Here is a 56619-nt window from a genome sequence, read left to right on the forward strand (position 1 = left end):
CCCGCATGATGGGTGGTGTGGGAGGGGAGAGTTAATTGCTCTCCTCGACCCGATTAGCTGGCTGGCATTAGACGCAAACTACATAAGCTCACTACCCCTGATTGGAAAGTGCTTTGCGGAAAACAATCTTATCCGCCCCTTCTGCATAGAACTCGCGTATCCGTGCTTCCTCGTCGTAACCGCTTTTTCGGTAGAACGCCCGCACATACTCAAAATCTGATGTACCCACCGTCTCAACTAACAAGACCCGCGCACCTCGACCCACCAAAGTCTCCTCCACAAAACGTAGCAGCTTCCCACCCCGTCCTTGCTTTTGATGAGTTGGATGAACGACAATCAATTGTAGGTTCCATGTTCCACTGGTCATGCGTTCCGGTTCGCAGTAAGCTAATCCCACCAGTCCATCATCATCGTCTGTAACCCAAAAGGAGTGAGTATCGTCCTTTTCACTCAACGAATCAGTCAACATCTGACGTAACTCTTCTAGTTCATCAGGCGAGAAAAATCCGATCGAGTTGGCTAAGTTAATCAGTGCAACTGTGTCATCGGGCGTGATTGGTCGGATCATAGCGAACTCCATGTGCGTAAAAAAAGGATTATCATAACAGTTGTCACGCTTCAGGCAGCATAACAACTGTTATGATAGTAAGTCAAGATACTTGTTTGAAGTGGATCTGCAAACTAGGGAGCGCTATGAGTTATGACGATCGCCGGCTTGAAGTCGCTAATGCAGCATGGCGGGTAATTGTCCGCGAAGGATTAGACCGTACCAGTATGCGGGCGATCGCTCAGGAACTTGGCTCCTCAACCGGGGTTGTTACCCACTACTTTCGCGATAAAGAAGAACTCATCTTATTTGCTCTAGAACGAGTGTTTGAAAATACCCTAGAGGATATGAAAGCCCATGACCAAGGACGGCAAGGAATTGACAGGCTAGAACAGATGATTCTTACGGCTCTTCCTCTGGAGGTCAGAGACAAAGCCGACTGGAAAGTTTGGATGGCGTTTTTGGGCTATTCGATCGGGCGTGATCATTTAGTCCAAGAACACCAAAAACGCTATGCCTTTTTACGGCAAATTATTTCTCAGGCTTTAGCTGACTTGCAAACAGCTAATCTGATTCGAGCCGATCTTGATGTAACTCTCGAAGCTAATGCACTCATCGCCCTAGTAGATGGAATTGGCACTGGAGTTATCATCTGTCCTGAGCAATTCTCGGCAGAGCAACAACAATACCTTGTACGGCGACATATCAATTTGCTACTGGCACCATCTTGAGCACTGACAAATAAGCCTTAAACTACTGCCACCACCTGTCAATGAAGACAGCTAACGGTTGTGGTCAGCGGCTGCCGATCACCTTTGCCACATCGCCAGTGGCTCTCAACAGTCCGCTGCACCACGGCTGTTATGCAGCGATCGCCACCGATCAACTCATTGCATCCCAGATTACTTTAGTATCCGTAAATTGTCGAAATCGACAGACTTTTCTATTACAAAGATCATACACATGGGCTGCGGAAGAGCGAAACGACTTACCCGTTGAGCGATAGCGACCCGCGTAACTGCCAATAACAATGACCGTTTTCCCGGCATCTAGATACTGCTCAATGTCAAACGACCACGATTCCCAGTTGTCATCGAACGCTTTGAAAACCCCCTCGACGACTGCTTCGGCCCCTCGGTGAGTTGCTCCTCGCGGGAATCCTTCATTCTGAATCCATTCCAGATCAGGAGTGCAGATTCGTAGAAAGGCATCATAGTCCTTCTCACGGAACGCTCGATACAACTCCTGAATGATTTCAAGGTTTGTCATATGCTGTCCTCAAAAAACTTTGACCATCTGGTATGAGTAATGCTACTATACCACCATGAGCAGAGGACCTGGGAAACAATTCGATCCTGAAATTACCCTTGCAAAGGCAATGGAAGTGTTCTGGGCACGAGGATATGAGGCGGCCAGCCTCGCTGAACTGCTTGAACATATGGGAATCGGTAAAAAGAGTCTCTATGATACGTTTGGCAACAAGCGATCGCTCTTCCTCAAAGCGTTAGACCACTATGCTCAGACAGAGGTGAAGTCCATTCGAGATCAGCTTTTAGCTCCAGGTTCGCCCTTGGAAAACCTGGAGCAAGTCCTGCAACACTTGCAGCAACGACATTCGTTGCCCGGAAGTCAAGGCTGTATGTTAGGGACTAATATTGCTGATTTTGATACGGATGAGGTGGAAGTTGCATCAATTTTGCGTTACCACCTCCACGCAATGGAAGATGCCTTTTGCATTGCGATCGACCGCGCTCAAAAAGCAGGCGAGATCAACACAACTGTTAGTTCCCGCAATCTTGCGCGTCTAATGCTTTGTACAACACAAGGCATGGCATTAATTGGTCGAGTCTTGGAAGAGGAAACACTTTTACGTAGCACTGTAGAGGCAGCACTGGCACTGTTCAAAACCGTCTAATTTTTTTTGCTTCAACTTAGACTGATTAGTCTAAGTTTGTCAATCACCACTAACAAACGAGGAATCATCATGGCACGATTAACGAACAAAACAGCCATTATCACCGGCGGCACCACTGGAATTGGATTTGAAACTGCCAAACAGTTTGTGGCAGAAGGAGCGCGAGTCATCATTACTGGACAGAATGACGAGCGTTTGCAAGCTGCTGCGAAGGAACTGGGTAAAGCGGTGGTTCCAGTTCGATCTGATGTTCGCTCCCTACCTGACCTAGAATTACTGGCAGCACGGGTAAAAGCAGAATTTGGTGGACTGGACATTCTGTTTGCCAATGCTGGTATTGGGCTGTTTGCACCCCTAGATGCTACTGATGAAGCATTTTATAATGACCAGTTTGATGTCAATGTCAAAGGTGTATTCTTCACCGTGCAGAAACTGGCTGAACTCCTGAATGAACGAGCAAGCGTCATCTTAAACGCATCAGCCGTAAATGAGAAGGGTGCGCCAATGGGCAGCGTGTACTTTGCCACAAAAGCGGCGGTGCGATCGTTGGCTCGAACGTTGGCTGCCGAACTAGCATCCCGCCAGATACGGGTTAATGCGATCAGCCCTGGCTTTGTACCTACGAATTTTCAGAGCAAAATGGGACTACCACCAGAAGCACTCAACAGCTTTGGTGACTATGTGAAGCAATCTGCTCCATTAGGGCGATTCGGAAAACCGGGGGAGATTGCTGCTGGTGTCGTTTTCCTTGCTAGTGATGAGTCATCTTACATGACAGCCGCAGATCTCGTTGTTGATGGTGGATTTATGAACGTTTGAGGCTGAGCTGGACGATTATTTACTTGAAGCGCGATCGTTCTACGCCTCATAACTATCAGAGCGATCGCCGTGCCTCAGTAAATTCTAGATTGTGTCTTTGCCAAAAGCTGAAGCGGGCATAACGACCCCGTTCACCCGCCGCTAGTAACTTCTCGGACTTAACGAAGAGACCCTGGACGGTCGGTGTGCAACGGGGTTGTTAGGCAGAAATTTGGAGACTATCAAGTAAGATTTAGCCCTCCGTCTGAAATCAAAATTTCACCTGTAAGATAGTGACTTGTAACCAGCATCGAAGCCACCTGTGCGATCTCTTCTGGCTGCGCTCCTCGCCCCATTGGAGATCTCTCTTCCCACAGCTTTCGGGCTGCTGTCCAATTTTTACTCATGGGAGTTTCAACTAAGCCCGGTGCGATCGCATTCACACGAATTAAGGGGGCAAGACTCAATGCAAGCAGCTTTGTCATGTGATTTAAAGCAGCTTTACTTGCAGAATATGGAATTGAGGCTCCTTTCGGGCGAATCCCAGCATGAGAACTAATATTGAGAATACAGCTAGGACATTCACGACTGGATGATTGACGTAGCGCATCTTCAGCCTCTGCGATCAGTGTCCAAGGTGCAATGACGTTGACTTCATACAGATCTCGCCAGACCTCCGGTGTGGCTTCCTTGAGAGATGTATGTGGAATCGTTTCACTAATTCCTGCATTGTTGACCAAAACATCTAGCCGATCGTGATGCGATAAAACCTTAGCGATCAAATTACGAGACTGGCTTTGGTCGGACAGATCGGCTTGAAAATAAGATGCACCAGGATACGCTTCCGCTAATGACTGCCCAACTAACACCGAAGATTTGGAATGAAAAGCAACTGCAAATCCATCTTCGGCAAGTCGCTCTGCGATCGCCATTCCGATTCCCGATGTCGAACCAGTGACAAGTGCAACTCTCTTTTCACTTTTGTTTTTGGTCACAATCTTACGCTTTTCATTTTCCTTCAGTTTAATTCTGCCTAACGACCCCGTTCACCCGCCGCAAATAACCTCGAATACCCACAAATAACCTCTCGACGGTCGGGTTCAAGCGGCCTGCTAGGCTGCACCAAGACTGCTACCGCCATCTACAAATAAAGTTTGTCCGGTGATATACGAAGCACCTTCTGACGCAAAGAAGGCGATCGCGGCGGCAATTTCATCGGGTTTGGCAAACCGTTGCATGGGTACTTTTTGAAGAAAGCGCTGTTCTGATTCGCTGCCGATTGGGCTGTTGGCTCGAAACAATTCTGTTTCAGTCGGATCTGGCGCGATCGCATTCACGGTAATTCCAGTGGTTGCCAACTCACTTGTCCATGTGCGTGTCATGCTGATCAGTCCTGCTTTTGCAGATCCATAACTGGTGCGGAACGGCAACCCCAGAACGATTAAACTAGAGACATTGATGATGCGTCCATAGTGATATGCTCTCATGGTCGGCAAAACGGCTTGGGTGAGTTGAATTGCAGGACGAAGATTTAAGTCCAGAATCGACGCGAACTGGTCAAGCTCCACATCTTCCAGTGTTTCAGATCGACTCATACCAACGTTATTAATGAGATGGCTCACCGCATAGTGCTGAGCAATATTGTCTGCGACCTCAGCAGTGGCGTCAGTATCCGCTAAATCCACTTCTATAAACTCGCCTGGGAAGGGCTGTTCTGGTTTGCGTCGAGCAAGACCGATGACATGATGACCCATTGCGTTAAGGCGATTGGCTGTTGCGAATCCAATTCCTTTTGAGGCTCCTGTGATGACAGTTGTATAGCCTTGAGAAGACATCATTATTCTCCTATATGAGAGGTTTACTGGATAGCAAGCACCACGCCGACAATGAGTAAGAGTGCCCCCAAGCCTTTTTTTAGCGTGATTGGGTCTTGAGGAGATGCCAGCAGACCGAAATGGCTCACTAGGAGCGCCATGATGATTTGTCCTGCCACAAACAGAACGAAAAATGGTCCAGCGCCTAATCTTGGAATTAAAAACGTAGAACCAAACACTAGAAATGCACTGATAAACCCACTTAGATAGAGATAGCTGGGAACGTCTTGAAATCGGGTGACAGCACTGAAGTTACCTGTGGATGAAAAGAGAAAAAGGGTCGTGATTGTGCCCAGTAAGTAGAATGGGATATTTGCCAACAAGGCTGAACCAACGTATCGGGCAACGACTCCATTCATGGGTAAATAGATTGATGTAATCACACCCATGACAAAGGCGATGAGCCAAAATAGCAGAGATTGCATGGTCTATTACTCTTTGTGGAAGTGGATCAATTTTTGAGTATTATGGTTTCTACTTAAGACGCGATCGCTAGTACCTCGCTGAGTTCTAACCAATTGCAGTAATCTAGGTTGGATAGGCGATCGGCGTTTTGCTAGCCCATCCAACCTCGGAAAGCAAATTACTGAGGCAGCATTCCCGCAAACTGCTTCTCAACGTCTTTAAGCGGGGCTTGCAAATTAGCGAATACGTTTTGAGAAACCGGATCGGGATAAACCTCTTCCACACCCTGTTCGATCGCCTGCAGTGTCACTTTAGCCACTTCAATGGGCGCGACTTTGTCGAGGGGCACCCCTTCAGACATGGCGGTATCAACGGGTCCTGGAAACACACCAATCACCTGAGTGCCTTGCGCTGCGAGTTCGGCACGAACGCCTTGAGTCAAAGAATATAGCGCGGCTTTGGAGGCACTGTAGGAACTAAAGACGGGGACGTTCACCACCGAGGCGATGGTCAGCAGATTCACGATCGTGCCGCCACCATTACGCTTGAGAATGGGTGCAAAAGCACGCACCATAGAGAGAGTGCCGAAGTAATTGGTGTTCATTTCCCATTGAGCCGTTTCGACACTCTTAGGGGTAAATAAACCACCAGAACCTAATACACCCGCATTGTTAATTAACAGGGTGACATCCTGAGCCGCTTGGGCAGCCGCACTCACTTGATCGGGATCGGTCACATCTAACGCAATCGCAATAACGCGATCGGGGGCGATCACGACTACATCGCTCAGTGTGTCTGCATTGCGAGCAGCCACATAAACGCGACGAACACCCGCTTGTATCAATGCTTCGACATAGGCTTTGCCAATGCCCCGATTTGCACCTGTGACAAACGCAACGGATTCTTGAATGTTCATACCCATCTCCTGGCTAATCATGAAACCTTTTATAGGAGAGCCTTTGCGTTGTGTTATGTTGCTCTGCTCTCCATGTGTTTATCTTGATTGATGTGAATCTATTTGAGAAGCCAGCAGAATAGAATATGATTTATTCAAATTTAGAATAAGTGAAGTATGGATCGCCTCGACTGTATCCAAAGTTTTGTGCGAGTGGTTGAAGCCGGGAGTTTTTCTGCCGTTGCCCGTGAACTTAACACCAGCCAGCCCACAATCAGTAAGCAAATTGCTGCCCTCGAAGACTATTTGGATGTGCAACTGTTAGCCCGCTCCACCCGAAAGCTGCAATTGACGCAAGAGGGAGAACGCTTTTTTGAGCATTGCCAGGAGGTGCTGGATGTTGCGGCGGCGGCTGAAGCTAGTGTTGGGCAACGGCAAAACCCCGTTGGCACACTACGGATAAGCTGCCCTGTCGCATTTGGGCAGCATCAGATCATGCCTTACGTTAAGGATTTTTTGGATCGATATCCGGATATCAAACTAGATTTGGCTTTGAGCGATCGCTTTATTGACTTGGTTGAAGAGGGTACAGATCTCGCTATTCGGATTGGGCAGGTGAACGATCCAACGCTCATCACCCATCCCCTTGGCTTTACTTGCCGAGTCACCGTTGGTGCAACAACCTACTTCTGCAAACACTCAGAACCTCAAACTCCTGATGAATTAGTAGACCATAACTGTATCGTTTACACTCGCCTTGCCACAGGAAACGAGTGGCACTTTCAACAACCAACAGGGGGTACAGTTCAGGTCATTGCGAAAGGTAATCTGCAAACCGATAATTCTACAATCATTCGGGAAGCGGTTCTATCCGGTTTAGGAATTGCCGTTTGTCCCGTTTGGTTGTTTGGCGATTTGCTTAACTCTAACAGCCTTCGTATCGTTTTAAGAGAATATCAACCCGTTCCTTTGCCCATTCATGCTGTCTATCGACGGGGGCGATTTATCCCTGCAAAGGTGCGTTGTTTCATCGAATATCTCACGAATGAATTCAAGCTCAACCCATGGGTATCAGACTGTGGAGTCAACCAGTCAGCCTAACGTTCCGGTTGAGCGGCAGCAGATCAACTTGAACGATAGACGAAAAGACTCTCAACTGTCCGCTCCAATCGGGTTGTGTACGCCCAGCATGGGCGTGAACTAATGGGGTGAAAGTCCCCTGTCGGAGAACCAACGTCCAAATGATCACTTTTATAGATCCGAGTGACGACAACGACTAGCTTAAGGCAAGGGCGTTTCCGCGAGGAAGGGTCTGAAGGAAGCCAGCGGCAAACCTGCGAGCCGACGAACAGAAATGTCATAGAAGGCTGAGATCCCTGTGGCTTTGTGAGCACAACATCACAAAGCCTTTTGGTTCAGGGGACACAGTAAATGACACGGTTGTGCAGGGACAGTTCACGCTCTTATCTGGGGAGATCTGCTCAAGCGGCGGTCTGAGTGTCTACGGGAGTCTGATTGAGGTCTAGCTGGAAACGGTGAGGTAGCCACAGAACCCTACGGAAGCTCAGGCAGCGCGTCTGGTGGTAACGCCAGGGGTGATTGAGCAGAAGTCAGCAGATGCCATAGTAGCCAAAGGCTCATCGTAATGGGTGGGACAGGGTGTTGGGCTGAACTTCAGAGAGCAGGGAGGAGCCGTAAAGCTCGACGTGGCGATGAACCCGGATGGGGGAGCTAAACTGTCGGCGCTTAATTGCGTAACCACCCCTGGACATTGATTCTTCGGATTCAAACCGTCTAAACCTCTTTGAGGAAGCGCCCCGTGCGGAGCCGCATGCGGGGTGCTGTGGGAGCTGGAGGGGAAAACCCTCCGGCGACCCGATTATGCTGCGTATTCAGCTTTTAAGGGCAATATTCTCCCAACCGTGTGTTCGTAGGTAATGCTCCAGCGGAGTTAGCCACGGGTACTTCTGACGATATGCTTGAATATTCATCCGAGGACCGTCTCGATCGACCCATTGCGCTAGACGAACAACTTCATCACCTGCAACCTGACGTTCTTCTTCCCAACTAATTTGCACATGCTCAACCGTTCGCCCAACCACACGTCCAAACGCCGCTGCCATTTCACGAACAGTCAACGCATCACTTGCTGTATCAAACCCTTGCCAAAGCCAGCTTTGTGGATCAAGCAATGCCATCATTGCGAACGTTGCATGGTCATCTTCAGCAAGTTGGTAGACAACACTATTGCCATCACGCGGATCTGCAAGTTGTCCCTTCAAAATGCTTTCACGATAAGCCTCCAGGCTCCCGCCGTTTGCCCACAAACTCGAATTCCTCACTAAAGGGCTTGCCACATCCTCGACACTTAAATTGACGACGATTGAGTTTCAGGAACACTCGCCGTTGGCTGATGCTCAAGTCTCGTACCCGATGCCGATGATTTTGATGTAACTGATGGCTCGCTTGCCCACGACGCGGACAGGTTGCACTGGCACCCTGAGCTTCTACATCCAGAATCAGATCTCCGCCGAGATCGTGGTAGTCTTCTACGTCCATTCCGGGCAAGTTCAGAAGTTGGCTCAACAAGGGTTGCATTGCAGTTGTAAAGTAGCTCACCATACACTGGCATAACTCGCCCGATAGACCCAAATACTGACTGAAAGGGCTATAAACCCTCTGAGTAATCTACAATTTGACGATTCCCAGGCATCAGTTCCGCATTCACGAACTACAATCAAACTAATCCCCTATGTAAGGCATCAGACATGACTGTCAGTGTGTTGACCCAGGACTTTAGACAACAGCTTGAACAACAGCGAGATCGGTTGACTCATGAGCGTAGTGCGATCGTTCAATCAGCCATCGACCGAGCAACCGCAGAGATCGATCGCAGCCTCAACCACATCGAGGGATTGTTGAGCGAGTTATCCACACCGCTAACCAAGAGCAGGACTGAAGGTGAAGCGATCGAGCCAACGAATGCTCCCGATACCCAACCAACCTCACAACAACAAACAAGTCAGCGAGGCAGAAAAGCAGCCGTAAAGACTTCAGAGGCATTCCCTGAAAAAGCATCTGGTAGAAGAAAGTCAGCGCCGAAAGCAGAACCCGCCCTCGTCGCCCAGTCAAGCCGTCAGCCCAAAGCTAAGCGTGAGAAAAAAGTGTTTGAGACTCCCACGCTCAAGCGAGAATTCAAGGATCTCCCTCCGGCTAAAGCATTAGAACGAGTCATGGTGGCTTCTCCAGACCAAATCTTCACGACAGACCGAATGATTGAAGTGCTGTTCGGGTCGTTGGATGACGCAGTGCTACCCAGAACACGCCAGAGTGTGGCGCTGATGTTTTCTCATGGGCTGCGGCGACAGGACTATATCAAAGTGCAGGAAGACCCGGCTCAGTATCGACTCAATCCCGACAAAAGAACCGAGTCGGCTGCCTGATGCTCCTGTCTGGTCAGGCTGGATGAGTGAGAGAAGGACGATCGTGCCTCTTGAGTTTTCCCATCACCTTCTTACCTGGCTGGCACAAGTCATGGAGTTGCCTGAAACGATCGCTCAATTCAGTCCCTGTTCTCTCTGACTTTAGGAATCCCAGAGGTAAGTCTAAAAGTCTCGAATCACTGAACTCAGCGTTGTCGGTGACGGAGAAGTGTGAGCAAGCCAGATTGCAAGGAGAGAAATTACAGCCGGAGAGCAGAGAGATGCATGGGGGCATCACTGCTGACTGACCCAATTACCTCATGTTTGATGCTGGAGATTTTCAACCCGATTGCTCGAAGTGGTATCTGTGATCGCGCACCAGTTGCAATTCCAGCAAGCTTTGAAACTAGCGGTGACCGGCAGCGATCGCTCTGTTTCCAAAGAACTTTAGTTGAGTGACCAGCCTCGGTTACCTTTTGAAAAGAGGAACTAGTTGGAGTTTTTGTCCTCTGAAACGGATTCAGGGGGCGGTAACTGATGAACCAGTAGTTGCTTGCGACCAATTAACTCAAGTAGTTCAGAAATTCCTCGACAGTCCAATTCTTTAGCGACTGCCATTGCGCCCTCCCAGCCGGACTCAGTGACCGTCAGCGTTCGGCGTTTTTTCTCTTCATCAAAGGCTAACGGTCTTCCTTCATGAATTAAGTTTGCCAATGACTTTGGGTTGACGACTTTCGCCGTTTTTTTGCGCTTTTGAGGCATCTGGATTGCGGTTACCTTGACTCCCCTCGCCTGATGGTACACCGCTTCTACAGGTTCCACAGGATTGTAAAGAAATTTCTAAATCATCTCACATTCTATTGACTATCTACTTAACCACGTATAATATAGAAATAACAAAGGAATCGGACACCAGATGCCACAAAGTACGGGGAACCTGCTGACACCGCAGAACTGGTCATGAACGCCGCAAGGACATAACCCAGCCGTTACGAAATTGAATGATTCATCGACCCACACAGAACCAGGAGAGTGCCCTGGACTTGCAATCTCAAGCACTTTCTTGACCTCACAAGGAGTACAGTGATTTATGGCGTTTATTGATGATTGTCGCGCCGATGATCGCGACCAACGAGACGAAAAGACTCGTCAAGACGTTTACGAAACGCAATACCTGGATGGGCAAACCGATGCTGCTTTTGGACAACTGCCCCGCTACACAGATCCCGGCTATCTAGAAGGCTACGTCACCAAGCTTAAACAACTCCCGAAGGATGAGAGGGGGCGCATCATCCACTACTCGCCAACTCAGCACTTTGCTTTTGGCTGGGTAGATACTCCCAATCCCTGCTACTACAACGAAGACTTTTGACCCAATCTCGAACTATCCACGGGGCTAAGGCAATGAACTTTAGTCCCTTTTCTGATTGTTTAGGAGGATTTAACCATGACACGCAATCGTCAGCATAATTCTGTTGAGACAACACCATCTGAGTGCCCAGTCACTCTACCGGAACGATCGGTGAACGAAGCCAAGTCAGCGATCGCTGGTTTTGATGCCCCTGAGTTTGAAGGTGGATACGAAACGCTTCCTTATCTGCAAATGCTCAATCAAGCAGACCTCAATCAGGCTGGATTCTTCTTGACGTTGGAGAATGCAGAGGACGTTGGCTTTGCTGATCCAACCGAGGAGTGGACACCTCACACTACAAGGTTCTCCAGTGGTAGTACGGCTGAAGGCTATCGCAGTCTGACTGCCCGATTTTTAATTCTGCGAAGATCTCCCTTGATGATGTTTGAGAAGGAGAGCGGGAACTTCGTCGGGGTTTACAGTCAGCAGGACTACAGCCGAGAGACGATGATGTTGAAGACGCGCTACCTGATCTACCTGGTGAATCAGCAAAAGCAGCTACTTCATCAATCACCGCTATTATTCACGACAAAAACCACGTTTTGTAGCTCGTTTGGTGAAGCAAATGGAACGTTTCGTCGCGAGATGAGTAAGGCTTACGCTCAGGCAACTGGAGCCAAAAAAGCAAGGAGCGATCGTTTCTTAGCCCTTTCCATTTTTGCAGTCCAAGTTCAGCCAGAACTGAAAGGCAAAAAGGCGAAATCGTGGGTTTGCTCCGTGGCTGATTATGGAAAGCCGATCGCTCAAAATTGGCAGAACTTTTTTGTGGGGTATGACGAAACCCTCAAAGAGAAGATTCTATCGGAGTTTGAGGAGTGGGCAGACTTTGGCAACCCCGATCAAGAAACAAAACCTCCTGTCTCTGACAATAATGTTGACTACAGCGAGGATGATTACAGCGCTGACGTTGATTACAGTAGCGACCAGATTCCCTACATGCAGGAATTCTAGATTACTCTCCCATAGCTTCTCAATCTTCTTAACTTCGTCCCTTAAGCAGCCCATCTGAGGGGATGAATGCCACTTCATTGGAGATTGCATCATGAGTACCACATCTGACAATTCACATAGCATCCACGTCTTAAATCCACAGATAGCTTTGCCAGAGCTTGCTTTCTTCCAGGTAGTCAAAGTGAAACTGACGAGAGAAGTTGCTACCATAACCGGGATGAAATATGAAGCCTCAGAACAACTGCGAGGACAATGGCTTTACCAACTGGATGGACTGACCCAACTAAATGCTGTTTGGTGGAGATTTGATCAGCTACGCAGTCTTCACCGGAAGTAGTTTAAGAGTTTAAGGCGGATGCCTGTCCCTTTCAAGATGCAGAACTGTGCGATCGACAACTCAGTTTGTTTGAATCAATGCCCTGATTGAAAAGTAATTGCGAGTTTCTTCAGGGCATTCATCCTTTTGCAAAACTCAGGAGAACCCCGATGAGAAAGAAACCTTCCCAATCAAGTATTTGCGAAGTCAGCGAAATGACTCGGCTGCTGACTCATATTCAGCATTGCGCGATCGATTCTGAAGGAAGTTCCATTCGTCCAGATGAAGTTTCTGTCGTTGTTAGAATTCTTCTTCAGCGGTTGGTGTGGCAACATCCCAACTTTGAACAGATAATTCAAGAGATTTTGGATGATTTGCGTTTTGGCAATGGTTGATTGATGTTTTCTACATTGCCAATTTTCTTTAAGCTCTGATCACACTCTAATCTTTCTAGCATTGTTTTTTGTGACAAACGGGACTACCTTCAGGGGCATTGGTTCGACTTACTGAACTTGAGAATCAAAGAGATCATCACTGTCATACCACTCCCCGTCGGATGCAGAGACGGTTTCAGAAGTAGGGCTGGATGGAATCGTGGTAGTTGCTTCTGGAATCCCCGTAATTGCAACGAGCGATCGCGCTGTCTGTGACGCGGGGGCTGTGATTGCTCCCTCAGTTGGATAATCCTGCCCAACTTCAAACGTTGACTGAAGGTAAGAAATTTGCTGCTTGAGTTGGTGAATGGCATCTTGAGCGATTCGCCTCATTTGAGCATCAGAAATCGATAACTCTCCTTGCTCCCGTCGAAGCTGATACGCGATCGGCATCCAGTACGCCCGCAGCGCCCACAACAGCATTTCTTTGTGCGAGTAGGATTGATGCCGCTCATTCTTAATGCAGTCAAGTAATACGCCGTCTGGACTGTCTAATGCAACTTGAACTCTGACCCGGTAATCAAACTTTTTTGTGGACATTGAACCCTTCCTGTTAAGCGATCGTGACTCCTTCCGTCAGTCTACTCACTTTGCCGCCCAGTAGCTTAAACACCCCAAACGCATCTGAAACGCGACAGGCAAGCACCGGATCAACCGGGTAAACCAGCGATTGATTGATTTGTTCTTGTAGGTTTGCAGCCCAAGACACTTCCAGGTTGTATCCGGCAAAAAACGCTTCTAGCTCATCTTTGAGATACAAAGCCGCACCGCCAGAGACGATCGCTTCGTCAAACTCGTAAAGGTCTTGCCCCAGTGCCGATGTGATCCAGTCCAACAAGTCACGCACATAGCGGCTGCGAGCCGTCTGAATGGCTTCTCTGATTTGTTCTGCCTTGCGCCCGACTTCCGATTCGGTTACGACCATTCGAGCAATGCGATCGACGAATTTGGGATTGTCTTGAGCTTGAAAAAGATATTCCGTCAGTCGTCCGGCATCTTTGTGATCAAGATTAAGCGAGGCACGAGAAACGATCGCCTCCAAAAATTGCTCAAACCCCAACCGCGCTCCCTGTCCGCTGCGAGGTGTCCCCTGTTTGAACGGCAGCAACGACGCATCTCGCTGACCGACCATGACTACTAGAATGTTTCTGTCAGTAAATGATTTGGGCGCATCGTTGCGACGACTCTGAGCAAGTCCCGCCCCTTCTGGTTTGACTTCTAGTGTGAGCGCAGACACGGAGTAGCGCCGACCCCGAAAGTTAAATCCAGCCAGATTGCTGGTCAGCAGGTCATGAAAGGCTTTGCGATCCTGATATTCCTTGTAGGGCAGTAGAGCAGATAGGGCGATCGTAAAACTATCTGGCAAATTTACGGTTTCCGCGATCGCGCCAATGATTGCCAACGCTTTGTACGCTGCAAACTCATACTTACTCAGTCCCGTCGGTGGCTTGCCGCGCATTTGTTGAGCCTTCATTCCCAACACGTAAGTTTTGCCGTTAGCAAGTTCGAGGAAAGCATCGTTTTCGGGTCTGCCTCCAGAGAGTCCAGTGTCGAGTAAATCGCTGGGAGTAATCTCCAAAAACTCAGATCCCATCAGCAGAAGCTCTGTGTTGCCCTGCGACCATTGTTTCCAGAACACTTTGCTTTGGGAAGTTCCGGTGTCGATCGTCATAATCACGTCTGGTGGTGAAGCAGTCATGAGAGAATTCCTTATTCGTGACGATTCAGGAGGGTGCTGTTTTTCGATTAGAAACAAAGACCATCAAAGGTAGCGGATGACCCTGAGAAGTTGAGCGGCGACAGCTACAAGGTAGGAAGTAGGTAAGTGTGACCGCATTGATATGAGACTAGCGCTAACTTACCAAGATTTCAAGAGTCGAAGGTATTTAGTAGGTAGCTGACGGCATTCAAGAGTTAAGTAAAGTTAAAAAATAGGTGGTTGAAGGTAGGGAGGCGGTTCTTCCTTGTAAATTTGAAGAGGGTAGCATCGATAAACAGTGATCTTGCTGTTAGCTTTAACGATCGTTTCTCATCCACATCATCGAACGGGTGCATTCAGCGATCGAGGTTAGTAGCAAGCAGTGTTTCTGAGTCAGAATCAACCTGATGCTTGAGTTGCTTTTGCAAATGGCGAGACAGCGAAAATCCCCTACAGGTGAAGTCCGAGACAAGCACATTACGGTTTGGGTCAGCGAGTCTGAACGGGCTTATCTGGTCGATCGCTCCGGGTCTCTAAGTATGAGTGAGTATTTGCTGCAAGCAGGACTGGGACAAACCATTCCGCAGCGGCGAAGTCGTCCACGAGTGCCTGAAATTAATCGCTTGATCTATTTAGAATTAAGCAGAATCAGTAACAACCTGAATCAAATCGCCAAAGCTTGTAACATCGCCATCCAAACCAATCAGAGTTGTAAGATTGACCTCACGACGATCGCCCAATTGAACACTCAAATCAAAGAAATTCGCACAGCAGTGATGGCGATCGATCCAAGTCACGAAGACGAATCGGAATAGGAAGACACTGAATTGTGATTGGCAAAATTGTTCAAGGAAAAAGTTTTCGAGGACTCTTGAACTACCTGCACAACAAAGAGTTTGCCCAACAGATCGGCGGTAACATGGTGGGAGAAACGCCGCGTGAGCTGGCGGCAGAATTTCGAGTTGCGAGAGAATTGAATCTCAGATTAAAGAAAGCCGTTTGTCACGTTTCCCTTTCGCTACCAAAACATGAACATCTAGAAGATGACTGCTGGAATGCGATCGCTCAAGATTACATCGTCGGGATGGGCTACGAAGGGTGTCAGTATGTGGTGTATCGCCACCACGATCAAGACCATGATCACATTCACATTGGGCTGTGTCGTATTCGATTAACTGATGGCGCAACCGTCAGCGATTCTTGGGAAAAACGTCGAGCAGAAACGCTGATTTGCACTTTAGAAAAGCAATACCAGCTTGAATCGGTGCAATCGAGTTGGGAGAAAACCGAGGCGGCTCCGACCACTGGAGAAATGCGTCGATTTGAGCGAACTGGAGAACTTCCGATTCGCGTCAGACTACAAGCTCAGATTGATCAGGCGGCTGAAGGAAGTTCCTCGATCGCACAACTCATTCATCAACTAAAAGACCAAGGAATTGACATCCATCTGCGAATTAGAAGTCAGCGGATTACAGGCATCAGTTACAGGTTGGATGGCATTGCCTTCAGTGGCAGCAAATTAGGTAGAGCTTACACCTTTCCAGGACTGCAAAAGTACAAAGGACTTCGCTATGACCACCCCACAGAATTTGAGGCAACTTGCCAAGCAGCAGGCCGATCATCCCAATCTTCAGAACTCGGAATTGACGCAACCATTGTTGCAGAGTTTGAGCGACTCGCTGAAAGCTTTAAGCCAGCGATCGCAAGTCCTGGAAGAAGACCTGAGCGAGATCAAGCAATACCTGACCTACCTCCAGCAGTTGCACCGCGAACTCTCGGCAATCGATCAACATTTGGTCAACCAGGCTCACAGCCAGGAGCAGGTCAGCCGCAGTCTATCCGAAACGCATCAACAGGTGCAGCATCAAACGCAGATCGACCTCAACCAGTTAGAGCAATTGACCCGCCTCAGCCACGAGATGGGGACGATGCGCCAGGAACTCGCAGCCTTCAAGAGCGAACTGATCACCGTGAGGCAGAATCAGGGAGTGATCAGCCGATCGTGGCACGACTTCAACCAATCCTTCCTGACGCTGCAAGAGCGACTGACCAACCTGGAAGACAAGACCGGACAACGATTGGCAACACTCACCAGCCACATCGAGAAAGTGCAGCAGGCGATGCCCAATCGATCGGCGTTTCCCCTGAAGCTGTTTCTGAGCGGCGAATTAGTGACCTATCGCGGCATTCTGGGGACGTTGACCTTTTCGAGCATGTTGGTGTCGGCGATCGTCTGGATGCTGATTCAGATCCTGCCGCCTGCCAACCAGAGCCGCACTCATCAAATCGTCAACAGCAGCGAGATCCGTCTACAACGACTGGAGCAGGGGCAGCAGCAAATGATGGAGCGGTTGGGCATTCCACCGCAGAAGAAGTAAACGAGGAGCAGCAACTCTGGCAACGCTACAGCCAGGGAATTCAGGCAAGCAATACAGTCAAGCTTAATTCTCTGGTAGCGCGGAGAGCCTTTGAGGATGGGCGATCGGTTCAAGAAATAACCCAAATGCTGCACCATAGTCCTTTTGTTCGGGAGATGATGCAGAAGGGACGAAGCCCAGACAAGATTGAGGCTTACATTCATCAGACGGTTCATCAGGCTTGCCAGAAGCAACAGGAGAAAAAGCTGGTGAGGGGGAAGGAGCGATCGCTGGAGTTGAATTAGTAAATTTCTACAAAGTTGTAGCGTCATTGAGATACTGATTCAAAATCTAGAATCTAGCAACAGCACTGCTGGTGATTTGAGACAGTGCTCTCAGGTTAGCCTCAGTAAGTATCATTGCATAGTGATAAACCCCGTGTTGCAGTGCCAGAACCGTGGATCGAATTATTGCTGCTTTCGCTAGTTCCTCCTTCCAGTTTTTCATCATCGCCTTCGTGTTCACGCTGGTTCTGCGGCGAATAAACAGTTCTGCTTACGAAGATGTTGCCATGCGCTGTGGATGTGCTGAGGCTTCAGATGTCCTTGTTGGTCTAAACTCCAACCCTGAGCTTGTTTGATCGCTCCTTCAACACTCGCTGCCGCTTGCGGATCTTCGTGAGTGACCCACTGCATGATCGTCAGTAACTCCAGTCCATAAGGACTTTCAAATCCTTCTATCAAATTACTGATCCGTCTCAGAGTTGCCTGAGCATCTGGAATACTCGATAGAACGGTATGAGCAGCTACGATCGCTCCTGGCATCAATTGACTCTCTGCCCAAGGGTCGTGATCGTCGTAGCCTTGAAGGGAATGCCCTTCGAGCTGCTGTAAAACCAAGCTCAGGTTTGCTGAAAACACTCCAAACGCAGTTTTAGTGAACTGTAAGTTGAGCGGTTCGCCTGCAAGCTGAAGCAGGTAAGCCAGTTTGTGAATTTCCGAAGCGCTCAACGAGTCGCTAATTCTGCTGTATTGTTCCATTAGGCAAATCAGCAAAGCACGAGCGCGATTTAGTTCGGGAGGTGCTGTAACGATCAAGCTTAGATCTCCCTTCAGCTTCTCCTGTGGCTCAAAAATTAACACGCTCACTTCAGGCAATTCTGCAAATGCGGATTCGATCAGAGGCGCAACCCGTGTCCAGTTCAATCCACCATTGCCGCAGCCTAGAGGAGGAACCGCGATCGACCGAATCCCTAACCGCTTCACCTCTGTAATGAGTGCCTGTAGTCCGGTCTGAATATCCTCCAGGCGAGAAGGATTTTTCCAGTGGCGCTTCGTGGGGAAGTTGATAATGTAACGAGGATTAGTGAGGCAACCTGTGGGCACAATCAACATCTGTCCGGCTTTGACTTCTCCTGCTTGACAGGCTTGCTGATACTGACGAAAATTTTCTGGAAACCTCTGCTTAAATTGCAGCGCCAGACCTTTGCCCATGACACCCACACAATTAATGGTGTTCACGATCGCTTCTACGTCCGCATCTAAAAGATTTCCGTGGCTCAATTCAATCATGATGGGTGCCTCTGCCTGTCCTCAATAGTACCAATTCCGGCGGATTATGACTGCGGGTTGATGAGTGGCGGCTTGTAAAATCTCCTCAACCTGTTCTTTCACCTGAGAATTGATGACTCCGATCTCTGTGACGAGTCGCCAGGGAAAAGTCTGATGAACCAAAAATTCTGCTTGTCGGCGGCGTTTGCGATCGCCATCCTCTGGCGTGTTAAGCCAGTATTTCAAACCCATTACCTGCCAATCGACCTGATTGAGTTGGGCAAGATCATCAAAGAATTCAGTGAACGCCATGATGCCGTGCCCATCAGTAAATACGAAGGAGAGGCTTGCGCCCTGAACAGCTTCAGCCGTCGAAACCAGGTGAAGTACGGGTACTTGTCCTTCCGTATAGGTGGGCAGGTTGCCCTGATGAATCGCGTAGAGCATCGGAGAGCGGGGTGCGAAATAGAAAGGCACGTAGTCAGTGAGTGTCCCACTTGCTCCACAAGGCACGACTTTTCTGGCTCGACGTTCTTGAATCGCTGGGTAAGCGAGGTCAATATAAGAGACGTTTTGCTGTTGGAGAGACGTGTTTGCCAGTAGCACGTCGATCGCTAAAATCGAAGTCAGGTTATCAAGATGAGTGATGTGATAAATCGGGGTGGGCATTGAGATCAGCAAACAGACCGTTCAGTGAATGAAATCTAGAATGCTTATTCTTTCATAGATTTTCGCCCTCTGACCGTCACCTTCAGTCAGGAAGTTGAAGAAATTTTGTACTCATCCCATCTCAACTTCCTGGTGAGACTTTTTTGGCGGTACTGAATGTGGCGGCTCAACGAGTCGAGAGGGATTGCTTTGTTGGGGAGACGATTGAGCTTGTTTTTCCCGCTTGTGTGTTTGAAAGTCTTGCTGCATGGCAACCGAAGCTTTTTCAGATAGGGGTTCACCTTCAACAAAGGCTCTCGCAACTTCTGTGATGCGTTTCAGGTAGATGTCAGATCGCCCTAGCTCTCCCGCAACACGATGCCATTTCCACAGCGATCGCAGCGTGTCTTTGTCACCCCGCTCATAATTCCCGACACTTGCTCGTTCTGGATGATGCTCTACCATCAGTCGATCGTTCCAGTCCTTCCCTTGAGCTGGAGACATTCGCGTAATGCCAGGTAAGACTTCAGCAATCCGCCATGCCATCTTTTCTCCTGCCTTATCCGCATCGAAGGCTGCAATCACCTGCCCATCTCGGTCTAATAGTGCTTTAAGAGCAACGGTTGGGATTGCGCCAGAGCCATCGGTAGAGAGATAAATGGACACTTTTGAATCCTGAGTTGATTTCTCTTTCTCCAAAACTGCTAGAGAAATGGCATCGATCGGGGATTCGGTCAGAACGACTCGCTGCACCTCACCTTTTCCAGAACGTAGCCAAAACCAACCGTCTTCGCGAGATGAACCTGGCGCTAATCCATGAAAGGGATGGTCTCGATCGCGCGTTCCTCGAAGGCTGGCTCCTGTAGGCGTGTGGCGACACCATGCTTGATCATCTTTGTGATCGCAGTAGCGCAGAAAAACGGCGTTGCAATGATTGTCTGCGTAAATGAGTCCCTGGCTGTAAAAGCGATCGATCCAATCCGCAGGTAAGCCTCTGGTTTCTACGAGATATTGCCGCACGCTTGCCCATTGCCCTTCGGCGGGCTGCGGTAATTCTAGTAAGCGAGGTTCCTTTGAGACTGACTGGGACTGAGCGGGAATCGTTAACGACCGTCCTGAAAGCCACTGCACTGCTTCTTTAAAGTCTACTTGTCGAATGTGCATTACAAGGTCGATCGCACCTCCGCCCCCTTTATTTGTCAGCCAATCCATGAACTTTCCATCATTGATGCTAATTGTATGACCTGCATCTTTCCACTTGTTTTTGTCGCGACGATCTTTTTCTAGTCCCAAACTGGCTGCCACGGCTGCTAAATCTAAGTTTCTGACCTGATGTGCGAGTGCAGAGATTTCTACTTCGTTGGCTCGGTTGCGAGTAACTTGAGTGAGCAGTGGTTCAGCCGCGATCGCGGTTTGAGCTTCCTGCGCTATTTGAGGGACGGAAGGCGTTTGTACAATGGGTTCTTCAAGGCTTGGTGAAGTTAGTTGCTCATTCCTATCCCAGGTTGGGTCATAGCCTTGAACGTCTGCCTGATAGTCTGCCTCAACCACCGAGTAGCTTTCTAACTCGAATAAAGCCCCCGTTTGTTCAGCTATCGTTCGTTCTGGAGACTGCTGGCTGGGTTCGGTAGGAAGCGGTCGCTCCTCTACTGAAGAATCTGGAGTGAGTTCAGTTTCTTGTCGGTGCAATTTTTTATCGACAAGAATCGTATGCCCTTGCGTCTCCAGACAGGTTGCAGACTGCTGAGGATTAGATGAGTCTGGGACAATTTCGATTTCTTGTCGGTACGACTTTTCATCGACAAGAATTCTGTGCCCTTGTGCCTCCGGCTGTAAATCGCTGTATCGCCCCTGACCAAGCGGGAATTGAGATCGAGGGAATTCGCCCTACTGCTCCACCTGCCTCTCGACTGCTGATCGTCAAATCTAGAGCAGTCGCGATCGTCCTGGCATCCTCGAAGTAAGCGTTGTAAAAATCGCCAGAAGCGGAACGCTGAAAGACCAAAGCTTCTGGATGTTGGTCTTTGACTTTCAAGTAGTCAATCGCAAATGCAGCGAGATTTAAGTGGTTATCTTGCTTAATAGATTGCTCTGATTCCGATAGCGTTGTACTTTTTAATCCTGAATCGTTCTCAAACTGTTGTTGATGGCGTTCAATCAGTGTGTTGATCGCAGCATCTGTATTTCTTCGTCCTACAGCAGGTTCGAGAATTTCTGCCCACTGTTTTCTCAAAGCTTCTGGGTCAGCGGCATAAGCCGTAAACGTGGCTTGAAGTGCATCGACTTCCGCTGGCTCTAGTTGAACTGTGTTACCGTTTCCAAAGCTCAGTGCTTCATTCCGCAAAGTCTCAAAGAACTGGGGCGAGTTGGCTATGACAGGGGTGGGATGATTAGATGGCTCCGTTTGATTGTTGTTTTGAGCGATCTGCATTTGACGTGCGGCTTCTGCAAATCCCTGCTCTAAGATATTGCGGGAAAAGAGTTGAGCGAATCCCCGATCGAGCGATCGCAACTCTCCCCCTAACACTGGATTTTGTACTGCGACTTCCCGTAGAGTTAAGCGACCTGACTGGGCCAAATCAAAGACCATCTCAGAGTCAATAAAAAATTCTCCCTGGCCATCCTTCAGCCAATGCGTGAAATGAAGATTCTCATTATGTCGCTCCACCACTAAAGGAATGTAAGGAGGGTTTTCGATTTGCAGGTAGAAGTCTGCATCGGTCATCACTGCCTCAGATAACTCGGCTTGCTCTAAAAACCTGGCGATATTCTTTCCTGCGCCGCCTTTTTGGTCTTTTGCTTCAGCCACTCGAAGCATCGATCGCTCTGTCTGTTCCGGCATTGATTGCGGCTGATTTGTTGAGTCATCCAGAGATGGTTCAACCAAAATCAAGGGAATCGTCAATTCCTTGCCCACTTCAGCTTGGGTTGCTTGATCAGGGGAGGAGATAGAGGATTCAGTGAATTCTGGCTGAACGTCGCGTTGAGACTGCTGAATAACGGTTAGTTCGGGTAGTTTGATTCCTAAAAAGTCTCGTGCCTGGTCTTTGAAGTCAAACGCCGCTAGTGTCCATCCCTTCTTCTGCATAATGACCGAGAGAACCTGCTCAATACGGTCTTGAGGGACGATGAGTTCCATCCGATCGCTCACTGAATAGAACTCACTGCCTGCCGCCGCAATCAAGTCTGAATCAAGAGAATACCGATCTCCGACTCCTGACTTGGGTGTTTGCAGTACAAATCCAGTTGCGGTTGTACTTCCGATGCGGAAAGATGCTTGAGTGCGAATTGTCAGCAATTCGTCCAGTGTTTTAACAGAGGCTTGATAGCGTGTGATGTCTGTTAGAAATGCGTTTACCTGGTGAGGTTCTTTGAATGCCACAGGTTCTGCACGCAGCGATTCCTGAATGTCGAATCCCGCAGACATCACCAAGCCTTGTACGACTTCACCGCGATCGTTGGTGTAATTCAGAAACTTTCCTTTAGGATATTTTTCGTATGCTTTGATCGGGTTGCCAACAAAGATTTGCATTTCTGTTCGCTGGTTCTGCTGCTGGCGTAGATCAAAGGCTTCATAGAGATCTTCCCCATTCCAGTTGGTGGCTTGGGGCTTTACCGTCGTCATCACATCTTCCTTGCCCCGATTGAGTTTTGAGAGCGGAATCGTGAGCTGCTGGGAGCGATGATCTACTAAAATTTGAGCTTTCCAGTTTGTTGCAGCGGCAGGGCTGCCTTTGTGACCTTTCTGACTGATGCGAGAGATGATGCCGTAAACGACATTCCCTTCGGGTGAAACAACTCTCATAGGCGTTCCAGGAGGCGTTTCTCGCATTACTTTGGCTGTTCATCCACCGTCTTGTTGAATCTGGCTCTGGCGGCTGGCGTTCTTTTAGTTGGTAGAATTTCACGACGATACGATCGCACGTCCTCTCTCAATTTTCTGATAGCTTGCTGTGATCGCTCTTTCGTAATTTCACGCATTGAGTCAAAGTCATGGTCTATCACGTTCTCAATTGAAGGCAGATCCAGACTTTGGCGCACCGCATTGATCACCTGAAGTTGCGTTAGAGGCTTGACTGGAACTTTGGCATCCACGACTTCTAAACACACTGCACCCGTAAATTCGCTTTTGATGCCGCTCTCATCAGGAATGACTTCCATCTGCGCGATCGTTCGGGCATCTAAATCAAGCTGATCGGCCCGTAGAACACTCTCCCCCATCGCTTCTTTTTGGGTGACTAACTCTCTGGTTTCAGTCTCAATCAGATTGTAGAGTTCTTCTTGCTCCTGGATCGTCAGCAGGGGAATGCGTCCTGTGACTCGCTTGATAACTGCAATTTCAGAGTCATCGCTGCCAACTTCTAGCGGATAGCTCAACTTTGCCTGGAGTTCGTAATCGTCTTCTAGTAACTCTCTGACCACCTCTTCGCCGTAGATGTTCATGAAGTCCACGACATTTGCGACAGACATTTCTGAGTCACGAGACGCGGTGACATTGGCGTTAAGTTCTGCCATTTTCTTCGCTAATAATGCGCCCAGGCGTTTCTCGGCGGGTAAATCGCTCATCAGCAAATCAAAGCTGGGTTTGACAACTTGCCCATAGCGATCGATGCGTCCAAATAGCTGCATCACCAGATTGATGTCTCGCTCGGCTTGGGCAATAATTAAGCGTCGCGATTTTTGGTCAGCAAATTTCTCGGAAGCATGAAGGTTGATTCCCGTCGCTCCCGATCGATTGAGAATAATGACATCAAGATCGCCCCGGTTAAATCGGTTGATGATATCGACTCGCGCCTGGGGGCTGGTTTCACTACTGGGTCGAAGTCCATAGCTTGTTTCGCCTGTCGTGCTGTATTCAACAATGTTGCTGCGTCCTGTAATCTCATCGACTCGATACCCTTCTTGAGTCAAACGCCAGCGAATGTAGTCGATCGAACTCAAAGGAATACTCGAAAGATCGGTTTCTTCAATTAAATTTCGGGCTTCTTCGTAGGCATCGATCCCTGCTGCACCGATTTCTTCATCTGTGAGCCGACGACGAGTTTTCTTGCCCCAGTGATCGCTCTCGACCACATCTCTAGAGCGTTCTAAGTATCGATCTAGCACATCACCGAATGTGATGTTAATCGCTTGTCCTGGTTTGATATTGTTTTCTTCTGTGTACCAATCAATAAAGCTATCCATTGTATTCGCAACGCCGATTAACGGTTTTTCACCGCGTTGAATCGTAGCGATCGCTTCCTGGACTGCAACTTCTGCTTTTTGCGCTAATAGACTTTGATCAATTGCATTGTGCATCAGCGATGTGAAATTTGTAGATCTTGCTCCGGCTGATCCGGTTGTGTTGTCGCTGCTGATTGCTTTTGCCTCTGCTTTGAGGCGTTTTTTAAGCTTGTCCAATCCGTCTTGTTTGGCATCATCGAAATCATTGATCGATCGCATGACGGCAGAGATGCTTTCAGCCACTTCTCGATCGACGGGAACCACGTTGGCTGTAAAGGAAATGCCCTCCATTGAGCGACTACGCCGTAGCATCTGTCCGGCTGCCACAAACTTGCTGGCAAACATCTGCTGAAGCGGCACTCCGCCATCTTTGAGAATAATTTCTAAACTGTTGAGGTTATCAACTGCATGACGGGCATCGCTGCGCCGCGCATAAAGATCAACAACTCCTGCATTTTTGATGGCAGTCGCAGACATGAAGGTTGCTCCTACGCTGGCATCCACCAGTTCTCGAACAAACTCGGCTCGGCTTGGATAAAAGCTGCTATCGTCCTGAGATTTGTCCGTTCTACCGCCTGCCTCGTGGGACTCGTCGAAAACAAAAATAGCTTGAGGCGCGATCGCTCGAAAAAACTCTCGTCGAAAAGGTTCTTTTTGCTTGACGGTCTGTAACTGCGTGTAGGTTGTAAAGATGGCATTGTAGCGCCCTAATCCTTGCTGCATAATGTGGCGCATTTCGTCTTCCTGCGTTGCAGCATCGCCAGTTACTAATCGTCTACCATCGTCTAAATCAAGGGTGAGATTGTTATCTGTCGCAAAGACGCGAAATCCTGGTTTGCCAATGTCAGCCAGGTCAGTCAGCATGGACGTGTAGAGGTTTGCTTTCTGCGTGACAAAAATGGGAATGTGTCCTTGTCTTGCATCGACTAAATTAGCAGCTCCAAACCGACCCTTACCGTTTCCAGTTTTGTCACCGTTGAGAAAGATGTTGCCTCGATCGCGTTGATGAAATGAGAGCGCGATCGCGTCGATCTGTTCCGCATACAGGTACTGCCACATCTGTTCTTCAGAATCATAGCCCAGGCGTTGACGGACAAACTCATCCAGGTTGCCCACTTCTCGTTCAAGATTGTCGAGAGCGGTTTGGGCGGCGGCTGCCATGTTGACCGGAATTAAGTTGTGAGCCGATCTACCTCTGGAACGCGAGACATACGGAACATCGAAAGATTGGGTGACAGCGATCGCTTCAGCAGCCTCTTGAAAATGGGGTTGTGACATGATGTGATTCCCATTGTTTGCGAATTCAGGGTTTGAAGGGTTTTTTACAAATCCAGATCTGCGGTCATGCCCTGGGTTAAGGCTGTTAGCCAGTCGTTCAGGCTGATTGAGTCGTGTTCGTTCATCCAGATCTGCATCGTTTGTGTGTTGATCGGGGTTAATGTGACTGGAAAATCGACTGCTAGTTTCTGGATTAAGGTTTCGTTGCGATCGAGAAAGGTTTCCGTCCATTCGTCTATCCACTCCCACGGCGGCAGCAAGGCTCCTGTTTCCCGATCGGTTAGTCTCGGAGCTTCCTGATAAGACAGGAGCGTATGCAGTGCTTTGGTGAGTCTGGCGTGAGTTTGCGCCTGAGTTTCCTGAGTTTGCTCCATCCAGGTTTGCAGCATCCACTTGATGCGCTGAGAGAGCAGGAATTTGTAGTCTGGTTTCATAAGCTGAACCTTCTCGGCTGGAACTCTGACCATCAATAGTTCTAGATCGCTCTGTTGAGGCGGTTTCCAAATTTGGGGATAGCGGATGTAGTTGCTCATTGGGCATTAACTCCTTAAGTTCGGAAAATGACTTGTAAATAACTGGAACATCAGCAGCAGGCAGCGATCGTTGCGATTGTCCTCGTCCTTCGATCAAGATTAAATCGATCGGGAACCCTGCGCCTTGTTTGCGATACAGTGATCCCCAAATCGAGAAATGCTGTGTGACGTTGTATTGTTCATACAGAGCCGCGTAGAAATGACGAGATTCGAGCGTGTTGTAGCGATCTGAACGTTGTGCGTCATCGTCCCCAAGCTTGCCACCCAGAATGAGAACGGCTCGACCATCATTCTTCATCGACTCCAAAGCAAGTAGCGCGATCGCCTGGTCAATTTGTGTGGTTCCTCTGCGACTGCCCGGTAGTTGAAATCGTTTAGTTTGACTTCCATCTTTGACCACACCGAAAGGCGGATTGCAGATGATGCGATCGTGCAACTTTCCTGGTCGATATTCCGCCGCATCATGTTCTGTAACTGTAAATCCCTGTGCCCGAAGGTCTGCGGCTCGTTCTGAGTTAATTTCGTTTACAGTTACTTGATTAGGATTGGCTGTGATGAGAAGTGCCCCATGTCCGCCACTCGGTTCGTAGACTGTCTTTTCGAGGTCAATTCGTGCCAGAGTTGAGCCAAGAAATGCAATTGGAACTGGAGTGCTATACGCTTGCTGAAGAACGCTAGTTGAAGAACGGACATTGAGAACAGGCTGACGATCGTGAAGTTGAACCAGTCGATCATATGCCTCATGTGTGGTAGCTGAAGTCTGAACAATGAGTCGAGCCGTCCGAACAATTCCCGCTTCTACAGATTCATCAACCAGCTTGGCTAAAGCAGTCCCCGGTGCAACTTTTTCACCCAAAACGGACTCAGCTTGCTGTCTCGCGGCAACGATCGTGGCAAAGGAGCCACCTTTAATAAAGTGGTCAGCAAAATGTTGAACTAGCTGTGGATTGCTCATGCTGAGAGCCTCCTAACCCAGTTGCTGTCAACGGTTCAGACCGTTCAAATTACAAGAAAACGCCGATGATGATGACCCAAAATTTAATGGCAGGAGGAAGTCTTTGGAAAAATGGAAATGGTGATAGTAGTACTGCAAGTACGGCGTAGAAAATCCCCAAAGAATAGTGCTGAAACCACAGCATCAATGTTCCGATTACAGCAAACGCAATGCAAAGAATGAACTCAAGATACCGAGAAACTTGAACTAAACGATTGCTCCACAAATGACTTCGCATTGGCTCATCTCCTTTTGTTGATGTTTTGAATAAAGAAATCGGCGTGTTGGATTTCGTTTTGATTGCCCTGGGCTTGAGCGATCACTTTTGCCTTCTGATACTTCCGCAGCGCTTCTCCAGAACGATCCAGGGCTTCTAACGCCAGTCCTTGACGAATGTATCCTCGTTCTTCGTCGGGAGACAGCGCCACCGCCTGGGTATAGTCAGCCAATGCTTTCTCGTAACTCCCAGTTTTCTCATAGAGTTCGCCCCGATGGATAAAGTCTTGAGCAGTTTTGGGCTGGGGAATCATCTTCTCTGGCGGTGCATTACCCTGCTCAATGCCAATCCAGAAGAATAGGGGAAATAGCAGCACCATCACGATCGCACTTAACTTGAGGAAACTAAACATAGACTCTCCTAACTCAACTCCATACTCGATGATTGTTTCTGACTTGGACGAGATTGATTTTGAGGAGTCGGGCTTTGCTGCGTTTGTTGAAGGTCACTGGATTGCAACTGTGCTGCAAGTCGCTCAAAGTGAGCAAAATCGTTCGCTCCTAAGCTGGATGTGACTCGGCCCCGTTCTCGCCGATAGACTTCCCCACGTCCATCTCGTTTGTCTGTAATGCTGAGAAAATTACCAGCACCCGTTTCAAACTTAAATCGACCGTTTTCTTTATCCCAGGAAGTCGCTTTTTGGCTTTTGAGAAACAGGCGTACTGTCTTTTCAACTCGCTGTGTTTTGGCTCCATAGCTGGCTTCTGCATCTAAATCACCTATCGGAATCAGCGATCGGTCTTGCCGCATCTGTTGGAAAGTAGCTTGATGAAGGGACGATAAGCGATCGCTCTTTGAGAGAATTTGAATGCTGGGTCGGTCGAGTCCAGGTAGCGGCGATTTGGTTGCTTTGAATCGCATTAGCTCTCCTGTTTCATCACTCAAGCTGTAGAGGTTAGTTCCCTGAAGACTGATCTTAAACTTTTCGACCTCATAAACTTTTTCACCTGTGCGAACATAGCCTCGATTAAATAGCTCCAGTGACGATCGGGCAATGCTTTGGTCTCGCAATGTTTCAGGACGAGCAGCCAACCAGCTAACAGTCTCGCGTAATCCCTGCCCCAATCCGTGAAGAATCTGCTGTTTCCAGTCCTGATGAATGGTTTGGATCAGTTGTTTGGTTCCACCATTTGGTAACTTGGCGGCTTCTCGTTGGGCAACGGCGATCGCCGGAAGTTTGTCTTCACTATCAACTGATAGAGGCGTAATGTCAGCCGTTAAATCTACTTGATCCTGAATTTGGTCTACAAACGTTTTTTGAGGCTGAAATCGCTGAAACGTTTCCCAGTCCTGAGTGGTTGAGCCATAGTCCCAAACTTGCCCATCCCGCACAATCAGAACTAACTCCTCGTTTCCTCGCGTCACCACCAATCCGTCTGTATCTTGAGAAATTTGATAGTCTCCGATCGCAACGGTTCCATAGAGAGGATGTTGATCTCCCAGAGGATTGAGCAACAATGTGGCGGTAGTTGCAATGTCCGGTGATTGAACATTCTGAGCCTGCCAATCTAAACTCAAATCATCGGGTGGCGGTTCAGTAGAGTCTATCTGCCATTGAAGTTCCTCTGCTCGGTTGTATGCCTCCCTAATTTCCGTCAAGGCGATCGGAATTTCTCTGGGAGCTGCAACCAGAATTTGTCCCTCGCGAGTTGTTCGCAGAACAGTGTTTTCTTCAGATGCGATCGTTAGCATTCCATCTTTCACGTTTTCGTGAATCATGAAATTTTCTGACTGATACTGACGATCGCCCGATGGCGCTACAACCCCTTGCAAGTCAAGAACCGCTAGCGAAAGTACCCTTAATTCTTGTGCCTGCTTTACCTGCTGCTGATGTTCATCAAGGTCAATTTTAGACGGCTGTAATCGAGTTTGAAGTGATTCTTGAAGTGTGCTTGATCTTGAGAAGGATTGGCATCTGAAGTGTTTTCTTCTGATTGCTTTTGCTGTTGTAACTGAAGCTCGATTTGATTGACAGTAACAACTCCGTCGCTTTCTTCCCGAAATAAAACGTTGTTCCCATCTCTGATCTCGATCGCAGGAACTTTCCCTTTGTATTTTTCAAGAGCGATATTCTCTGTCGCAGGTCGTTGTAGTGCATCAAAGATTGTTTTGAGGCGGTCAGCGTCTAATTCGTTGCGAAACTGTCCATTTGCCATCTGCCCAAATACAATTCGCCGTCCTATCTGGATTCGCATTGTCTCTGGCTTTTCTGTCTGTTGGGATCGAGGCGTGTCTAAAGCAGTAATCAGCCCTCGTGTTGCTTGCGCGATCGCTCCTAGCAGTTGGGCTTGATCTTCCTGCATTGCCTGGGCTTCTGCTGGGTTTACGGTAAAAGCCATTGGTTTTCCTCCTTAGTGCAGCAAACCCTGCGACGCGACAGCTTGAGCAATTCCTTCAGCCCGATTCACCACATATTCGCCCCCTACTTGAAAGATGGCCGTCTCGCCATCAAAGCGATATTCTACGAACGGCGGCTGATAGTCTGGGCTACAATAACGGGCATAAGTGAGCTGTCCCCTTTCAGAACGAACATAGATAATGTCATCAAACAAAACTTCGACTATCGAAGGAACATAGCCAGGAGGAAGCGGCGGTAGGTGTCTCACTCGGATCAACTCTGTAACGATTTCTGGCTCTTTAGCGAGAACGGCGATCGTCGGTTCCGATAGTCCCCACTCGTGTAACAATGCTTGAACGTCCTGCATTTGTAAGGTTGGTCGTTGCGTCATCATGGGTTCTCACACTCCCTTTAATAGAATTAGTACTCGGTGTAATCTTCTGGGTCGTATCCTTCATCGATCGTCTGTTCTGGAGCTTTGGATGATTGACCCGCAGTGACGGGAACAGAGTCCTCACTAGACGGTTGATCGGTCAAAGGAAATTGGCTTTCAGCAATCAGTTGGCGTTTCTCTGCTTCTGCATCTAACGCTGCTTCGGTAATTTTCAGATTTGCAACTCGTTGAGTTTGACGATCGCAAACTACCTCCCGCCAAAGTTTTTCGCTGTGTTCTTGCAGTTGATTTTCTTGTCTAGAAATTTTGAGTTTTAGCTTCCAAGGCACAGAGGCTTCTCCATTGCCTTTGTAAGCAGGGTTGATGAACACACATTCGCCTTGATCGAGCTTGAGAACCTCGTCTACAGCCATCAGCGGCACTTTTTGATATTGCTCATTGCGGCTGGTGCTGTGTTGCATTCCATAACTGTGCGATCGAGTGTGTAGCTTCACTTCTTTTTCTCCCAAATATCGCGAAACTAATGCCGCTGTCTCATCATCACGAGGATTAAAAAACACCTTTGTTCCACAGGCTGCAAAGATTGCTTTAGAAAGCTCCCGCCCGTAGGTGTGTTGAAGTTGAGCGAAATTTTGATAGCCCAAAATCGGACAAAACCCATAAGAGCGAAACTCGTTAATCCACTTCGGTAAGCCGTCAAGATGCAGCGTTGGCAATTCATCCAGACTCAAAACCAGTGGCTCTTTGCGAGGTTGAGCAAAGTTACGAGCAATGATCAGATGCAAAATTGCTGCCAGAAGAGGAGCGACGACATCCCGCTTTTGGGTATCGACTTGCAAAAACAAAATCTGCTTGCCACACAGGTCAAGAGGAATTGAGGTAGTTCCGACAAAGCTAGAAATCAAGTCTTTGCCAATAAATTTATCGAACGTGCGTTGAGCCGTCGCCACAATTCCAGCAACCTGTTTCTCAGCATCTTCGGACGACAATAGTTGACTAAAACTTTCCAATGTCCAGATGGGGATTTTCTCTGCCTCCGCAGCTTGCCGAATCCGGGTTGCAAGATTAGGGAGATTCAGAATCTTCTTTGCCATTAGAAGGTCTGGATAAAGCGTTGTTTTAGCCAGGAGCATCACGGCTTCTACCAGCTTTTGCCCTGCGTTGGAGAAGAAATCATTTTCGCTGGCACTGTTGCCCCGACGAGTGTTTTTGTAGATAACTTCAGCAAGCTGTCCTGCCATCAGCGAGTCAGACGCATCTCGAACAAAATCTAACGGGTTACACACCCCGGTGTAAGGAAAGCCGGGAGCAAAGACGTGAACGTTGTAACCTTGGGACGCAGCATAGGCAGCATGAGCTTCAATCTGAGCGCCTTTGAAATCGTAGATGACGATCGGGAACCCCTGACGAATCGCATCTCGAATGGCCGGATCAATAATGCTATAGGTTTTACCACTGTTTGGCGCACCACAAACCGCAATCCCTTGTTGAACTTCGGGGATTTCTAAGAAGCTGGCTTTGAGCGTAATTCGATTGTGTTTGCGTTGTTTACGCTGTTGACGTGCGATCGCGAGTGCCGTTCTTTTTTCTGATCCACCGCCGAATCTTCCAGTAGAAATTTTCCCTTTCTTTGCAGTGAACAATCTCATGCTCATCGTGAACAAACACAATCCTAAAAGCAGCGTTCCCATGCCTGACTGAAATAGCGATCGCGTTGCTGTTTGCAATACCCCAGATGTCGTTTGCATGACTTGAGAAGCATTCTGTTGATTCGCGTTTGAGCTACTCATAAACTTTGGGTAATAACTGAGTTTCGACAAGCTCGTAAAACTTTCCGTTAAAAGCGAAAATGAATTGACGAATCTGTTTGTCTTCAAGTTGATTGACTGTTAGAACAGGTAAGCCGTTCTGAAGCCGATGGGTGATGTCGAATAGTTGAATCTTGGGCGGTAGTCGCGGGTTAAAGTAAGCAGCAAGAACGCGCTGATAGCGATTGTTTTGAGTGGAAACATAACCGAAAAACTGGCAACCTGATGCACCACAGAGCGGGTTCCCAGCCGACTGATTGGCTTCGTTAGCAATGCGAGAATCGATGAGAAAAAGTGGTTTTGACTGGCCCGATCGCTGAATTTGTAAAACTTTCATACGTCCTGAATCGCCTTTAAAATCAGAACTGAGGTTTTCCTCAACAACCTGCTGCATTAGTTCAGGCGGTGCGTTATGAGCGGCTTCGCGCCAACCTATCTCAACGGAGGCACTTTGGTTGATGATTCCTAACACGACGATCGCGCTAATCATCAAACCTGCGATCGTGAAGAATCTCATTCTGTGCCCAGACCTCAAAAGCATAATCTTCACCTCTTCTGTCAATTTGGAGTTTTGCGGAGTGGAATTCTCAACCGTTGGAGCGCCCAAACTTCTTCGTCAAACCAGCGATGACTTTGAGCGCGATCGACTTGCTTCTCAAAAGCAGATTGTCCAATCCGCCGAATCTCACGCTGGTAGCGTTGTAAAGTGAGTTGACGAGCCACCATTTGAGGGACAGCACTGGCAAGAGATAGGCGATCGCCCGTCGGGTTATAAAGCTTGCGCTCACACTTGTTATTCACAACCGAGATAACTAAATCACTTGCGATCGGATCTCCCTGTTCATAAGCAGCCAGTAGGTAATACCTTCTACCTTGAGATTCCGTGGTGCCAATCAGCTCACTACGAGCGACTTGATTTTTGGGAATGCAAGAATTAACAGTAGGAGGAATGCTGGATTGCGCCTGAGTGGATGCAGTAATCGAGAAGAATATGCCAGCGGTTACGAATGCCGATACCAACAGTATGCCAATGCTAAAAACGTATTTGAGTAGACGCGATCGAGAAAAAATGTGATTACTCTTGTGCATAATAATTTCCTCAAATCAGAACTTCACGTACTTTCTAGGATCGACCGCCTGACCACTGAAGGGTTGCCCTGGGCTTGAACCCGTGCGGACTTCAAAGTGTAAATGTGGGACTGTTCCTAATCCCGTATGCCCACTCTGAGCAATGCGTTGACCCTGACTGACTGTTGATCCAACCTTTGCATTCATTGAAGCAAGGTGAGCATAGCGCGTCTGCATCCCATTGCCATGTTCCACAATGACGACATTGCCATAGCCTTCTGCCCAACCTGCATAGACGACTCGACCGCCATCCGCCGCTTGAACGGGGGTTCCTTCAGGCGTGCCGATGTCAATTCCCTTGTGGAAACTACTACAGCCAGCACAGGGACTACTCCGTGGACCCATCTCGCTGGTAATTGGAAACCCTTGGGCAGGATTTGCCAAACGACCTGTTGATTTTCCACAGTCTCCTTTTCCTCCTGATTTCGCTGCGGATTTGTAGTTTCTTGCGAGTTCCTGTCCATAAGTTTTGAGGGTAAGTCGTCCATGTGCATCCGTTGATCCGCCGTCGATCGGAGCATAAGCACCTCCAAAATGAATCTGTCCAACTCGTTCGATTAAACGATCGCCAGAGAACCCTTCTCGAACGGCTTGCTGAATGTTTCGGGTCTGGTCAGTTTTGAAGATACCATCCTGAGTCGAGGATGGAAAAAACCGGGTGATTTCTGCATTTGTGACGGCCGCTCCAGAGTCCACCTTAGCTAAAAACGCCGCTCCTCCTTGTTTCTGAATCGCCGATCGTACATCTGCGCGGTAAGACATATATTGGTATCGACCTAACCCGCGTCCGCAGTTGCCATCTCCATCACAAACAAAGCTGCCAGCCGAATCGTAGTTTCCTTCGATACTAGAAAATGCGGCGGCCAATGCTTTAAAGTCAACATTCCCGGCACCTGTGCCACAAATCCCACCATCGGCAAAAGCGGCTTCATCATATTCCGGTAGAGCTTCGGCAGGAATGCCATTTGCCTTTGCTCGCTCAATCACACCCTCTGGAATCGATGCGGCACTGGATGCCCCTCCCTGGTCATCGAGTAGTCCTGTAAAAATGGGTTCTTTCTCGTGATAGTTGAGAAAGGGCACCGGGCCAAGAAAATAGGGAGTGCAGCCCAAATCGGGCAATCCACGCTTACAAATGCGAAAATGCAATGCTGTAGAAACTGCGCCAGTAGACTCATCTACATCCCAAACTGAGACCTTGAACGCATCTCCAAAGGGATGACGGCCGGTTGGTTCTTTGCCACCATTGACAGCACCAAGAACTCCAGATCCTCCTTTAACTTTCTGATATTTTCCAGAAATCCATTGTTTGCCGTACAGCGGCGCTGCGCCAGCAAGTTCGACGTAGGCGCAATTCTCTTTACAGGGAACTTGAAACCCTTCGCGATCGCTGCCTGAGATTGTATTTCGGCGATCGCGCTCCGCAGTGCCATAGACCACATCCACTGTTCCGATCATCCCGGTTGCTTGAACTGGATTTGGCATCTGAGCAAATGAGACGTTAGCTAACCCCGGTACTTCAGAAATCAGGCTGTTGTCCCAATTGGCAAGGTTTTGAAGCGGAACGTTTTGTAGTTCTGGAATCTCTGTGATCGAAAATTGGTCAAGCTGTTTACCTAGTTGCCCTAACTTGAGTTGTCCTAGTTCGGGATTGGTTGTAACTAGGTCGGCGATCGTTTGATGAGTGTCAGGATTAAATTCAGGTGTTCCAGGAAATTTCTGATTGAGCAATGCGGCGATCGGCGACACTTCACTCACACGCCTGTTACCCAGTTCAGGAATCGCTGTAAGCAGGTTGTCAAGGGTTTGCCAGTTTGCCATTTCTAAAGCAGATAGCGGCACTTGGTCTAAATTCAGATTGGTGAGTTGAGCGATCGTATAGAGATTGAAAATTTGAGGATATAAAGTCGTCTGAAAATCTCCCAGTTTCAAGTAAGCATCTGCTGTTCGACCTGCTTTCCAACTGCGAGAGAGATCATAGCCAATGGCTTGATTAAGGTCAGAAGGTGCAACGAATTCGCCATCTTCAAGAATGGGAGGCAGTGTGCGAAAAGTGATGTTTGACCAGTCTGGAACACGAGCATGTTGTCCATTGGAGTCAATGGGTGTGATTGGGAAGGAATACTCTGGAGCAATGCTGGCATGAACGCTAAAAGGAAAAACCAGCATCAAAACAACTAACGCTAATGTGATGAGACATAGCCTTAGATCCGCAATTTTTTGCCACCTGGATACCCTGAACATAGTCCGCTCTCTAACGCCTACATTGACTGTGTTTTCATCCCCATCTCAACTAAATGAGCGACAAGCTGCGGAGAAACGCCGACTCGTTTGGAGGCTTCAGCAACCTGCACACCATTGCGAATTAAATTGAGCAGCGATCGCACTCGATTCCACAGAGCATCCCCTCTTGAGATCAATCGTCGAGCTTCCGCAACTTGCAAGCCCTGCTCGATTAGTTGCACCCCTGATTGCCCTCGAATTCTGTCAGCAGCGATCGGGGCAGAGCGATTTGGCTGAATGGTCAGAATGGAGTGTTTGGGAGTGCCGGAAGTCGGAAACGCGAGGCGAAAGTTGTAGACGTTGCGATCGGTCAAAACTGTCAGTGAAGTGGTAGCGGTTGCTGGCAAATTTGGAAAGTTCAAGCGATGAATTCGACGCAGATGAATCACACTGGCTGCACATTTGCTCCGCTCATTCGCTAAACAGCTTGAATCGTCGAAATCTAATGTGACTTGTGAGGGGTCGTCCAGCCAGGTTTTCTGTATTGTTTCTCCAGTTAAGCGAAAGTTTAGGGTTGTCCCGTGACCAGGGTAAAGTTCAACAGGAATGGTTTGTCCCTGTGCAACACTGGCAGGAATCGATCGAGCTTCTTGAGCGTGAGCTGGACAAGAAATTCCTAAAAAAGACAATGAGACTCCAACGGCTAGAAGTAGTGGTTTCATAGCGCTTTTGATTAACTGCTGTATTGGGATGTGGATTAGCTGGGCAACCGCATCGATTGATTTACGAAAATCTGAACGGGTTGACCAGATTTAATCAGGCGAATGTCCGATCGCTTCTCCATGTCCTGAATGGCTCGTTGATTTCGTGCCGTAATCGAGTCAAGAATGGCATCGGTGCCACCCTCTAAAGCGCCCGCAAGAATGTTAGGGGCAGGGTTATCTTCTGTAATGACAGTGGTGCCGTCCCCTGTTTGAATCTGACTGTTGGATCGGGTGAATAGCGCTGCCGATCGACGAACTGCACCCAAGAGAAATTGACCCGCATCCATTGAAGCGATCGCTTTTCCCCGATCCCCAAACTGTTGAGCGACCAGCGGTTTACCGTTCTCTCCGCGAATCTGAATGACCCCAGAAGGCAACGTTAATTCTTTCTTGAAACCACCCTCATCCCAAACAGCAGTCGTTGCGGATAATTCAACTTGTCCAGTTTGAGATAGCTCATCCACCTGAACTAAAAGTTGAGTTCCAACGGGCATTGCAACTTGTCCTGCTGAGTTAACGAGCGGTTGGGAAAGTGCGATTGTAAACTGATCAGATTGCGGTTTTCTAGCGTTATGGTTGTTATTAACGTCGTCTAAAATTATTGGAGTCGTCAGCGTTCCCAACGATGTCGCTCCAGCAATCAATGAGTGTTGTTGAACTTGATCCGCTAGAATTGCAGCTTCTTCATTTCTCAGAATTGGAACTTGTGCAGCTACTTCTGAAAAATTTGATGCAGTTTCCGGATCACTAGTGTTTGGCTGTGCAGAAATTACAAACGAATTATCTACGTTCCCCTCAAGCTTGGAGTTTTGAGGTTCAGCAGCTTGGTCAAGGGTTGCGTCTGAAGTCCAGACTGCATTTGTTGAAATTGCGGAAGTCGGAGTGATATGGGCGGTAGGCACAGCATCGGTAGAAGAATTTGAAGCAACTGCTGGTGTAGATGGAATAGAGTTGTTTGAGTTAGACCATTCAACGGGGGAGGAGTCCTCTGGATGAGATGACGAGCCGTAGCTACCTACTCGTGCAAGCTGCTGCCACTGTTGCATTGGGTCAACAGCCTGAGAATTAGTTGGGTCGATCGTTCGAGCAGTCTTTTCTGAGGGTCGGAGGAATTGAGCAGGCTCACGTTGAACAGCAGGTGCAGAGATGATTCTGGGCGGATTGGCTCGCCTGATGATTTGAGGTGTAGAGTTCGAGGCAACGGGTTGCGAGGATCGAGCAGGGTTACTTGCAGTCGTTTTAGCGTCGATCTTAGGCAGCTTTCCAGGTTGTCTACTAGTGTTCTTCTGATGACTTTGCAGCGTGTTTTGATCTCCGATCGCAGCATTCGCCTTTAGCGCTCCATTTTCCTTACGGAGTCGTTCGAGTTCTTCTGGCACTGCTTCTGTTTTTTCAGTGTTCTTAGCATCTGAAACTGGCGGAGACTGAGAATTTTGAGGTTGTTTAACGCGCCCTCCACTTACTAAAAAGAAGGCAGCCAGAACAAACACGGGAACTAGAACAACCCCGATCGTCATCAGCTTTGGAATCGGTTTTGTCCAGATTGGGCGACTAGATTGGGTTAGTTCAGATGGAAACTCACTGGCACTCACCAACGGTTCTGCTATTTGAGGGGCTTTTGTGATGGCTTTGAGATCTTCAGTTGTGGTGTTTTCTGATGATTTCCCGTTCATTTTGCTAAATCCTCACGTTCTAAAGGTCGAATGTCTTCAATTTGTAAGCTGCTTTCCAGCATGGAGTAAGCAATGTGCTGATACTCAGTTGCATTTTGACCCAGTGGATTTTGGGGAGGCTCGATCGCTTTCACGTAGAAAGTGCGATTGAAGGGAATGGTTTTCCCGGCCGGGTTGGCATCGTCAAACACCATACGAGTTGCGATCAGGTCAATGCGCCAACGTCCTTCTCCTGCAACTTCAGGTGATGAAAAGTTTTGAGGAATCAAAATGGCTGCAACCTGTCCTCTAAACACATCATCGGGCACAATATCCATCGCCATTTTTTGCAAAAACGCATCTCGAAAATCTGGAGCGAGAAGAAATGAGGCTTCCCAGGTACTGGTCGGAATTCGCTTACGAGTACCCTGAACTTCTTTCCCAGTGTCAACCTGAATCTTCTTTTGTCCGGGTAGCTTTCCCCAGGTAAACGTCATGACTGCCCAGTTAGAAACCGTGCGTCGAATCACTTCTGGTTCGCGGTAATCATACTTGGCGGGTCGAGTGGTAAAGGCACGTCCATCGACTTGCTGAACCAGCGTGGGAGGTTTTTGGTTGGCGAGTTTGGAAAATGAAATCGCTAACCAAGCCGTGACGATCGCTAAAATGAAAACCCCGATCGAAAGCCCCGCAAATGCCAGAGGTAAAATATCGGTCGAGTCTAGCTTAAATCGCTGACTTTTCCGTTTCAAGTCAGAAATCTGCATAAAAACACCTGGATTAAAGAGTGAGGCTATTTCATGGGCATTGTTGAAGTACCGATAGCGATCATTCGCGTCACACCACCGGAGACGGCTCTAAAAACAGTCATCCCGCCGCCGCCCGCCAGTGCCAACGCTAAAACAGGGGACAGAACGCTAATCAGTAGGAGAAACCCGATATCCGATGAAGACTGAGCGTCTGCTGCAACGACAACAGTAGCCGCAAGTCCGACCATGACGTTGTAAGAAAACTTCGCCATTCCCAAACTAAAGAAGCCGATCAGCCACGCCCAAAGAGGACGACCCTGAAGCGGAATCACTGACCCGGCAACCGCGATCGGCCCCATTAATCCAGTCAACAGCATAGACAGTTCGATCAGATTGGCAAATGCCCATTGCAGACCTTTTAGAATCTGTTGGGCGGCTGCCTGACCTGCTGTGGCAATCAGTCCCTCTCGGATAAAATTTGTCAGCAAGCTGGGAGCCGTAAGAACTTTCCCGGTTAAGTCGCGGTTCTGGTAGTCCTGACTCAACCGTTGGTCGATCGTGCGTAACCGTTCCCAAAGTCTTTGCACTCCGGCAGTCATCCAACCTTTTTCGCGGTATTCCCGATCGAGAATCTCTTCAGCCCGTTTACCCGCCTCTCGAAAGCAGTCAATTTGTGCCTGTCCCTCTTTCGCCTCACATTCTGTGTACTGCTGCTGAATGACGGTTTTAGCTTGCTGAGAGATGATGACATCGTTGAGCGCTTCCACCATCGAAACCTCACCGATTTGCACGTCTAAGACCGTTCGAGTTTGGTCATTGATGATGTTTCGCATTCCGAGTGTCATTGATCCTAACATGGCTCCATTGTTAAATAGCAATGCAAAGATGACAAACAACCAGATCACATCGGGCAACGCTGGAAAGATACCTCGCTCAATCGCATCTTTTACCCAGCCAACTGCGAAAAAGATAAATGCTCCAACGACAATGGTAGAAGCAAAGACATTGATGCCGTCATACAATCCGTTGCTGCTGTCGAAGATGTCTGTCCATCTTGCGTCCCAGGCGGCTTGAACCTTTTCGATTTGGTTGACGCTCTCTTCGATGATTGTTCTGGCACCTGTGACTTGAGCGATCGGCAATGGATACGTCAGCATGATTATTTTGTCGTTTGGCTGCTGTGAGTGTTGTAGAGTCCGGGAATATAGATTTCGGTACGAGTTGCGCTGCCGAGTTCTAATTGACGGGTTGCGCGATCGCGTCGGTTTGATTCATCGATTCCCTCGCTGGTGTTGGCGGCAAGCTGAACGATTGCTCCATTCAGTTGCTGAAGCTGTAGTAATGCTGTGTGGCTGTCAGCCGTTAACCGAGATTGATTGGTCACGATGCCAGCCAGCGTCGAAGTCATTTCAGCGTTGTTTTTGACGACATCTTGCGTGACGGTCAGTGATTTGGCTTGTTGCGCTAACTTTTGTGTTTCTTGTAGTCCTTGCTGATTGTTCTCGACGATTTTCGAGGTTCGCTCTGCTGCTTTCTGAATGAAACTTCGCCCTGTTTCTCCTAGCATGGGGGTAGCCATCGATCGCCCCAGTTCCTGGTCATAAAGGTTGGCAAGGTCTCGTCTACTGACGATCGGGTTCGTCGTCAAAACGCCTGGACTAATTCCGGTTTCGGTTGTTCTTACCTCATAAGGGTCAGGCAAATTAGATCCTGTAGTTGACTTCATTTCATCCCAACCATCACCCAGAGCAATTTTCATCATTGTCTCCAGGACGGGGTCAACTTTGGTGAGTTGCTCTTCGACCTGAGCCAGTGGATCAGGGTAATTGTTTAAGACCCACTGTTGCACCTCATTACCAATTCCTCCAGGCATGAAGGATGCGGTTGCCACGCCTATGCCAAGAAGCGGAACAAGAGTGCCAGCGCCGATTAAAAGCAAATGGATTCGTTGTGGTTTGCGTCGTTTCATCGCAGTTACCTCTTGATTTCTGTAGATATCAATGGCTTGTGACCGTTGTTTGTATGAGTATCAGTCGTCTGCGGATGAGCCTTGTCCTGTGAGGTTGTAACCTCAAACTCCTGGAAAGTGACTGGTGTAAAATCAGGTTGCTCGCAAGTTTGTGGCGAGATCGTATCCATCGATCGACCTGCCCGAACTGCATCCGCGTAGAGTTTGGAGAAAGCAGAATACCCTTGAAATTTGTTTTCATGTTGGGCTAACACGCGATGTCGTGCCCGTTGCTCTTTTTGGTTATTGGCGACGGCTGCTAATAGTTCTGACGAAGGATGGTGACTACATTCGGTTAATCGAGCATCGGCATCGACAAGCCAGTGAGAGCAAAGCCGGGAGGAATCTGTTCGGAAGGACTCATCTGTGTTTCGCATCAATACAGTAGGGTCATAGCCAAAAAATCGTTGATAGGAAGCAAGTGAGTTGGGCTGAATCGCCCCGATGATGCGGGTGTTCAGATTTTGAAGGATTTGAGATCCAGCGATCGAGTTGGCGATCGTATCCGGATCTTGTCCACTAATAATCGGGCGAATTCCCGACTTGGCACCATTCGCGCAGACTTGACCAATAATCTGAGCAATGCCGTTGTATTTGAATAGAATCGGACTCTCATCGATCGCCAGGATACTGTCTGTGACTTCCAGTGCCTTTCTAAATGCCATTGACTGAGCCGCTAACGCCAGTACCGCCGCTTCAATGTTGTCGCCCACGTTTCTGAGCGCAAACACCGTGAACTTGGCATCGGTGCGAATTGTACTGGGTTGCGAGATCGCTTTACCGACTCGACTGGTGAGCCAGCCTTTTAGCTCTAGGAGAATGGTGGCGATTGCTTCAGAAATCATCTCTGATTCAATCTCCAAATCCAGGTGCGCTACTAGCTTGATGAAGTCAACGAGCGTTGGCATTTCAAACCACGCTTCACTACCAAATCCTTGCTCAAAGGCAATTTCGTATCGAGTTTGAATATGTGAGTCGTTGAAGAATGCCGCGATTGCTTGCCACAAAACTGTGTGAATTCGCTTTCCAAGTTGTCCCTCGGTTTCCATTCCCATCACCATGATATTAAGCGCTTTCACCAGGAATTCTTTGTAGTCATCGAGTCGTTCGCCTTGCTGCTTTTTGGGAAGATGCCGAACGTCTGGAATTTAAAACAGGTTGTTTGCTTCTGAACCAATATCAAAGTAGGCTCCCTGATCGCCAAAGAATTTCACCAGGTCAGTGTAGGTTGTAGTGCCATCCGATTTTGGATAGTCCAGCGAGATCACATTCATGCCGTTAGCGATTCCACAAACGAAGAGATCAGACATTAGAACTGACTTCCCGCTTCGGGTTTCACCCATGATGAAAATGCCTCGATGCTTGGTGATGAAGTCAACTAGAAGCGGCATATTGCCTTCACGAGTAATGAACTCTATCCCTTGCGAGTCTACGGGTTTCGTGCAGGCAAGCGGCATTAATCCGGGCGCTTCGTTGGTGAGGTACAGTTGCTTGCGATCGTCGCCCAGCAGCCAGTCATCCACGATAGGCAAGGAGCGCAACCACAGCGACCAGGCAATCTCGGTTTCTCGAATGAAGTCACCTTGAGGAAAAGCGTTTGTCAATTTTTGGCAAGCTTCAGTCAAGGTGTGTGGATCGTTCCGGTGAACTAAAGCAACGACTGAAACCCAAATAGGCATTGCACCTTCGTAAATCTTCTCTTGAGCTTCTACTCCCTTTTTCATACGAATCTGTGACAGAACATCGACATTCTTTAGCTCACCTGCCCGATGTGTGGCTGTATAGCTTTGTTTGGTGAGTCGTTGCAGTGTAATTCTCGTCATGACACGATCGGCGGCAGCTAACTCGCACACAAATTCACAATCATGAAACTGAGAAAACGCTTTCCAGAGGTAGTAAAGCTGGTGTTCGGGTGACGCAAATCCGGGTGGCTTTGACTCAAGAACGATCGCGCCCACAAATTTACCTTTGACCCACGCCCATTCCCGATCCGCTTTTGGATGGCTCGGTCTACCGTTTTCGCCTCGAACCAATAGACTTGCAGCATGATGCGTTTCTCGGATTTCTTCCTTGAGCCTGACTTTTCCCTCTGTTTCTTGAAGAATTAGACATTGAGGTAAAGGAGGCGATCGCCGAGTGTTGAACTGTCCCCATAAATAACTCCAAAGCTGATCCGCCGTCATGGGTGTTGCTTGCAGTCCCATGCGCGTGTTGATCTGCTGTTCCCAATGCAGATAGCCATCAGTGAAGGCTTGGGTGAGAAGTTCCAGATAATGCGCCTGCTCCTTAGATTCCTTCATTCCCTTGAGCGTTTCATACTGGTCAGCAAACCAGGCAAGCAGTTTTTCAACGCGATCGTGACTCGTTCCTTTTCCTGGCTCGATCGTGTACGTGGCAAACAAGTAAATCTGCTTTGGTTGGCGTTCACCTTGCAGAGTTAATTCTCGTGTCGATCGCTGTTGCGCTAGAAGTAGGAATTGCGTTTCTAAACTTTGGGTTGAGTTAACGAGATTTTCTAATTCCTGTTGACGATCGCTATCGTCCGCAAACGATCGCAGGTGAATGCGAAGTCGATCACCTGGGCGTAATCCTTTCAATCCTTCTTCTAATCGAGTCAGGGCGCTTTCTGCCTGACCACTGGCTAACAGCGTATGAATGCTGGAAGCCTGGAAGCCAAACACAAACGAGAATTTCTTACCTTTCTTGAGCAAATAAGCACCGACATCTCGACTCCGCAAAGCAAGTTTGCAAATGCATTCCAGGTTTGATTCATCTTCAAACGGCTTAAAATGGTAGTACTTAGTGCCAACCCGTTTCTTCGTCGCCATCTTCTTCGTGCGGTAAACAACTCGTGTAGTGAACATATCCCCGATTCCAGTCAGGAGCCGGGACAAACTTATTCGTGAATCTCCAGGTTTTTTCGCCGACTACCAGCCACCAGGTACTCATGCCCCAGGCGCTCACCAGGAGAAACCAAACAAATCCCAGTGAGAGAACAACTTTGACAAGAAAGTAGGAGACAACCAAAATCGCCGCAGAGGGTGCTAATAGAGTTGCTGGAATCGGCCCTAAACTAGGTTGCTGTCCCAGACTTTGGTTGACCGGACGGAATTGTCGGGAGCGATCGTCTGTCATCGCGATTACCTATCCTCTAGGAGTTGCAGTCGTGCTACCGCCAAAGAACATGGCGCTCAACCCTTCGACGACCACGACCGCTGCCACAACAATGAATGCGTTTTGCATCAAGGGTTGCCATTGTTCGCCCCGTTGCGCCTGATAAACAGCAAATAGCACAAACCCGACAGCCGAGATCCAAACCACGATTCGCAGTAAGCCAAACAAAAACGTGATGATTCCGCTATCAATGTATTGTCCAAAGATGCTGTTCGCTTGCTGTTCGGCTGAGTTGAATAGTTGCGCCGTTGCCGGGTCAGCGTGGAGGGTAATGCCTGCAAAAAATACTGCACCTGCGACTGCTCCCAGCATTCTCCATCCCCCAAATGATCGAAACCAGGGGTGAATCGTCAGGCTGGGAACCCAGACAGAAAATCGGGTAATTAGAAGAGCAAATGCAACCATGAACCAGATGGAGATGGGGAAGCGAGTGATAACCATCAGAGCGGTGAATGCTAGACAAGCTAAAAACGGAATGATTCGGCTAAATAGCGATCGCTGGCTCGAATGCAACAATCGAGCAGAACGGAAATGCAACGAGGAAAACTCCATCGTTTTAGCTCCTGATTCTAAGGGTTTAAATCTTGGTGAGGTGCCTAGTGAGGTCTTATCAATTGGTCAGGAAGTGAAATTTGGAATGCAACCCTGATCAGAAAAGTAAGCTTTGCAAAATCTTCAATGAACTCATCTTAGTCGGAGCTATCAGAATTTCAATAGGGGTTAGAGAGTAAAATAGTACGAGACTACTGTATTCGTTTGAAAAGCTCTACGTAAATAAACTAGGGAAACTACGGATTGGTGTACTTCATATCCATTGAAGAGAGCTTTGATTCTAAACGCGCTTAAAAAGTTTATTACCTCTACTATAAAAATTCCTAAACTGGTCTAAAATCCTTACATGAAGAGCTATATAGCTTTCTTAGTTAAAGAACGTGGAACGATTCATCACCGATCAACGATGAATTTGATTTGTATGTAGCGAAGTGATTGATAGCAATATAGTAGTGATCGATTAAACGACTTGCTTTCCTGTGTCCTTTCGGGATGAATGAGTTTCTTAATGTTGTCTTTAGCTTTCATTTTACTGTTTTTTTCAGAATCTCTATCTTTCAAAAAGGTGCGTTTTTGACAGGTATAAATCTGCTGTTTTTCTGGGTTTACAAGCTGATAAATTAGCCTTTCAAAACGACTTTCAAAATGATATTTCTTGTTTTCCGGTTGATCGCTTTATTCATAGAAAGGTATTAAGGAAGGTTACGGATAACGATGCATGTTAATTGGCTACAGACGAATTTCGCCTGATGACCAAACGTTAGACCTCCAAACAGAAGCGCTCAATCAAGCAGGGTGCGATCGCATCTTTACCGACATCACCACAGACTCAGGTGCAGCACAACCTGGACTGGAGGAAGCCGTTGCTCTACTGTTCTCCGAAGCAGTAAACATCCGTTCTGACAATGTTTTGATGGTGTGGCGATTGGATCGCGTGGGTAAGCCGCTCAAACAGTTGCTCGAATTTGTAGTGAGTTTGAACGATCGCGCCGTTGCCTTCAAAAGTCTTGAGGAGAATTTGGACACGCGAAACTACGATCGAGCCGAGATGCTGCGAGTGTTGCGGACGTTGGTGAGTTATGAGCAGCAGGTGATCCGGGAGAAGACTCAGATGGGTCTAAAACGAGCGAAAGCTAAAGGAAAAAAAGCTGGACGCAAGCCAGCGCTCACGCCTCAACAGATTCGGATTGGGAAAGTCTTGGCAGCCGACCCAACGCAGACTGTAGAAGAGATTTGTCGATCGCTAAAAATCTCCCAGTCAACTTATTACCGATATATCCATCCCAAACAACAGTAGAATGATGTGCCTTGGGCTGAGTGATTTGTCGCTATCGTTCACTTAATCAAAGCGGAAAACGGGCTAGACTGGGAGCGTTGATTCGAGAAAAATTAGACCAGTTAGGGGAATGACCACTAAGACAGGGTTAGGAATCGAGGATCTTTTGGCGAGTGAACGATCGCAAATCTTGGCGATCGCCCAAAAGCATGGCGCGTCCAATGTGCGAGTGTTTGGCTCAGTGGCGCGTGGAGAGGCGACTCTAGAGAGCGATGTGGACTTTCTGATCGATTATGATCTGACGCAAATTACCCCTTGGTTTCCAGCAGGACTGATTCTGGATTTGGAAGCGTTGCTAAACCGAAAAGTGGATGTCGCGACGATCGAGATGTTAAAGGAGAGAATCAAAGCGCGTGTCTTGGCGGAGGCAATGCCGTTGTGAGGCGAGACAGTGAGCGATTGCGAGATATTTTAGAGGCAATCGAAGCAATCGAACGCTATACCCATCAAGGTAGAGAAGCGTTTGATGAGCAAGAGCTAATTCAGGTTTGGGTTGTCCATCATCTTCAGGTGATTGGAGAGGCAGCCAATGCTTTATCGAATGAACTGATCGATCGCTACCCTGAGACACCTTGGGTGCAGATTGTAGCGTTCAGAAATCTAGTGGTGCATGAGTATTTCCGAGTATCGCTAAACTTGGTTTGGTCAATTGTTCAGAATAATTTGCCGAGTCTGAAAAGCACGGTTGAGATCATGCTTCAAGAACTGGAGATAGAGTAGAGTGATCGAGAAGTTTCTGACGAGGGCGCGATCGCTAAAAATCTCCCAGTCAACTTATTACCGATATATCCATTCCAAACAGCAGGATTGATTTATGTTGAGCTTGATTCTCAGCTAGACCGAATGCTGCTCCAGCCAGGTCGTCAAGTCGTTCAGTTGCTCAAAATCTACCAAAGCCTCATCCAGTTCTTCCAATTGCGACAGAGGCAGGGCTGTGATCTGCGATCGCGTTTCCTCAGAAAGCTCCTGCTTCAATCGACGAGTAAGTTGTCGTAAAACAAGCTTCAGTGCCTCTGCTGTTTTCGCTCCTTCTGTCAATTCTTCTCGCAGTTCCCGATAAACCCGTGTTTCTTCAAACCTGATATCCGACATCGCTTCTACCCCTTCTCAATTTAATGACAGTTGACGAAATCCGCCTAGCTCGTTCAAATACAGAGTGAGACGATCGTACTATTTCATTGACACTTAGCTTGACTCGCGCTCCGATCGAGGAAGCTCCAGGACGATCGCGGCTTGTCGATCGAGCAACGCTTGCAGCATCGATAGTTGGTGTTCGAGTTCGTAGATTGCGTTGCGTCGTTGAATTCTGGCGAACCAGTCGCGGTATTTTTCACTGCCGATCTTTCCTAAACCTTGATGCTTGACTTCAGGGTTGTCGCTGGTGAGTTTGTAGTATTCGTAGGTTTTGCCGCCTTTGTTCTGAAAGTTGGGGCTGATCCAGACGTTTGCAGGAGCCACTGCGCCGGAGGTTCTGATCTCGGTGATGAGTGCGAGAAGGCGTTCCCGCTCGGCAAATAGGTGTTCACTCACGTTTTCTTGTCGGTTTGAATCTGTACAGACAAGAATACAGGTAGAGTTTCTTGTCGATCGAGCCATTTACCGACAAGAAATTAGTCGTTGATAAGTGAGGCTCTGGTGTGGAGGAGCGATTCAGCAAGTTTTGCAAGTGGATGAACGATCGCTTAGAAGAGTTCCAAAGAGCAGTTTTGAGTTGCCCTACAACTTTTCCTTACAGCCTTCATCCGCGATGGAGAACAGCAAAGTATTGAGCTTATTTGATTTCTGTCTTAGCTTCAGCCCTTCTCCCCAAAGGACTTTCCAGGCTAGACTAGCTTGATTCTGGGTCTCTAAAACCTGCGAAAGCAGCTTACATGCAGATTCTGAGTTTTGTAATCCATCATCAAGATCAAGAACACGGATTGAAAGTCGTTTAAACAAGCCCGGATCGTTAGAAATATCCGCCTCAGCGAGTTTCTGCTGAAGTTCCTGAGTAATTTGCTTCAATCCATCTGTCCGTCCTTGTCCAAGTCGTTTGAGATCTTCACGCAACTCATCCTTAATAATTCCGCTTGCTGTAGAGTCAGTCAGTAGAATGCCGTGGAGCAAAGGATTTTGCTGTAGCCCTTGAGCTAGTTTGATAATTGGTTCCCAGAGTTTGCCTTTCTGTAGACCGTGTTTAGCTTGTAGTTCTATTGTTGTGCCATCTTGAAGAGTAATGTTGAGATCATCTCCAGGTCCGTCAGTTTCTTCTGCAACAGCAATAGGTAAATCATCTGGGTGGTCAATCCAATCCAATTTCTGCTCAGTCAAGATGTGTACAGCAACGTAGGCTGTTGCTCTTGCCTGATATTCGTATCCACCACCGCCTCCACTTCCACTCATCTATCTACTTCTTCCTTTTTGATATTTTACCAGCGTCAGCAATTACTCAGGCTAAAGAGAAGGAAAATGGATTGTTCTAGAAATACTTACTTCAACGCATTCAACAGATTGCGTCCCTACTTTTTGAGGGTGGAAAGATAGTCATGCATTCAACAAAAGCACGCATCCTCGAAGGAACTATTCTGCATGATGTCCCGCGCCGACGTTTCGCTTCGATGACTGCCAAGGGAAAATCACGAGTGTAGCAAAGCAAGTAGTCTGCAAACTTCCTGCGCCGCCGTCGAGTCCGTCCACCAGTGGTCAAAATTCGACCCGCATCGATCGCATACTGCTCCGTAAACAAATGAGAATGCTGAGAGCTTTCTTCCCAGTCTTTCAGCTTCGGCAGAACGTATTTCCGGCAGGTATCCGCCTCATTGAGCATGATCAGGCTGTGTCCTCAAGGCTTCTTTTAGTGCAATTGCTTCACTCTTTACCCCTTCCTTCAAAGAAGTATCGTTTTACACCGCAAATCAGGTTGCCCATAGCCTAACTCAGATTTAATAGCAGACACCAGAAGGGGCGATCGTCAAGGCGGCTTCTAAAACCAAGTTTTTCTTGTCGTTCCATCCATTAACCGACAAGAAAACGAAATCAATCTTCTGTCTCGTCGTCCATCTGTTGCAACTGTGCCAACACTTGAACTGCATCCTCGTGCGTGACTTGCGCCGTGGTCTTCCGCAACCGCTCCATCACAAACCACTTGTACTGAGATAACGACCAACCAATGCGTATCGTCTCCCGAAAAATTGATCGCATCACCGCTTCTTGCGCGTCTGTGTAATCAGGGGTGCGATCGGGATAAAACGCAGGTGGTTGACCCGACGCAGAAAGCTGAAACAGTTCGGCTGGAAATTGCGTCATCATGTCTCGAAGCAGAACCGGATCATAGTTCCAAAAGTCATTAGGGCGAAGATACCAATCTGCCGCTTCCAGTCGAAAATCGGGCGGTGGAGAGGTGTAGAAGATTGCCCGTTGCCCATTTTGCTCTGGTGCGAGGTACTCAGCCTTTGCCGCTGCATCGAGCCACTGTTTTTCGCCTGAAGTGAGGGATCGTGCCTTGATGCCCTCTGGTAGCTGCAACTTCAACAAGCCCACCTGCCACATCCGTGTGCGCGTCTCCAAGTCAAGATTCGGCATCCCTTGCCAGCTAACCTGCTGCTGAGAAGGACTTGCCTTGCGTTTGACCGAGCGTGGGAGACCAAAACCACGAGCATTCGCCATTGCATCCAGACCGTAGAGTTCTCCTGCATTATCCCACGTCGTTCTCAGAGCTATGACGTTCACCCTCTACTTCAATTGCCGCTTGAGAAGAGTTTTGGAGGGAATGACTTGAGATATCTAGCACACCGGGATTGATGTCTGCCCACGCCAGCGCCTCCGCCACCAGAATCGGGTCACCAGAGGCAAGAAACTGCTGCATTCGAGCAACTAGCTTGGCATTTGAGACTTCTCGCTTAATTTGTTGCTGATGTTGCGAAGCGATTTGAGCGGCTTCACGTTGCGCCGATCGCTGTGCCTGAATCTCCGCTAGCGTCTGTTGAACAAACTGCACCCCTTGCAAAGACGCAGACCCACCCTCTGATGAGACATTACCATCTACTACCCCTTGCTCTAGAGCAACAGAATCGCTAGAACCATTATCGGGAGAGTGATTACCATCAGCATCAGACAATAAGCTTGTAAGACTGGAGCAGTCGGTTGCGTCCAAAACGCAATCTGGCTGCTCGTCTGATTTTATGAAGTCTTCGGCGGTTTCTGTCAGGTAGCTGGGATGCCAGAGGTCACGGTGACGATACAGAGAACCGCCACCAATTTTGTATCCTAGTAATGCTTTGAATCGGGCGGTGGCGTTAGAAGGAAGCAATCCAGTTTCGAGAAGGTCAGCGATCGCACTTCTAATTCGGTCTCTGGTTAACTGCGATCGCTGCTGGTTCCAGGTAGGAGCTTGCTCGATCGCTTGTTCTAGTTTCTCAGACTTGGCTTTGAACTTTCCGTTGGGGTCGCCGTAGTGGAAGTAGCGACTGTTCTCAATGCATGTTGCCCATTCTGCGGCGCGATGTTCGATCTCATGTTGATGCTGACACCACTCTTGATAGCCAGGAAGTGATTTGGCAGTTTCGACGATCTCTTCGATCAGTGCCAGTCCTTCAAGCGGCTTGCCGCCAGAAAGAATGTGCTGGAAGATGTACGATCGCATCGTGATGCGCCCCAACAATCGATTGGTTTGTCCGCGTCCTGTCCAACCGAGTTCGATTTCGGCGTTGAGGTCGTTGATGAACTTGTCGGCTTTGCCGGAGATACGAAAGAACTTGCGCTTGGCTTGTTTGAGAATTTGCTTCAGGAGCTTCGTCTCTAAGTCATTGCAATTTTGGGTGAAGTTCCACTGTTCGACAAGAACTTGCTGGGTACTCCAGATAGGCTGAAGTTCGCTGTTCAGTAAATAGGAACCTGCTTGAAGGGGCAAGCGATGGGCATTGAAAAGGCTGGGAGTCCCTTCGACAAGGTAGGGTTTGGGATTGGGGAAGACTTCGAGCTGTCCGGGGTTGAGTTTGAATCCGGCGTTTTCGAGCAGGGTGGCGAGGGCGATCGCAAGTTGCCAGCTACTTTGAGCATTGGGAAAAGGGAAGTACAAATGCAACCCGCCGCTATAGCTGGAAGTACAAGCGATATGGCGAACGAGTCCCAGAGGTTCCAAGGCGGCGACGATGCGAGAAATGGCGAAGGGGTCACGAGTGGGGTGATAAGCGCTGCCTGCGTCAATGTCGAGCAAGCAATAGCGAGTTTCTGCACCGAAGCGAACGCCGTAGAGATAGCTGCCCTGATGGATGAGGCGATCTGACAAAGGGTGACGAGTTTCGGTCTTCCACTCGACTTTGGCACCAGGGTTGGGATGCTCTGCCCAGATGTAGTCATAGCGATGGGGAAAGAGTGCGAGAAAACCATCTGCCCACTCTTGAACATAGCCGCTTAAGGAAGATACGACCCCTTGCGGGTAACTCGAAGAGATCGGGTTCATACTTCCTCCTCACATTGATTGCAACTGAAACCTGAAATTTGCCTTGATTGAGTCATGGCGCTGTTGTCACGATTAGATCACGTTTTGTTATGAGGCGATCACTCTCTGATCGTGATTAGTTATAACAAACGCCAAAAGGTCATCAGGCTTCAGGATCAAGTGATCTTGTAATCAAATTGATTACAGTAATCGCTCCTTGTAATCCCCAAAGCCTTGACGATTCGATGAGAAAGTTACTTTCTTGGGGGTAGGGTTCTAGAGTCTTTGGGGGTAGGGTTCTAGAATTTTTGGGGGTGGGGTTCTAGAGTGCTTAGGAATGTGATCTTGGAGAAACGGGGGTGGGGTTCTAGAGAAATGGGGGTAAGGTTTTAGAAAAATGGGGGTAAGGTTCTAGAATGCTATGTAATCGCTGCGATCGGGGTAGAGGTTCTAGAAAATATTTGTAATCACGCGAAAGCGAGGGTAGGGTTCTAGAATGCTATGTAATCAGGGCTAAAGCCTCTATGTGCAAAGCTTCTAGCTATCCTACACAGGTAATGTTTTACGGGTTTGATTACTAAATTTAGACTAAATAATTTCCCAACTCGCTGCTAGAAGTGCCTAAAAGAGGCTCTGTAGTTAGTGCAGAGTAGACAACGCCCGATCGCTAAGTTTGTAATCACCTGTAATCGTTTTTTGTAATCACTGGCTGTAATCACCTGTTGTCATGACTCGCTTTCAGTGTGGTTTAACGACCTTGCAAAATTGTTTGAAAGCCTCAAGAGCTTTGTACTTCAAAGCATTTGCTCGAAAACTTGATTCAAAATTTGCTCATTCTCAGGACTAATCGATCGCTCCCCATTTTCAATTAGAGAAATTAAGCCCTGACTCAAGCCTGACAGTTTAGCCAATTTTCGCTGGCTCCAGCCCTTTGCTTGTCGAAGTTCTTTGACCTGGCTTCCGGTTAGTAAGTCCTCGTTTTCGGGTGACGATGGGTTAGCAGGTGCTATTTCAAGCGTGTGTGATGCTTCTGATGGGGCTGCAATCCAATCTTCGGAGGGCGTAATCCATAAATGAGCGGCGAGTAGCTGGTCGAAAAAACCTCGCGGACGTGGCATTTCGTCTCGCCCAAATCCTGGGGGCCGAATTGCATCAGGGTAAGCTTCTGAGTCAAATTGGATTGACCAACCCCGATCGTGGAGCGCTAATAAATCTTCATCCCATGTATTTGCCAGTTTTTTGCGATATTCACGACTACTTTTTGCCTGCTCAATCTTCTCAGTTCCGTATGCAACTTCCATTAAGGTTTGGACATAAAGCGGCTCGTGACGATTGAACTGAGTTTTAAATAAGAGCCAGACCATTAAACGTGCTGCGCCTTCTCGATGCTGCCACAGGCTCATGACGTTTTCTAAAACAGCCTGGGGTAAGTTGCCCTGCTGATAAAACGCTGTGCGATCGCGCCGTCCTTCTTCGTTCAAGAAATACTTTGCCCACAATCCCGCTTTAAGGACAAAAGTAATATTGGTTAGTTCTTTGTTGCCAAACAGATCTTCCTGGTAGTGATATCGAGTTCCTAACAAGTGCCAGAGCCGACCTTCTTCTACCGTGAAACCTTTGACTCTGCCTTGAGTTGCCCATGAAATAAACGTTGTGATTTTGCAAGGCTGTCTTGCGAGTTCTTCGATTAAAGCTAGCTTTTCTTGCTGATTTTTATCAGTGCGTTTTTTTAATCCTAAGTAAGCTTCAATCTGTCGATCGTCAATGATCAGTTCTTGCTCCCACGGACGCTCCATTTGGGCAGCATGAGCAGCATAAATCAAGTGCATACAGGCGGCTCGAATGTCGAAGGTGTCAATGACAGCTAAGGCGGCTGCGCCAGCAAGGGTCGCGGGATGTTCATCTTCTAAATTTTCAGTGACCCAAAAGTGAATGGCACCTTGTCCATCTCCGATGTCTCTGGCGTAGTAGAGTTTGCCGTTTGAGTCGTTGTCCCAGGGCAGATGCTTTCGTTGAGTGAGAATGTTGCTGGCTTCCCAGATCGGCAATGCTGATGCCATTCGAGTTGCCGAGTTGTCAACAAACAAGTTTGGACTCGTTTTGGGATGCTCGATCGGGGAGGAAGCTTTACTTTTAGAGGCTTTGCTTGATGCCTTAGTTGTTGTCGAAGCTGGTTTTTGACGAGGGGGCGTTTCTTTCGGAAGTTTGCGAAGTGCCTGAGCCGGAGTATCCACTTTCGGCAATTTTGAACGCTTTTGCTTTGATTTGTCCAGATCAGACATACTCATTTCCCTCCCAGTCGTTTTGCAGGTCGAATTCGTTACTCAGGAAACAAGTTCTCACATCAAGCTAGCTGATTATTGAATGTCAGACACCGAACTAAGTGGCGAAACGCGATCGCAAGCTATTCTTCAGCCGCTAAAACCTGGTCAACGGTGAGGTGCAATTCAGGAAACGTTTGACAGGGAATGGTTTCACCTTCGATGTATTCAGCCTTTTGGTAAGCTCCATTTTCCAGAGTCAGGACGATGACCTTTTTACATTTACCGCGCAGACAGTACTTCGCCGGAATTTGTCCTTCGCAGTCTACGATCCAGTATTCCTGGATGCTGAGTGCTTCGTATTCCTCTTGTTTGTCTATTAAATCATTACTCCAGTTGCCTGAAGCAATTTCAACGATCATAAAGGGCTTCGTTCGGATGCCGGGTCTGCGATCGTCTCGTCGTCGTTCAGGGCGTTCGATGACGGCAATATCGGGTCTTCTTCCTTTGCTGCCTTCGATCATCAAAGCGTTGCGCTTGCGGATTGAGTAGCTCAGTTTGAGTCGTCTGTATTGAAGCTCAAACATAAAGGATAGGAATTCGAGAATTTCCTCATGTAAGTCACTGGGTTCTGGCATCAGGACTAATCTTCCATCGACCAACTCGTACTCGTTGAGTTCATCACTGTCCTCAAAATCAATGAATTCTTCAAACGATAGGGATTTTGTGATGGTTTGGCTCATATGCGATCGCCTTGATTGTCTTCATCTTTCAGCCGTCCTTTGGTTTTGGCTTCATCAACGGCTCTTTGCGCCAAGGTCACCAACATATTCGACATGGAACGGTTCTCAAGCTCACACAGCTTTTCAAAATCTCTTTTGAGACTCGCTGGCATGACTACATTAATTCTAGGGTTTTTGGCGGGCATCAAACAGCAAGGATTGCGTGATGCAAACATTTTGTCACCTCATCATCATTGAATTGCGAAAGTGCTATCACTATAGTATAAAAGAGTATATTAGTAACGTTACTAGTGACGTTACTTTTCTGTAAAGCGTCAGTGGCCTCGTTAGCTTCTTCCTTTCAATTAGAAGGCAAACAAGTATGAGCAACCTCTCTCAAATCTCAAGCAGTCAGGTTTATTCAACCGCTGAAGTCGCCGATAAATTAGGCGTTTCTGAAAGTACACTCAGAAGCCGTAAGAGCCGGGATGGTGAAACGTTGCTAGAAGGGTGTCACTGGCTTAATTCAGAAGGCAAAACGCTCTGGACGATCGTAGGCTTGCTCAAACTCGCCGAAAGTTTTGATACGCCAGGAGCCAAAGCTTTTCGAGAATCGGCAGCGCTTACTGTTGCAAAGGAGGCAACGCCGATCGTCTCAAGTCCCGCAACGCCCGCCGTCCCAAACGCTGCAACAGAAGATGGTCACGGCTCTGCGGCGATCGGCGTTTCTCCTGATTGGCTAGAGCCGCTTTTGGACGCAACAGGGCGAGAAATGGCACTTGAATTTTACCGTCGCCTTCCAGAGTATTGCCTGAAGCACATTCAGCGTATGGCTCAAACGCCTACCGATGAAGAACGCCAAGTCATCGAAGCTGCGTTTCAACCACTCAATAGTTTGCGACAGGCGACGGAGGCAGAATGCAAGCCTTAATCCGCTTGGGTGTGGGCGCGATCGCTGGCGCAGTCTCAATGCTACTCGTTCTCGGAACACTTGAAAATCAGGTCAACTGGCGACGAATGCTCTTTATCGGAGCGTTTTGTGGAATCGGGACGGCAGGCGTTTTAGAAACAGTTGGACAGCGACGCAGAATTCTGTCTCCGATCGAAGCCCTGACACTGCAACTGTCTCGTCTCGATCTGCCGCCATCCGAAGCTGTTGCGATCGCAGAGCAGCTAGGTAAGCTCCAGTCTCTAACAGACCGCGATACCCCCGGCGCAAATTCCACTCAACACCCAACACCAGGTCGATGAATCGCCACACCTATTGACTTCTCGCAACCGCTGCGATCGCGACCGTGCAAATTATTTAATCGCTCTAACACCAAAGGAGATGGTGCATCGTGACAGAAGAATTTGGCAGCGGAACGCAACGATTTCTCGTTTCCTATCCAACGAGTGAAAGGTTTCCTGATACTGCCAATCCAAAAGATTTAGCAACCCAGATTTATAAAGCATTTGTTGAGACGCAGCCCACTGAAAGTGCAACAGTCAAAGAAGAATCGCAGCCAGAGGCAAGCGTTATGACGAGCGCAATTAGAGAAACCGTAGCTTCTGAACCTGGCGATCGCGCGCCAAACTTAGCCGACTCGCATAGAGCGTTGCAGTTGCCTACCTTACCCAGTTCGTTAGCACCCCTTTCAGAAGCAAGCATTGAGGATGACGGTTATCGAAATCCCGCCGTCGTGCCCTCACACAGCAGCAAACTGACCGACGAGGAACAATCGCTTTTGGAGGAGACGTTGCGAGGAAAGTTACCAAAATCTGAACTGCTCCGATTAATTCGACAAATGGAGACTTTAGACGATGCAAAGATTCCACACCGTCAGCCACTACCGCAACGCACCGTCAATCGTTATCGACTGGGCACGGCGATCGGACTTTTAATCCTGCTCGGAGTTGGCTCAAGTGTATTGATGAATCGCCCACAGGGTAAAGGATTAGTCTTGCCCAATGCCCCAAGCACAGTGCCGACGGCAACGCCAAGTGTCTCTTCAACGGCAAAGCCTGACGCTACGGCAACTCCTCCCCCACCGCTAGACGCGACCGTTGCCAGCCGGAATCATCTATTAGATCTATCACTCAAAGAAGCGGACAAGCAGCAAGCAGCGATCGATGCAGCGCGGCAAGACTATCTCTTATCACTGGCAGATCGGCAAATGAAAAAGGATGGTACACCTCTACAGGTGTCGTTAATTCGACGACTCAACGCTCAGGTTTTAGAGTTGCGGCGCGTTGTTGGCAGGGGCGGCGAATTATCAGGCACAGCACAACAAATTGCCATCGCTCGATCGCTCGTTGGAGACGCAAAGGCAACTTTACTCGCTATTCAATCCGTCTGGGCTGATCCCGGAGCCGCACCGAATCGTCATCGTATTTCACCTGCTCTGCTAACCAAAAATTTGATGGAGCTGGCAGAGCTGGCTCGGATCGTTCGAGAATCTGAATTTGAGCAACAGCTACGCGATACTGAACAACGGCGTAAGGAGGATCGCAATAATGCCACCTTGCCCACCCCTTAATGCGCGACATGTTGGTGTTGCCGGAGCCGGAATTCTCCTGACCTC

The 56619-nt window shown here is 48.3% G+C and carries 58 protein-coding genes and 2 pseudogenes (1 of these 60 only partly in view); 18 read left to right on the top strand and 42 right to left on the bottom strand.

All coding sequences use genetic code 11. The features are described from left to right. Nucleotides 1-91: 91 nt before the first annotated feature. Nucleotides 92-568: a GNAT family N-acetyltransferase gene (locus ACKFKF_RS14980; RefSeq protein WP_446868405.1), complete on the bottom strand. Its 477-nt coding sequence runs from the start codon at nt 566-568 to the stop codon at nt 92-94. Between the two features lie 125 nt (nt 569-693). On the opposite strand from ACKFKF_RS14980, the gene ACKFKF_RS14985 reads away from it, so the two are divergent. Beyond that, nucleotides 694-1278: a TetR/AcrR family transcriptional regulator gene (locus ACKFKF_RS14985; RefSeq protein ID WP_446868406.1), complete on the top strand. Its 585-nt coding sequence runs from the start codon at nt 694-696 to the stop codon at nt 1276-1278. A gap of 151 nt (nt 1279-1429) precedes the next feature. Here ACKFKF_RS14985 and ACKFKF_RS14990 read toward each other — a convergent pair whose 3' ends face one another. Beyond that, entirely contained in the window at nt 1430-1816 is a 387-nt protein-coding gene (locus tag ACKFKF_RS14990; RefSeq protein ID WP_446868407.1) for a nuclear transport factor 2 family protein, read from the bottom strand. Nucleotides 1817-1871: 55 nt separating this feature from the next. Between ACKFKF_RS14990 and ACKFKF_RS14995 the strand changes: the two genes are divergently transcribed. Further along, nucleotides 1872-2462: a TetR/AcrR family transcriptional regulator gene (locus ACKFKF_RS14995; protein ID WP_446868408.1), complete on the top strand. Its 591-nt coding sequence runs from the start codon at nt 1872-1874 to the stop codon at nt 2460-2462. Between the two features lie 69 nt (nt 2463-2531). Continuing rightward, the gene (locus ACKFKF_RS15000; protein WP_446868409.1) at nt 2532-3281 is read left to right on the top strand and encodes an SDR family oxidoreductase; all 750 of its coding nucleotides are present in this window, start codon (nt 2532-2534) and stop codon (nt 3279-3281) included. Nucleotides 3282-3502: 221 nt separating this feature from the next. Here ACKFKF_RS15000 and ACKFKF_RS15005 read toward each other — a convergent pair whose 3' ends face one another. The 4 genes from ACKFKF_RS15005 to ACKFKF_RS15020 all read right to left on the bottom strand — a co-directional run bounded on the left by ACKFKF_RS15005 (nt 3503) and on the right by ACKFKF_RS15020 (nt 6455). After that, nucleotides 3503-4255 (bottom strand): SDR family NAD(P)-dependent oxidoreductase, encoded by a 753-nt coding sequence (locus ACKFKF_RS15005; RefSeq protein ID WP_446868410.1) that lies wholly within the window; start codon nt 4253-4255, stop codon nt 3503-3505. A 117-nt stretch (nt 4256-4372) separates the two neighbouring features. Then, nucleotides 4373-5095 carry an SDR family oxidoreductase gene (locus ACKFKF_RS15010; RefSeq protein ID WP_446868411.1) on the bottom strand — a complete coding sequence of 241 codons (723 nt, stop codon included), beginning with the start codon at nt 5093-5095 and terminating at the stop codon, nt 4373-4375. A gap of 23 nt (nt 5096-5118) precedes the next feature. Continuing rightward, nucleotides 5119-5559, bottom strand: coding sequence for a DMT family transporter (locus ACKFKF_RS15015; protein ID WP_446868412.1), 441 nt, complete (start codon nt 5557-5559; stop codon nt 5119-5121). 158 nt (nt 5560-5717) lie between these two features. Further along, complete coding sequence (locus ACKFKF_RS15020; RefSeq protein ID WP_446868413.1) at nt 5718-6455, bottom strand: SDR family oxidoreductase; 738 nt, start codon at nt 6453-6455, stop codon at nt 5718-5720. Between the two features lie 156 nt (nt 6456-6611). Here ACKFKF_RS15020 and ACKFKF_RS15025 point away from each other — a divergent pair, with 156 nt between their 5' ends. After that, nucleotides 6612-7535 carry a LysR family transcriptional regulator gene (locus ACKFKF_RS15025; RefSeq protein ID WP_446868414.1) on the top strand — a complete coding sequence of 308 codons (924 nt, stop codon included), beginning with the start codon at nt 6612-6614 and terminating at the stop codon, nt 7533-7535. 791 nt (nt 7536-8326) lie between these two features. Here the strand turns inward: ACKFKF_RS15025 and ACKFKF_RS15030 are convergent. Both ACKFKF_RS15030 and ACKFKF_RS15035 read right to left on the bottom strand, forming a co-directional pair. Further along, nucleotides 8327-8791 (bottom strand): NmrA family NAD(P)-binding protein, encoded by a 465-nt coding sequence (locus ACKFKF_RS15030; protein ID WP_446868415.1) that lies wholly within the window; start codon nt 8789-8791, stop codon nt 8327-8329. Then, nucleotides 8745-8927 (bottom strand): annotated as a pseudogene (locus ACKFKF_RS15035) (transposase family protein); the annotation flags it as partial. The pseudogene ACKFKF_RS15035 and the gene ACKFKF_RS15030, both read right to left, overlap by 47 nt. A 275-nt stretch (nt 8928-9202) precedes the next feature. On the opposite strand from ACKFKF_RS15035, the gene ACKFKF_RS15040 reads away from it, so the two are divergent. Continuing rightward, the gene (locus ACKFKF_RS15040; protein WP_446868416.1) at nt 9203-9877 is read left to right on the top strand and encodes a hypothetical protein; all 675 of its coding nucleotides are present in this window, start codon (nt 9203-9205) and stop codon (nt 9875-9877) included. A 468-nt stretch (nt 9878-10345) separates the two neighbouring features. Here the strand turns inward: ACKFKF_RS15040 and ACKFKF_RS15045 are convergent, their stop codons facing one another. After that, the gene (locus ACKFKF_RS15045; RefSeq protein ID WP_446868417.1) at nt 10346-10678 is read right to left on the bottom strand and encodes a hypothetical protein; all 333 of its coding nucleotides are present in this window, start codon (nt 10676-10678) and stop codon (nt 10346-10348) included. Nucleotides 10679-10946: 268 nt separating this feature from the next. Here ACKFKF_RS15045 and ACKFKF_RS15050 point away from each other — a divergent pair, with 268 nt between their 5' ends. The 4 genes from ACKFKF_RS15050 (at nt 10947) to ACKFKF_RS15065 (ending at nt 12929) form a co-directional block, all read left to right on the top strand. Further along, nucleotides 10947-11228, top strand: coding sequence for a hypothetical protein (locus tag ACKFKF_RS15050; RefSeq protein WP_446868418.1), 282 nt, complete (start codon nt 10947-10949; stop codon nt 11226-11228). Nucleotides 11229-11303: 75 nt separating this feature from the next. Next, nucleotides 11304-12218 (top strand): DUF5895 domain-containing protein, encoded by a 915-nt coding sequence (locus ACKFKF_RS15055; protein WP_446868419.1) that lies wholly within the window; start codon nt 11304-11306, stop codon nt 12216-12218. A gap of 91 nt (nt 12219-12309) precedes the next feature. After that, nucleotides 12310-12555, top strand: a complete 246-nt coding sequence (locus ACKFKF_RS15060; RefSeq protein WP_446868420.1) for a hypothetical protein — start codon at nt 12310-12312, stop codon at nt 12553-12555. Nucleotides 12556-12704: 149 nt separating this feature from the next. Then, nucleotides 12705-12929: a hypothetical protein gene (locus ACKFKF_RS15065; RefSeq protein WP_446868421.1), complete on the top strand. Its 225-nt coding sequence runs from the start codon at nt 12705-12707 to the stop codon at nt 12927-12929. 108 nt (nt 12930-13037) lie between these two features. Here the strand turns inward: ACKFKF_RS15065 and ACKFKF_RS15070 are convergent, their stop codons facing one another. Both ACKFKF_RS15070 and ACKFKF_RS15075 read right to left on the bottom strand, forming a co-directional pair. Then, on the bottom strand, nt 13038-13508 hold the full coding sequence (locus tag ACKFKF_RS15070) for a hypothetical protein (protein ID WP_446868422.1): 471 nt from the start codon (nt 13506-13508) through the stop codon (nt 13038-13040). Between the two features lie 13 nt (nt 13509-13521). Next, nucleotides 13522-14667, bottom strand: coding sequence for a ParM/StbA family protein (locus ACKFKF_RS15075; RefSeq protein ID WP_446868423.1), 1146 nt, complete (start codon nt 14665-14667; stop codon nt 13522-13524). A 407-nt stretch (nt 14668-15074) separates the two neighbouring features. Here ACKFKF_RS15075 and ACKFKF_RS15080 point away from each other — a divergent pair, with 407 nt between their 5' ends. Together ACKFKF_RS15080 and ACKFKF_RS15085 are read left to right on the top strand one after the other, a co-directional pair. Further along, nucleotides 15075-15482, top strand: coding sequence for a MobC family plasmid mobilization relaxosome protein (locus ACKFKF_RS15080; protein ID WP_446868424.1), 408 nt, complete (start codon nt 15075-15077; stop codon nt 15480-15482). A 14-nt stretch (nt 15483-15496) separates the two neighbouring features. Further along, nucleotides 15497-17329 carry a relaxase/mobilization nuclease domain-containing protein gene (locus ACKFKF_RS15085; protein ID WP_446868425.1) on the top strand — a complete coding sequence of 611 codons (1833 nt, stop codon included), beginning with the start codon at nt 15497-15499 and terminating at the stop codon, nt 17327-17329. A 216-nt stretch (nt 17330-17545) separates the two neighbouring features. Here ACKFKF_RS15085 and darG read toward each other — a convergent pair whose 3' ends face one another. From darG to ACKFKF_RS15195, 22 genes are all read right to left on the bottom strand, one after another. Next, on the bottom strand, nt 17546-18595 hold the full coding sequence (gene darG / locus ACKFKF_RS15090) for a type II toxin-antitoxin system antitoxin DNA ADP-ribosyl glycohydrolase DarG (protein WP_446868426.1): 1050 nt from the start codon (nt 18593-18595) through the stop codon (nt 17546-17548). A gap of 21 nt (nt 18596-18616) precedes the next feature. Beyond that, on the bottom strand, nt 18617-19243 hold the full coding sequence (darT, locus tag ACKFKF_RS15095; RefSeq protein WP_446868427.1) for a type II toxin-antitoxin system toxin DNA ADP-ribosyl transferase DarT: 627 nt from the start codon (nt 19241-19243) through the stop codon (nt 18617-18619). A gap of 111 nt (nt 19244-19354) precedes the next feature. Then, the gene (locus ACKFKF_RS15100) at nt 19355-20911 is read right to left on the bottom strand and encodes a toprim domain-containing protein (protein ID WP_446868428.1); all 1557 of its coding nucleotides are present in this window, start codon (nt 20909-20911) and stop codon (nt 19355-19357) included. Between the two features lie 106 nt (nt 20912-21017). After that, nucleotides 21018-23027 carry a DUF6908 domain-containing protein gene (locus ACKFKF_RS15105; protein WP_446868429.1) on the bottom strand — a complete coding sequence of 670 codons (2010 nt, stop codon included), beginning with the start codon at nt 23025-23027 and terminating at the stop codon, nt 21018-21020. A 26-nt stretch (nt 23028-23053) separates the two neighbouring features. Continuing rightward, nucleotides 23054-27211, bottom strand: coding sequence for a strawberry notch C-terminal domain-containing protein (locus ACKFKF_RS15110; RefSeq protein WP_446868430.1), 4158 nt, complete (start codon nt 27209-27211; stop codon nt 23054-23056). A gap of 281 nt (nt 27212-27492) precedes the next feature. Beyond that, nucleotides 27493-27879 (bottom strand): tetratricopeptide repeat protein, encoded by a 387-nt coding sequence (locus ACKFKF_RS15115; RefSeq protein ID WP_446868431.1) that lies wholly within the window; start codon nt 27877-27879, stop codon nt 27493-27495. Between the two features lie 8 nt (nt 27880-27887). Further along, on the bottom strand, nt 27888-29300 hold the full coding sequence (locus tag ACKFKF_RS15120) for a hypothetical protein (RefSeq protein ID WP_446868432.1): 1413 nt from the start codon (nt 29298-29300) through the stop codon (nt 27888-27890). A 44-nt stretch (nt 29301-29344) separates the two neighbouring features. Beyond that, nucleotides 29345-29866: a hypothetical protein gene (locus tag ACKFKF_RS15125; RefSeq protein WP_446868433.1), complete on the bottom strand. Its 522-nt coding sequence runs from the start codon at nt 29864-29866 to the stop codon at nt 29345-29347. A 12-nt stretch (nt 29867-29878) separates the two neighbouring features. Next, nucleotides 29879-30256 (bottom strand): hypothetical protein, encoded by a 378-nt coding sequence (locus tag ACKFKF_RS15130; RefSeq protein ID WP_446868434.1) that lies wholly within the window; start codon nt 30254-30256, stop codon nt 29879-29881. A 29-nt stretch (nt 30257-30285) separates the two neighbouring features. Beyond that, nucleotides 30286-32049, bottom strand: coding sequence for a type IV secretory system conjugative DNA transfer family protein (locus tag ACKFKF_RS15135; RefSeq protein ID WP_446868435.1), 1764 nt, complete (start codon nt 32047-32049; stop codon nt 30286-30288). Beyond that, nucleotides 32042-32608, bottom strand: coding sequence for a hypothetical protein (locus tag ACKFKF_RS15140; RefSeq protein WP_446868436.1), 567 nt, complete (start codon nt 32606-32608; stop codon nt 32042-32044). Before ACKFKF_RS15140 ends, ACKFKF_RS15135 begins: the two co-directional genes overlap by 8 nt. A gap of 17 nt (nt 32609-32625) precedes the next feature. Beyond that, complete coding sequence (locus ACKFKF_RS15145; protein ID WP_446868437.1) at nt 32626-33156, bottom strand: hypothetical protein; 531 nt, start codon at nt 33154-33156, stop codon at nt 32626-32628. Between the two features lie 15 nt (nt 33157-33171). Beyond that, entirely contained in the window at nt 33172-35364 is a 2193-nt protein-coding gene (locus tag ACKFKF_RS15150; protein ID WP_446868438.1) for a M23 family metallopeptidase, read from the bottom strand. Nucleotides 35365-35456: 92 nt separating this feature from the next. Next, nucleotides 35457-36140, bottom strand: a complete 684-nt coding sequence (locus ACKFKF_RS15155) for a hypothetical protein (protein ID WP_446868439.1) — start codon at nt 36138-36140, stop codon at nt 35457-35459. A gap of 35 nt (nt 36141-36175) precedes the next feature. Further along, nucleotides 36176-37855 carry a hypothetical protein gene (locus ACKFKF_RS15160; protein WP_446868440.1) on the bottom strand — a complete coding sequence of 560 codons (1680 nt, stop codon included), beginning with the start codon at nt 37853-37855 and terminating at the stop codon, nt 36176-36178. Further along, nucleotides 37852-38601: a hypothetical protein gene (locus ACKFKF_RS15165; protein ID WP_446868441.1), complete on the bottom strand. Its 750-nt coding sequence runs from the start codon at nt 38599-38601 to the stop codon at nt 37852-37854. The genes ACKFKF_RS15160 and ACKFKF_RS15165 overlap by 4 nt, the downstream gene beginning before the upstream one ends. Before the next feature lie 26 nt (nt 38602-38627). Continuing rightward, the gene (locus ACKFKF_RS15170; RefSeq protein WP_446868442.1) at nt 38628-39740 is read right to left on the bottom strand and encodes a hypothetical protein; all 1113 of its coding nucleotides are present in this window, start codon (nt 39738-39740) and stop codon (nt 38628-38630) included. 2 nt (nt 39741-39742) lie between these two features. Further along, nucleotides 39743-40552, bottom strand: a complete 810-nt coding sequence (locus tag ACKFKF_RS15175) for a hypothetical protein (RefSeq protein ID WP_446868443.1) — start codon at nt 40550-40552, stop codon at nt 39743-39745. A gap of 5 nt (nt 40553-40557) precedes the next feature. Next, the gene (locus ACKFKF_RS15180) at nt 40558-41670 is read right to left on the bottom strand and encodes a hypothetical protein (protein ID WP_446868444.1); all 1113 of its coding nucleotides are present in this window, start codon (nt 41668-41670) and stop codon (nt 40558-40560) included. A gap of 69 nt (nt 41671-41739) precedes the next feature. Continuing rightward, the gene (locus ACKFKF_RS15185) at nt 41740-43419 is read right to left on the bottom strand and encodes a hypothetical protein (RefSeq protein WP_446868445.1); all 1680 of its coding nucleotides are present in this window, start codon (nt 43417-43419) and stop codon (nt 41740-41742) included. After that, nucleotides 43391-43726, bottom strand: a complete 336-nt coding sequence (locus tag ACKFKF_RS15190) for a hypothetical protein (RefSeq protein ID WP_446868446.1) — start codon at nt 43724-43726, stop codon at nt 43391-43393. The genes ACKFKF_RS15185 and ACKFKF_RS15190 overlap by 29 nt, the downstream gene beginning before the upstream one ends. A gap of 9 nt (nt 43727-43735) precedes the next feature. Next, complete coding sequence (locus ACKFKF_RS15195) at nt 43736-44317, bottom strand: hypothetical protein (RefSeq protein WP_446868447.1); 582 nt, start codon at nt 44315-44317, stop codon at nt 43736-43738. A gap of 718 nt (nt 44318-45035) precedes the next feature. Here ACKFKF_RS15195 and ACKFKF_RS15200 point away from each other — a divergent pair. From ACKFKF_RS15200 to ACKFKF_RS15210, 3 genes are all read left to right on the top strand, one after another. Beyond that, nucleotides 45036-45614, top strand: coding sequence for a recombinase family protein (locus ACKFKF_RS15200; protein ID WP_446868448.1), 579 nt, complete (start codon nt 45036-45038; stop codon nt 45612-45614). Nucleotides 45615-45723: 109 nt separating this feature from the next. Next, on the top strand, nt 45724-46035 hold the full coding sequence (locus ACKFKF_RS15205) for a nucleotidyltransferase family protein (RefSeq protein ID WP_446868449.1): 312 nt from the start codon (nt 45724-45726) through the stop codon (nt 46033-46035). Beyond that, entirely contained in the window at nt 46032-46373 is a 342-nt protein-coding gene (locus ACKFKF_RS15210) for a HepT-like ribonuclease domain-containing protein (RefSeq protein ID WP_446868450.1), read from the top strand. Before ACKFKF_RS15205 ends, ACKFKF_RS15210 begins: the two co-directional genes overlap by 4 nt. Before the next feature lie 114 nt (nt 46374-46487). Here the strand turns inward: ACKFKF_RS15210 and ACKFKF_RS15215 are convergent, their stop codons facing one another. The 9 genes and pseudogenes from ACKFKF_RS15215 to ACKFKF_RS15255 all read right to left on the bottom strand — a co-directional run bounded on the left by ACKFKF_RS15215 (nt 46488) and on the right by ACKFKF_RS15255 (nt 54291). Beyond that, nucleotides 46488-46745, bottom strand: a complete 258-nt coding sequence (locus ACKFKF_RS15215; RefSeq protein ID WP_446868451.1) for a DUF4351 domain-containing protein — start codon at nt 46743-46745, stop codon at nt 46488-46490. A 93-nt stretch (nt 46746-46838) separates the two neighbouring features. Continuing rightward, nucleotides 46839-47183: a hypothetical protein gene (locus ACKFKF_RS15220; RefSeq protein ID WP_446868452.1), complete on the bottom strand. Its 345-nt coding sequence runs from the start codon at nt 47181-47183 to the stop codon at nt 46839-46841. Nucleotides 47184-47369: 186 nt separating this feature from the next. Further along, nucleotides 47370-48035 (bottom strand): hypothetical protein, encoded by a 666-nt coding sequence (locus tag ACKFKF_RS15225; protein ID WP_446868453.1) that lies wholly within the window; start codon nt 48033-48035, stop codon nt 47370-47372. A 199-nt stretch (nt 48036-48234) separates the two neighbouring features. After that, nucleotides 48235-48459, bottom strand: a pseudogene (locus ACKFKF_RS15230) (hypothetical protein); the annotation flags it as partial. 209 nt (nt 48460-48668) lie between these two features. Further along, nucleotides 48669-49361 (bottom strand): hypothetical protein, encoded by a 693-nt coding sequence (locus ACKFKF_RS15235; protein ID WP_446868454.1) that lies wholly within the window; start codon nt 49359-49361, stop codon nt 48669-48671. Then, nucleotides 49327-51093 carry a hypothetical protein gene (locus ACKFKF_RS15240; RefSeq protein WP_446868455.1) on the bottom strand — a complete coding sequence of 589 codons (1767 nt, stop codon included), beginning with the start codon at nt 51091-51093 and terminating at the stop codon, nt 49327-49329. Before ACKFKF_RS15240 ends, ACKFKF_RS15235 begins: the two co-directional genes overlap by 35 nt. A gap of 773 nt (nt 51094-51866) precedes the next feature. Beyond that, complete coding sequence (locus tag ACKFKF_RS15245; protein WP_446868456.1) at nt 51867-53354, bottom strand: helix-turn-helix domain-containing protein; 1488 nt, start codon at nt 53352-53354, stop codon at nt 51867-51869. A gap of 122 nt (nt 53355-53476) precedes the next feature. Then, entirely contained in the window at nt 53477-54076 is a 600-nt protein-coding gene (locus ACKFKF_RS15250) for a Uma2 family endonuclease (protein ID WP_446868457.1), read from the bottom strand. Further along, nucleotides 54073-54291 carry a ribbon-helix-helix domain-containing protein gene (locus ACKFKF_RS15255; protein WP_446868458.1) on the bottom strand — a complete coding sequence of 73 codons (219 nt, stop codon included), beginning with the start codon at nt 54289-54291 and terminating at the stop codon, nt 54073-54075. The genes ACKFKF_RS15250 and ACKFKF_RS15255 overlap by 4 nt, the downstream gene beginning before the upstream one ends. Before the next feature lie 146 nt (nt 54292-54437). Between ACKFKF_RS15255 and ACKFKF_RS15260 the strand changes: the two genes are divergently transcribed. The 4 genes from ACKFKF_RS15260 to ACKFKF_RS15275 all read left to right on the top strand — a co-directional run. Beyond that, the gene (locus ACKFKF_RS15260) at nt 54438-54986 is read left to right on the top strand and encodes a hypothetical protein (protein ID WP_446868459.1); all 549 of its coding nucleotides are present in this window, start codon (nt 54438-54440) and stop codon (nt 54984-54986) included. Continuing rightward, nucleotides 54974-55306: a hypothetical protein gene (locus ACKFKF_RS15265; protein ID WP_446868460.1), complete on the top strand. Its 333-nt coding sequence runs from the start codon at nt 54974-54976 to the stop codon at nt 55304-55306. The genes ACKFKF_RS15260 and ACKFKF_RS15265 overlap by 13 nt, the downstream gene beginning before the upstream one ends. 89 nt (nt 55307-55395) lie before the next feature. Then, complete coding sequence (locus ACKFKF_RS15270) at nt 55396-56574, top strand: hypothetical protein (RefSeq protein ID WP_446868461.1); 1179 nt, start codon at nt 55396-55398, stop codon at nt 56572-56574. Further along, nucleotides 56552-56619, top strand: the beginning of a protein-coding gene (locus tag ACKFKF_RS15275; RefSeq protein WP_446868462.1) for an ATP-binding protein. Its footprint extends 1375 nt past the window's final position; the window shows 68 of its 1443 coding nt (coding positions 1-68); it begins with the start codon at nt 56552-56554; its stop codon lies off the right edge, out of view. Before ACKFKF_RS15270 ends, ACKFKF_RS15275 begins: the two co-directional genes overlap by 23 nt.

This window comes from Phormidesmis sp. 146-12 (assembly GCF_052939495.1).

Excerpts from the sequence above, each read along its gene's own strand:
- ACKFKF_RS14980 (WP_446868405.1), bottom strand. The coding sequence starts at position 568 with ATGATCCGACCAATCACGCCCGATGACACAGTTGCACTGATTAACTTA.
- ACKFKF_RS14985 (WP_446868406.1), top strand. The coding sequence starts at position 694 with ATGAGTTATGACGATCGCCGGCTTGAAGTCGCTAATGCAGCATGGCGG.
- ACKFKF_RS14990 (WP_446868407.1), bottom strand. The coding sequence starts at position 1,816 with ATGACAAACCTTGAAATCATTCAGGAGTTGTATCGAGCGTTCCGTGAG.
- ACKFKF_RS14995 (WP_446868408.1), top strand. The coding sequence starts at position 1,872 with ATGAGCAGAGGACCTGGGAAACAATTCGATCCTGAAATTACCCTTGCA.
- ACKFKF_RS15000 (WP_446868409.1), top strand. The coding sequence starts at position 2,532 with ATGGCACGATTAACGAACAAAACAGCCATTATCACCGGCGGCACCACT.
- ACKFKF_RS15010 (WP_446868411.1), bottom strand. The coding sequence starts at position 5,095 with ATGTCTTCTCAAGGCTATACAACTGTCATCACAGGAGCCTCAAAAGGA.
- ACKFKF_RS15015 (WP_446868412.1), bottom strand. The coding sequence starts at position 5,559 with ATGCAATCTCTGCTATTTTGGCTCATCGCCTTTGTCATGGGTGTGATT.
- ACKFKF_RS15020 (WP_446868413.1), bottom strand. The coding sequence starts at position 6,455 with ATGAACATTCAAGAATCCGTTGCGTTTGTCACAGGTGCAAATCGGGGC.
- ACKFKF_RS15025 (WP_446868414.1), top strand. The coding sequence starts at position 6,612 with ATGGATCGCCTCGACTGTATCCAAAGTTTTGTGCGAGTGGTTGAAGCC.
- ACKFKF_RS15040 (WP_446868416.1), top strand. The coding sequence starts at position 9,203 with ATGACTGTCAGTGTGTTGACCCAGGACTTTAGACAACAGCTTGAACAA.
- ACKFKF_RS15050 (WP_446868418.1), top strand. The coding sequence starts at position 10,947 with ATGGCGTTTATTGATGATTGTCGCGCCGATGATCGCGACCAACGAGAC.
- ACKFKF_RS15055 (WP_446868419.1), top strand. The coding sequence starts at position 11,304 with ATGACACGCAATCGTCAGCATAATTCTGTTGAGACAACACCATCTGAG.
- ACKFKF_RS15060 (WP_446868420.1), top strand. The coding sequence starts at position 12,310 with ATGAGTACCACATCTGACAATTCACATAGCATCCACGTCTTAAATCCA.
- ACKFKF_RS15065 (WP_446868421.1), top strand. The coding sequence starts at position 12,705 with ATGAGAAAGAAACCTTCCCAATCAAGTATTTGCGAAGTCAGCGAAATG.
- ACKFKF_RS15070 (WP_446868422.1), bottom strand. The coding sequence starts at position 13,508 with ATGTCCACAAAAAAGTTTGATTACCGGGTCAGAGTTCAAGTTGCATTA.
- ACKFKF_RS15075 (WP_446868423.1), bottom strand. The coding sequence starts at position 14,667 with ATGACTGCTTCACCACCAGACGTGATTATGACGATCGACACCGGAACT.
- ACKFKF_RS15080 (WP_446868424.1), top strand. The coding sequence starts at position 15,075 with ATGCTTGAGTTGCTTTTGCAAATGGCGAGACAGCGAAAATCCCCTACA.
- darG (WP_446868426.1), bottom strand. The coding sequence starts at position 18,595 with ATGATTGAATTGAGCCACGGAAATCTTTTAGATGCGGACGTAGAAGCG.
- darT (WP_446868427.1), bottom strand. The coding sequence starts at position 19,243 with ATGCCCACCCCGATTTATCACATCACTCATCTTGATAACCTGACTTCG.
- ACKFKF_RS15105 (WP_446868429.1), bottom strand. The coding sequence starts at position 23,027 with ATGAGAGTTGTTTCACCCGAAGGGAATGTCGTTTACGGCATCATCTCT.
- ACKFKF_RS15110 (WP_446868430.1), bottom strand. The coding sequence starts at position 27,211 with ATGAGCAATCCACAGCTAGTTCAACATTTTGCTGACCACTTTATTAAA.
- ACKFKF_RS15115 (WP_446868431.1), bottom strand. The coding sequence starts at position 27,879 with ATGTTTAGTTTCCTCAAGTTAAGTGCGATCGTGATGGTGCTGCTATTT.
- ACKFKF_RS15125 (WP_446868433.1), bottom strand. The coding sequence starts at position 29,866 with ATGGCTTTTACCGTAAACCCAGCAGAAGCCCAGGCAATGCAGGAAGAT.
- ACKFKF_RS15130 (WP_446868434.1), bottom strand. The coding sequence starts at position 30,256 with ATGACGCAACGACCAACCTTACAAATGCAGGACGTTCAAGCATTGTTA.
- ACKFKF_RS15135 (WP_446868435.1), bottom strand. The coding sequence starts at position 32,049 with ATGAGTAGCTCAAACGCGAATCAACAGAATGCTTCTCAAGTCATGCAA.
- ACKFKF_RS15140 (WP_446868436.1), bottom strand. The coding sequence starts at position 32,608 with ATGCTTTTGAGGTCTGGGCACAGAATGAGATTCTTCACGATCGCAGGT.
- ACKFKF_RS15145 (WP_446868437.1), bottom strand. The coding sequence starts at position 33,156 with ATGCACAAGAGTAATCACATTTTTTCTCGATCGCGTCTACTCAAATAC.
- ACKFKF_RS15150 (WP_446868438.1), bottom strand. The coding sequence starts at position 35,364 with ATGCTGGTTTTTCCTTTTAGCGTTCATGCCAGCATTGCTCCAGAGTAT.
- ACKFKF_RS15155 (WP_446868439.1), bottom strand. The coding sequence starts at position 36,140 with ATGAAACCACTACTTCTAGCCGTTGGAGTCTCATTGTCTTTTTTAGGA.
- ACKFKF_RS15160 (WP_446868440.1), bottom strand. The coding sequence starts at position 37,855 with ATGAACGGGAAATCATCAGAAAACACCACAACTGAAGATCTCAAAGCC.
- ACKFKF_RS15165 (WP_446868441.1), bottom strand. The coding sequence starts at position 38,601 with ATGCAGATTTCTGACTTGAAACGGAAAAGTCAGCGATTTAAGCTAGAC.
- ACKFKF_RS15170 (WP_446868442.1), bottom strand. The coding sequence starts at position 39,740 with ATGCTGACGTATCCATTGCCGATCGCTCAAGTCACAGGTGCCAGAACA.
- ACKFKF_RS15175 (WP_446868443.1), bottom strand. The coding sequence starts at position 40,552 with ATGAAACGACGCAAACCACAACGAATCCATTTGCTTTTAATCGGCGCT.
- ACKFKF_RS15185 (WP_446868445.1), bottom strand. The coding sequence starts at position 43,419 with ATGGCGACGAAGAAACGGGTTGGCACTAAGTACTACCATTTTAAGCCG.
- ACKFKF_RS15190 (WP_446868446.1), bottom strand. The coding sequence starts at position 43,726 with ATGACAGACGATCGCTCCCGACAATTCCGTCCGGTCAACCAAAGTCTG.
- ACKFKF_RS15195 (WP_446868447.1), bottom strand. The coding sequence starts at position 44,317 with ATGGAGTTTTCCTCGTTGCATTTCCGTTCTGCTCGATTGTTGCATTCG.
- ACKFKF_RS15200 (WP_446868448.1), top strand. The coding sequence starts at position 45,036 with ATGTTAATTGGCTACAGACGAATTTCGCCTGATGACCAAACGTTAGAC.
- ACKFKF_RS15205 (WP_446868449.1), top strand. The coding sequence starts at position 45,724 with ATGACCACTAAGACAGGGTTAGGAATCGAGGATCTTTTGGCGAGTGAA.
- ACKFKF_RS15215 (WP_446868451.1), bottom strand. The coding sequence starts at position 46,745 with ATGTCGGATATCAGGTTTGAAGAAACACGGGTTTATCGGGAACTGCGA.
- ACKFKF_RS15225 (WP_446868453.1), bottom strand. The coding sequence starts at position 48,035 with ATGAGTGGAAGTGGAGGCGGTGGTGGATACGAATATCAGGCAAGAGCA.
- ACKFKF_RS15240 (WP_446868455.1), bottom strand. The coding sequence starts at position 51,093 with ATGAACCCGATCTCTTCGAGTTACCCGCAAGGGGTCGTATCTTCCTTA.
- ACKFKF_RS15245 (WP_446868456.1), bottom strand. The coding sequence starts at position 53,354 with ATGTCTGATCTGGACAAATCAAAGCAAAAGCGTTCAAAATTGCCGAAA.
- ACKFKF_RS15250 (WP_446868457.1), bottom strand. The coding sequence starts at position 54,076 with ATGAGCCAAACCATCACAAAATCCCTATCGTTTGAAGAATTCATTGAT.
- ACKFKF_RS15255 (WP_446868458.1), bottom strand. The coding sequence starts at position 54,291 with ATGTTTGCATCACGCAATCCTTGCTGTTTGATGCCCGCCAAAAACCCT.
- ACKFKF_RS15260 (WP_446868459.1), top strand. The coding sequence starts at position 54,438 with ATGAGCAACCTCTCTCAAATCTCAAGCAGTCAGGTTTATTCAACCGCT.
- ACKFKF_RS15265 (WP_446868460.1), top strand. The coding sequence starts at position 54,974 with ATGCAAGCCTTAATCCGCTTGGGTGTGGGCGCGATCGCTGGCGCAGTC.